At 45.5% G+C, this 47,424-nt stretch carries 49 protein-coding genes, 1 tRNA gene and 1 riboswitch; of the genes, 32 read left to right on the top strand and 18 right to left on the bottom strand.

Annotated elements, in window-relative coordinates; genetic code table 11:
* The first annotated feature begins 244 nt into the window (after positions 1-244).
* Positions 245-688, top strand: a complete 444-nt coding sequence (locus tag ACTTK6_RS13920) for a hypothetical protein (protein ID WP_233133195.1) — start codon at positions 245-247, stop codon at positions 686-688.
* Positions 689-1,203: 515 nt separating this feature from the next.
* Here the strand turns inward: ACTTK6_RS13920 and ACTTK6_RS13915 are convergent.
* Positions 1,204-2,031, bottom strand: a complete 828-nt coding sequence (locus tag ACTTK6_RS13915) for a manganese catalase (protein ID WP_079475969.1) — start codon at positions 2,029-2,031, stop codon at positions 1,204-1,206.
* Positions 2,032-2,416: 385 nt separating this feature from the next.
* On the opposite strand from ACTTK6_RS13915, the gene ACTTK6_RS13910 reads away from it, so the two are divergent.
* Positions 2,417-2,842, top strand: coding sequence for a MaoC family dehydratase (locus ACTTK6_RS13910; RefSeq protein ID WP_079475970.1), 426 nt, complete (start codon positions 2,417-2,419; stop codon positions 2,840-2,842).
* 54 nt (positions 2,843-2,896) lie between these two features.
* Here ACTTK6_RS13910 and ACTTK6_RS13905 read toward each other — a convergent pair whose 3' ends face one another.
* Both ACTTK6_RS13905 and map read right to left on the bottom strand, forming a co-directional pair.
* Positions 2,897-4,552 (bottom strand): alpha-keto acid decarboxylase family protein, encoded by a 1,656-nt coding sequence (locus ACTTK6_RS13905; RefSeq protein ID WP_462833724.1) that lies wholly within the window; start codon positions 4,550-4,552, stop codon positions 2,897-2,899.
* A 114-nt stretch (positions 4,553-4,666) separates the two neighbouring features.
* The gene (gene map / locus ACTTK6_RS13900) at positions 4,667-5,407 is read right to left on the bottom strand and encodes a type I methionyl aminopeptidase (protein ID WP_094907730.1); all 741 of its coding nucleotides are present in this window, start codon (positions 5,405-5,407) and stop codon (positions 4,667-4,669) included.
* Positions 5,408-5,633: 226 nt separating this feature from the next.
* Between map and ACTTK6_RS13895 the strand changes: the two genes are divergently transcribed.
* The 16 genes from ACTTK6_RS13895 to ACTTK6_RS13820 all read left to right on the top strand — a co-directional run bounded on the left by ACTTK6_RS13895 (position 5,634) and on the right by ACTTK6_RS13820 (position 20,903).
* Positions 5,634-6,461, top strand: a complete 828-nt coding sequence (locus ACTTK6_RS13895; RefSeq protein ID WP_462833723.1) for a hypothetical protein — start codon at positions 5,634-5,636, stop codon at positions 6,459-6,461.
* A gap of 74 nt (positions 6,462-6,535) precedes the next feature.
* Positions 6,536-8,557 carry a thioredoxin domain-containing protein gene (locus ACTTK6_RS13890; RefSeq protein WP_462833722.1) on the top strand — a complete coding sequence of 674 codons (2,022 nt, stop codon included), beginning with the start codon at positions 6,536-6,538 and terminating at the stop codon, positions 8,555-8,557.
* On the top strand, positions 8,554-9,153 hold the full coding sequence (locus ACTTK6_RS13885) for a hypothetical protein (protein ID WP_462833721.1): 600 nt from the start codon (positions 8,554-8,556) through the stop codon (positions 9,151-9,153). The genes ACTTK6_RS13890 and ACTTK6_RS13885 overlap by 4 nt, the downstream gene beginning before the upstream one ends.
* An 80-nt stretch (positions 9,154-9,233) precedes the next feature.
* A complete protein-coding gene (locus ACTTK6_RS13880; protein ID WP_179124092.1) occupies positions 9,234-9,971 on the top strand; it encodes a TSUP family transporter in 738 nt (245 codons plus the stop codon).
* Between the two features lie 27 nt (positions 9,972-9,998).
* Positions 9,999-10,568 (top strand): TetR/AcrR family transcriptional regulator, encoded by a 570-nt coding sequence (locus tag ACTTK6_RS13875; protein WP_462833720.1) that lies wholly within the window; start codon positions 9,999-10,001, stop codon positions 10,566-10,568.
* 84 nt (positions 10,569-10,652) lie between these two features.
* Complete coding sequence (locus ACTTK6_RS13870) at positions 10,653-13,739, top strand: efflux RND transporter permease subunit (RefSeq protein WP_462833719.1); 3,087 nt, start codon at positions 10,653-10,655, stop codon at positions 13,737-13,739.
* A 2-nt stretch (positions 13,740-13,741) separates the two neighbouring features.
* Positions 13,742-14,215 (top strand): DUF6884 domain-containing protein, encoded by a 474-nt coding sequence (locus ACTTK6_RS13865; RefSeq protein ID WP_462833718.1) that lies wholly within the window; start codon positions 13,742-13,744, stop codon positions 14,213-14,215.
* Positions 14,212-14,907 (top strand): M50 family metallopeptidase, encoded by a 696-nt coding sequence (locus tag ACTTK6_RS13860; RefSeq protein WP_462833717.1) that lies wholly within the window; start codon positions 14,212-14,214, stop codon positions 14,905-14,907. Before ACTTK6_RS13865 ends, ACTTK6_RS13860 begins: the two co-directional genes overlap by 4 nt.
* Before the next feature lie 162 nt (positions 14,908-15,069).
* Positions 15,070-16,377: an ArgE/DapE family deacylase gene (locus ACTTK6_RS13855; protein WP_179124093.1), complete on the top strand. Its 1,308-nt coding sequence runs from the start codon at positions 15,070-15,072 to the stop codon at positions 16,375-16,377.
* Positions 16,377-16,931, top strand: a complete 555-nt coding sequence (locus tag ACTTK6_RS13850) for a cysteine hydrolase family protein (RefSeq protein WP_462833716.1) — start codon at positions 16,377-16,379, stop codon at positions 16,929-16,931. Before ACTTK6_RS13855 ends, ACTTK6_RS13850 begins: the two co-directional genes overlap by 1 nt.
* Before the next feature lie 14 nt (positions 16,932-16,945).
* Positions 16,946-18,196: a Glu/Leu/Phe/Val family dehydrogenase gene (locus tag ACTTK6_RS13845; protein ID WP_462833715.1), complete on the top strand. Its 1,251-nt coding sequence runs from the start codon at positions 16,946-16,948 to the stop codon at positions 18,194-18,196.
* 117 nt (positions 18,197-18,313) lie between these two features.
* Entirely contained in the window at positions 18,314-18,781 is a 468-nt protein-coding gene (locus tag ACTTK6_RS13840) for a hypothetical protein (protein ID WP_079475984.1), read from the top strand.
* Positions 18,782-18,933: 152 nt separating this feature from the next.
* Positions 18,934-19,008 (top strand) — tRNA-Arg (locus ACTTK6_RS13835).
* A gap of 227 nt (positions 19,009-19,235) precedes the next feature.
* A complete protein-coding gene (locus ACTTK6_RS13830; RefSeq protein ID WP_158219043.1) occupies positions 19,236-19,403 on the top strand; it encodes a hypothetical protein in 168 nt (55 codons plus the stop codon).
* 185 nt (positions 19,404-19,588) lie between these two features.
* Entirely contained in the window at positions 19,589-19,837 is a 249-nt protein-coding gene (locus ACTTK6_RS13825) for a hypothetical protein (protein ID WP_094907811.1), read from the top strand.
* 253 nt (positions 19,838-20,090) lie between these two features.
* Positions 20,091-20,903 carry a glycerophosphodiester phosphodiesterase gene (locus ACTTK6_RS13820; RefSeq protein ID WP_079475987.1) on the top strand — a complete coding sequence of 271 codons (813 nt, stop codon included), beginning with the start codon at positions 20,091-20,093 and terminating at the stop codon, positions 20,901-20,903.
* A gap of 141 nt (positions 20,904-21,044) precedes the next feature.
* On the opposite strand, the gene ACTTK6_RS13815 is transcribed toward ACTTK6_RS13820, so the two are convergent.
* From ACTTK6_RS13815 to ACTTK6_RS13795, 5 genes are all read right to left on the bottom strand, one after another.
* On the bottom strand, positions 21,045-21,818 hold the full coding sequence (locus ACTTK6_RS13815; protein WP_094907812.1) for a Cof-type HAD-IIB family hydrolase: 774 nt from the start codon (positions 21,816-21,818) through the stop codon (positions 21,045-21,047).
* An 82-nt stretch (positions 21,819-21,900) separates the two neighbouring features.
* On the bottom strand, positions 21,901-22,731 hold the full coding sequence (locus ACTTK6_RS13810) for a YihY/virulence factor BrkB family protein (protein ID WP_462833714.1): 831 nt from the start codon (positions 22,729-22,731) through the stop codon (positions 21,901-21,903).
* Between the two features lie 136 nt (positions 22,732-22,867).
* On the bottom strand, positions 22,868-24,133 hold the full coding sequence (locus ACTTK6_RS13805) for a right-handed parallel beta-helix repeat-containing protein (protein WP_079475990.1): 1,266 nt from the start codon (positions 24,131-24,133) through the stop codon (positions 22,868-22,870).
* Between the two features lie 134 nt (positions 24,134-24,267).
* On the bottom strand, positions 24,268-25,242 hold the full coding sequence (locus ACTTK6_RS13800) for a DUF4003 family protein (RefSeq protein ID WP_462833713.1): 975 nt from the start codon (positions 25,240-25,242) through the stop codon (positions 24,268-24,270).
* A gap of 57 nt (positions 25,243-25,299) precedes the next feature.
* Positions 25,300-26,595 (bottom strand): protoglobin domain-containing protein, encoded by a 1,296-nt coding sequence (locus ACTTK6_RS13795; RefSeq protein ID WP_462833712.1) that lies wholly within the window; start codon positions 26,593-26,595, stop codon positions 25,300-25,302.
* 116 nt (positions 26,596-26,711) lie between these two features.
* On the opposite strand from ACTTK6_RS13795, the gene ACTTK6_RS13790 reads away from it, so the two are divergent.
* Positions 26,712-26,927 (top strand): DUF5683 domain-containing protein, encoded by a 216-nt coding sequence (locus ACTTK6_RS13790; RefSeq protein WP_079475993.1) that lies wholly within the window; start codon positions 26,712-26,714, stop codon positions 26,925-26,927.
* Positions 26,928-26,987: 60 nt separating this feature from the next.
* Here ACTTK6_RS13790 and ACTTK6_RS13785 read toward each other — a convergent pair whose 3' ends face one another.
* The gene (locus ACTTK6_RS13785; RefSeq protein WP_079475994.1) at positions 26,988-27,473 is read right to left on the bottom strand and encodes a macro domain-containing protein; all 486 of its coding nucleotides are present in this window, start codon (positions 27,471-27,473) and stop codon (positions 26,988-26,990) included.
* 85 nt (positions 27,474-27,558) lie between these two features.
* On the bottom strand, positions 27,559-28,911 hold the full coding sequence (locus ACTTK6_RS13780) for a 5'-deoxyadenosine deaminase (RefSeq protein ID WP_462833711.1): 1,353 nt from the start codon (positions 28,909-28,911) through the stop codon (positions 27,559-27,561).
* A gap of 38 nt (positions 28,912-28,949) precedes the next feature.
* Positions 28,950-29,047, bottom strand: a riboswitch (purine riboswitch).
* Positions 29,048-29,224: 177 nt separating this feature from the next.
* Here ACTTK6_RS13780 and ACTTK6_RS13775 point away from each other — a divergent pair.
* Together ACTTK6_RS13775 and ACTTK6_RS13770 are read left to right on the top strand one after the other, a co-directional pair.
* The gene (locus ACTTK6_RS13775) at positions 29,225-30,112 is read left to right on the top strand and encodes an SDR family oxidoreductase (protein ID WP_462833710.1); all 888 of its coding nucleotides are present in this window, start codon (positions 29,225-29,227) and stop codon (positions 30,110-30,112) included.
* 76 nt (positions 30,113-30,188) lie between these two features.
* Positions 30,189-31,019, top strand: coding sequence for an STAS domain-containing protein (locus ACTTK6_RS13770; protein ID WP_462833709.1), 831 nt, complete (start codon positions 30,189-30,191; stop codon positions 31,017-31,019).
* A 66-nt stretch (positions 31,020-31,085) separates the two neighbouring features.
* On the opposite strand, the gene ACTTK6_RS13765 is transcribed toward ACTTK6_RS13770, so the two are convergent.
* On the bottom strand, positions 31,086-31,451 hold the full coding sequence (locus tag ACTTK6_RS13765; protein ID WP_079475998.1) for an IDEAL domain-containing protein: 366 nt from the start codon (positions 31,449-31,451) through the stop codon (positions 31,086-31,088).
* A 102-nt stretch (positions 31,452-31,553) separates the two neighbouring features.
* Positions 31,554-31,964: an RrF2 family transcriptional regulator gene (locus tag ACTTK6_RS13760; protein WP_462833708.1), complete on the bottom strand. Its 411-nt coding sequence runs from the start codon at positions 31,962-31,964 to the stop codon at positions 31,554-31,556.
* Between the two features lie 133 nt (positions 31,965-32,097).
* Between ACTTK6_RS13760 and ACTTK6_RS13755 the strand changes: the two genes are divergently transcribed.
* From ACTTK6_RS13755 to trhO, 4 genes are all read left to right on the top strand, one after another.
* A complete protein-coding gene (locus ACTTK6_RS13755; protein WP_462833707.1) occupies positions 32,098-32,502 on the top strand; it encodes an N-acetylmuramoyl-L-alanine amidase family protein in 405 nt (134 codons plus the stop codon).
* Between the two features lie 108 nt (positions 32,503-32,610).
* A complete protein-coding gene (locus ACTTK6_RS13750) occupies positions 32,611-32,877 on the top strand; it encodes a hypothetical protein (protein ID WP_079476001.1) in 267 nt (88 codons plus the stop codon).
* Positions 32,878-33,045: 168 nt separating this feature from the next.
* Positions 33,046-33,327: a holin gene (locus ACTTK6_RS13745; protein ID WP_244897386.1), complete on the top strand. Its 282-nt coding sequence runs from the start codon at positions 33,046-33,048 to the stop codon at positions 33,325-33,327.
* A gap of 284 nt (positions 33,328-33,611) precedes the next feature.
* On the top strand, positions 33,612-34,586 hold the full coding sequence (trhO, locus tag ACTTK6_RS13740) for an oxygen-dependent tRNA uridine(34) hydroxylase TrhO (RefSeq protein ID WP_462833706.1): 975 nt from the start codon (positions 33,612-33,614) through the stop codon (positions 34,584-34,586).
* Between the two features lie 45 nt (positions 34,587-34,631).
* On the opposite strand, the gene ACTTK6_RS13735 is transcribed toward trhO, so the two are convergent.
* The 3 genes from ACTTK6_RS13735 to fdhF all read right to left on the bottom strand — a co-directional run bounded on the left by ACTTK6_RS13735 (position 34,632) and on the right by fdhF (position 38,919).
* Complete coding sequence (locus tag ACTTK6_RS13735) at positions 34,632-35,321, bottom strand: phosphatase PAP2 family protein (RefSeq protein ID WP_094907821.1); 690 nt, start codon at positions 35,319-35,321, stop codon at positions 34,632-34,634.
* A gap of 107 nt (positions 35,322-35,428) precedes the next feature.
* Positions 35,429-35,965, bottom strand: coding sequence for a helical membrane plugin domain-containing protein (locus ACTTK6_RS13730; RefSeq protein ID WP_079476005.1), 537 nt, complete (start codon positions 35,963-35,965; stop codon positions 35,429-35,431).
* Positions 35,965-38,919 carry a formate dehydrogenase subunit alpha gene (gene fdhF, locus ACTTK6_RS13725; protein WP_462833705.1) on the bottom strand — a complete coding sequence of 985 codons (2,955 nt, stop codon included), beginning with the start codon at positions 38,917-38,919 and terminating at the stop codon, positions 35,965-35,967. The genes ACTTK6_RS13730 and fdhF overlap by 1 nt, the downstream gene beginning before the upstream one ends.
* A 300-nt stretch (positions 38,920-39,219) precedes the next feature.
* Here fdhF and ACTTK6_RS13720 point away from each other — a divergent pair, with 300 nt between their 5' ends.
* Positions 39,220-39,909: a Na-translocating system protein MpsC family protein gene (locus ACTTK6_RS13720; protein ID WP_462833704.1), complete on the top strand. Its 690-nt coding sequence runs from the start codon at positions 39,220-39,222 to the stop codon at positions 39,907-39,909.
* Between the two features lie 68 nt (positions 39,910-39,977).
* Here the strand turns inward: ACTTK6_RS13720 and ACTTK6_RS13715 are convergent, their stop codons facing one another.
* A complete protein-coding gene (locus ACTTK6_RS13715) occupies positions 39,978-40,169 on the bottom strand; it encodes a hypothetical protein (protein WP_462833703.1) in 192 nt (63 codons plus the stop codon).
* Positions 40,170-40,887: 718 nt separating this feature from the next.
* On the opposite strand from ACTTK6_RS13715, the gene ACTTK6_RS13710 reads away from it, so the two are divergent.
* The 4 genes from ACTTK6_RS13710 to ACTTK6_RS13695 all read left to right on the top strand — a co-directional run bounded on the left by ACTTK6_RS13710 (position 40,888) and on the right by ACTTK6_RS13695 (position 43,800).
* A complete protein-coding gene (locus ACTTK6_RS13710) occupies positions 40,888-41,640 on the top strand; it encodes a Na-translocating system protein MpsC family protein (RefSeq protein ID WP_462833702.1) in 753 nt (250 codons plus the stop codon).
* Between the two features lie 338 nt (positions 41,641-41,978).
* The gene (locus ACTTK6_RS13705) at positions 41,979-42,707 is read left to right on the top strand and encodes a Na-translocating system protein MpsC family protein (RefSeq protein WP_462833701.1); all 729 of its coding nucleotides are present in this window, start codon (positions 41,979-41,981) and stop codon (positions 42,705-42,707) included.
* A 198-nt stretch (positions 42,708-42,905) separates the two neighbouring features.
* Entirely contained in the window at positions 42,906-43,598 is a 693-nt protein-coding gene (locus ACTTK6_RS13700; protein ID WP_158219044.1) for a Na-translocating system protein MpsC family protein, read from the top strand.
* Positions 43,599-43,674: 76 nt separating this feature from the next.
* Entirely contained in the window at positions 43,675-43,800 is a 126-nt protein-coding gene (locus ACTTK6_RS13695; RefSeq protein WP_462833700.1) for a hypothetical protein, read from the top strand.
* A 223-nt stretch (positions 43,801-44,023) separates the two neighbouring features.
* Here ACTTK6_RS13695 and ACTTK6_RS13690 read toward each other — a convergent pair whose 3' ends face one another.
* Together ACTTK6_RS13690 and ACTTK6_RS13685 are read right to left on the bottom strand one after the other, a co-directional pair.
* Positions 44,024-44,341, bottom strand: coding sequence for a hypothetical protein (locus ACTTK6_RS13690; protein ID WP_079476009.1), 318 nt, complete (start codon positions 44,339-44,341; stop codon positions 44,024-44,026).
* Between the two features lie 147 nt (positions 44,342-44,488).
* The gene (locus tag ACTTK6_RS13685; protein WP_079476010.1) at positions 44,489-44,935 is read right to left on the bottom strand and encodes a hypothetical protein; all 447 of its coding nucleotides are present in this window, start codon (positions 44,933-44,935) and stop codon (positions 44,489-44,491) included.
* A gap of 230 nt (positions 44,936-45,165) precedes the next feature.
* Between ACTTK6_RS13685 and ACTTK6_RS13680 the strand changes: the two genes are divergently transcribed.
* Positions 45,166-46,395: an ABC transporter substrate-binding protein gene (locus tag ACTTK6_RS13680; RefSeq protein ID WP_462833699.1), complete on the top strand. Its 1,230-nt coding sequence runs from the start codon at positions 45,166-45,168 to the stop codon at positions 46,393-46,395.
* A gap of 22 nt (positions 46,396-46,417) precedes the next feature.
* Positions 46,418-47,377 carry a TIM-barrel domain-containing protein gene (locus ACTTK6_RS13675; protein ID WP_462833698.1) on the top strand — a complete coding sequence of 320 codons (960 nt, stop codon included), beginning with the start codon at positions 46,418-46,420 and terminating at the stop codon, positions 47,375-47,377.
* The last annotated feature ends 47 nt before the right edge of the window (positions 47,378-47,424 follow it).

The following is a 47,424-nucleotide window of genomic DNA, read 5'->3' as shown; positions in this document are numbered from 1 at the left end:
GGCGACCTGCATGCGAACGGCAAGGACGGCGTGGAGTTCTACACCCGCAAGAAAATGGTGACCGCCCGCTGGTAATCCAAAATTCAAAAAGTAATATCCTTTTAATAAAGGGTATTACTTTTTTTGTACTGTAGACAATTACCTGTAATAAAAGTAAATTAACAAACTATAAAATATAGCGGTTGTAACGATGATTCTCAGGGAATAACATCTTCAGTATTAAATTAAGGGAGAGTGTAATATTATGAGTGCACGCATGGGTCAGGAAATGGATGAAATTCTCAGTCGATTGGAAGAAGATTATGTGAGGGCTGTGAAAGGTAATGAGAGCGGAAACGTAGAAGACTTCGTAGAAAAATTCTTGTATGATTCATGGGCATATAATGAAGAAAATATGGATAATATTAAAAGTGTGTTAAGCCGTTATACAAGAAAGGAAATTCATCAAAGCACCTTTAGTGGTTCTTTCAATGAAATGGTGGGACATTTGCAGAAAAAGCTAAAAGAGCTTGACCGGGATAAGAATTATCCTGCGCTGCATACAGATTACGGGGCTTCGGTAGTGGTCGCCTTTGTAGATGGTCTGATTATTCAATATTATGTAGGGGTTTACAGTATCGATCAACTGAAAAATATGACACCTGCCTTTAAGCGCCTGATTCTTGAAGCACTAACGGTAGAAACATAAGTACAAAGCGAATCTTGTTTTTGCCCAAAATCCGGCTAATATGTTGGGGGATTCTCAGGTATAAATTTGAAAAGCAAAAATTTTATCGTGGCGCAGGTTTATATGAACTGCTTTATTTGCTGGCTATTTTCGTATAATATTCTATAGCTTTTTGAATTTCGAACCCCTTGAAGCCAATCGAAATTATTTGTGGGCATCTCTGCTTTTTCTATAGGGAAGTTAGGATGAAAAGCCAAGCATTCACGAAATAGGGTCTAGCTATTTTCAAAGGCTTTAACTTAGTTCAGCAAATAGCTTTTGTGAAATCACACCTTACGCATGAAAAACGTACCAGGCTTCTTATTTAAACCATTATCCTTATTGATGTATTCTGATAAGTTTCGGGAAAATATGATATCTGTACGGATTAGTTTATGCTCGCGGGTAATGAAATTAATTCGAATAAAAAGCCTCCGAAAATGAATATCGGAGGCTTTTAACGAAAAAAAGAAGTGAATAAAACTGGTTACTAATAATTATTGTTTGTCCATATTTGGAAGAGTGTTGTGCATATAGTCAGGAGCAGGCTTCAGCTCAGGCTTGCCTCCATGAGCCTTCGGCTCCGATACATATTCAAAGGACTGGCCGTCCGGTGCTTTGTCTTTCAGCCAGTTAAGATTTGCGCTTTGCTCTCCTTCAGAAAAGTTCATCAGCTGGTGGGAAAACTCAGTTGCTTCCCACTGTGCCGGTACAGTGGACGGTGCAGTAAAGCCTTCTTTTTGTTCGAGTTCTTTAATTGCTGCAGCCCACTGATTCTGGTGCATCGTATCACGGGCGAGTAAGAAAGAAAGCATCTGACGGACACCTTTGTCTTCGGTCATTTCATACAGGCGTGCTACCTGCAGGCGTCCCTGCGATTCCGCATTAAGGTTGGCCCGGAAATCACTGAGCACATTGCCGCTCGCGATAATATAGCCTGCATTCCAAGGAACACCATTGCTGTCTTTAGGAACGGCGCCGAGTCCGGAAACAATCGCATGCTGCGGGTTCATGTCTCCCATTATGGATTCGATAACTGGGTTTTTAGCTGCTTCTTCCTGTTCTTCTACAGGAGCGTCATCGAGCAGCTGGGCGATCATGGTCGCGATCATTTCAATATGGCCAAATTCTTCTGTGCCGGTATCCATCAACATATCCTTATACTGTTCGTTGCCGCGGGTATTCCATCCTTGAAACATGTATTGCATCGCTACAGAGATTTCACCGAACTGGCCGCCGAGAATCTCCTGCAGTTTTTTGGCAAAGACGGGATCCGGACGGTCTGGTTTCGCGTGAAATTGCAGCTCTTTACGGTGAAAAAACATAAATGAATAACTCCTTTTTTGTAGTAAATAGTTAGTCTATCTAATTGGATGTTTATAGTTCATGTCGTGAAAAAGACCACATACCGCCCTGGCGCTTGGTGGACCGCCCTCCTTTCTGAAATCATAAAAAAAGAGCCAGAAAAAGAAGGTGTCTCCTTTCTCTGGCTCATAATCCAGCTTTTTATCTGGTTATTCCCGCCACGCAATATGCTGTACTGATTATGTTATAGCCGATAACGGCAAAGTCTAAACGTAGAGTTGCCATTTCTTTTAAAAACATACAGGAATTTTAAAATTTAGATGTTTTTATAAACAGAGGCAGTATACTAAGGTGGAAATGATATTTTGTGATTGGTTTAATGTAAAAGGACGAGGAGGAGAAAAAATGAGGCTGGATACTTTTACCCCCGGCCAGAAATTTGAAACACGTGCATACAGGGTGACTAAGGATGATGTTTTGCGGTTTGCCCGGGAGTTCGATCCGCAGTATATGCATGTAAACGAAGAGAAAGCCCAAGCGGGGAGATTTAATGGCATTATTGCCTCCGGTATTCATACGATAAGTATCACATTCAAATTGTGGGTAGAGACAGGGGTGTACGGCGACGATGTCGTAGCGGGTACAGAAATGAACCATATCAAATTCATCAAGCCGGTGTACCCGGGTGATGAACTGCGTGTGTATGCGGAAGTGACCAACATAGAAGCAAAAAGGAAAAACGAAGGCATCCTCACGGTGATGCTCAGAACATACAATCAAGAGAACACGAAAGTGTTTGAGAGTGAATTGTCTGTGCTGATTAAACGATAATGCCGAATAAAAAAGCTAATCTCCTTATGAAAGGGGATTAGCTTTTAACTGCTGCTATGAGCTGCTGCCTTCGGCAAATTTCCGAAGCCGCTTCAGATGAATCGGCGCATCCATCTGGTCATCGACGTTCATTTCGATAAAATGGAGCGTATCGTTTTGGCCAATGCGGGCCACGGCTTCTTCAAATTCCGTGGAAGTGGACACGCTCACCGTTTCCGCGGCAGGATAAAAACTTTTTACGAGCTGCATGTAATCCCAATGCGGAATATCATTGTAGCGGGCATGGGTATTTTCTGTGTTTAAATAACGTTCAACAGTGTAGCCCTTGTTGTTTAAAAAGAAAATAACCGGCTTAAGATTCTGCTCGGCCATCGCACTAAGCTCCTGGGCGGTCAGCTGAAACGATCCATCTCCCATAAATAACAGGACGCGCCGGCCGGGAGCTGCAAGCTCGGCCCCGAAGGCCGCCGGGAGGGCGTATCCGATACTCTGCCAGGAGCCCTGGGAAATAAAAAGCGTATTCTCAGGAAGACGTACGTGCGGCAGTCCGTAAGAAAATGTGCCAGTCTCGACGACTACAATATCCTTCGGCTGGAGCAGCTTTTGGATAATAGGATAGTACGTTTCTGCCAGCAGTCGTTCCGAATAGTTTTCGGACGGAAAATCATAGAAGGACGGAAGATAGCCAATCTGTTCAAACGTACGGCACTCCATTAAGGTAAGAGCATCAATCACTTCTTCAACCACTGTATTGTACCGTGCTTTGTTTTGAATGGAAATCTCCTGTGGCTGGATATCGATCCGTTTTTCCGCCGGGAGATCGGCAGTGAATTTTGCCATGTTAAAATCGGATTCAAGCAATCCGGCAGTAATAATTAAATCAGCGTTCTCTACATAATCGCACACCTGCTGGCTGCCGAAGGCCCCGGCGTAAATGCCGATGTATAGCGGATGCTGTTCATTGAACCCGCTTTTGCCCTGCATCATCTGGGCTGTCGGAATGTTCAAATGTTCTGCCAGCTGTAAAATAATGTTCTCCATGTGGTAGCGGGAGGTAAAAATATCTACAAGCAGCACCGCTTTTTCTGCCTGATCAATGGCTTCCTTCATCAGCTGGGCTGTTTCCTGCACGACCAGCTCATCGCTCATGTAGGAAAGCTCCTGCTGGATACCGGGAGTCTCGATGCGCGTGGTCGCTGTATCCTGCGGAATATCCAGATAAACCGGCTTTCGCTCACGGACGGCAGAAGCGATCGCTTTTGGAATTTCCTCGGCGGCGTTTTCGGGGGTGATTTTTACTGCATAACAGGTGATTTCCTGATGCATGCGCAGAAACACCGAATAGTCGCCGTTCATTAATGTATGATGGGCTTTAGTCCCGGCTTCCTGCATAGAGAAGGCGGGTGAGCCGACAATATGGATGAGGGGAATGTGTTCACTGTAGGCTCCGGCAACAGCATTCGAGGCGCTAAGCTCCCCCACGCCGAACGTGGTAATCATAGCGCTGAGGCCTGCGACGTGCGCATAGCCATCTGCCGCATAACCGGCATTCAGCTCATTTCTGTTATCGACAAAGCGAATGCCGCTGTAGCTTTCAAGCTCATCAAGCAGGGCGAAGTTATAATCGCCCGGTATGCCGAATATTTCTGTAATACCTTCTTTTGCAAGGCAGTCATATAAAAAGGAACTGATTGTTTGTTGTGCTGGCATAATGAACCTCCTGAACGGGATGATAGTAGGCTGTTCCCGTATTCGTGAAGATTTAGACATAGGTCAGGAGAAAAATCGCCTGCAGCGGTAAATAGATAAGAAAAAATTATGAGCCTACAGTGTAGTTATAATCGGGCCGTCCCTGGTGAGAATAATTGTATGCTCGTATTGAGCTACATAGCTGTCATCGGTCAACAGGGTCCAGCCATCTTCAGCCGGAAAAACCTCCTCTTCAAACGTCGAAATAAAAGGCTCAAAGGCAATGACCGCTCCATCCTTTAAAATTTCATCGTCCCAACGGGAAAAGTAGTTAAAAATATGCTCCGGCGGTTCATGAATCGAGCGTCCAATGCCGTGCCCGGTAAGATTTTTGATAACCGTCAGACCATGCTGCTTTGCCACGTTGTGTACAGCTTTTCCGAGAGCGCTCTTTTTTGCCCCGGGTTTAGCTTTCTCCAGGCCGGCATCGAATGCTTCTTTGGCAGCGTCGCATATTTTTTGTAACACTGGTTCAGCACTGCCAATCACAAAGGAAACCCCAGTATCTGCGAAATAGCCGTTTTTCGAACCCGAAACATCAATATTGATAAGGTCGCCTTCCTGAATGGCCCGATCGCCCGGGATTCCGTGCGCTACTTCTTCATTGACGCTGATACACGTCTGGCCTGGAAAGTCGTACACTCCTTTCGGGGCAGATTGAGCTTCTGATTGTTCAAACAGCTTTTCTGCAATGGTATCGAGTTCCTTTGTTGTAATCCCTGGTTTAGCAGCCTGGACTAGTTTGTTCCGAATCGTTCCACAAATTTCGCCAATTTCCCGTAAACCCTGAAAATCCTCTTCCGTTTTTGCAATCATTGTGTATCCTCACTTTTTAAACAGTTTATGATAATCATTACATTTAGATTCTATCATAAAAATTTAAAAGAGAGCTGCCCGGGGCAGGGGAAAAGCTTCTATTAAAAACAGGAGTAAAATCTAACTATATGCCAGGCAATGCATTATTTAAAATCGAAAAATTGGTATAGTAATGTTAAAAAGCAATTACCAAACATTAGAGTGATAGTATAAAGGGGCACCTGACATGAAGAAACAATTAGTTATGATTAGTCTGTCATCACTATTAGCACTATCTGCTTGTGTAACTTTGGAAGAATCAGGCAGTGATTCAAGCGAAAACAAGGAGAATAAAGACGAGGCTTCTGCAAATGATTCTTCCAGTGAAGAAGATACGAAGACAGAAACAGCCGAAATGGCGGCTGAAGAAACGTCCGAACGTTTTGAAAAGTTGCACGAAACGATGGCCACGTTCAGCCTTCCCGAAAAAGGACGTCTAAGTAGTAAGGAAGCAAAACTGCGGTTTGGGGAGATTCTTCGACCAGAAGACGAGTACAAAGATGTTATTGTCTATGATAATTCGATGATTTTTTATAAAAATACGAAAGAAACGTATACTTACTCCTGGATCAATTACGATACATTATCGCAGGAAGACAAGCCCGAACCGTATGGAACGCAAGCGTTAGGGGCGTTAAAATATAGAGTGAATCATGACATGGTATTTTATCCTTCAATATTCGAAGAAAACGCAGGTACAACTTTAAAAAATTTAGATGAATACAATGGGGACAAAAAAACTCTTATTGCCTCAGGGGAGCTTGTAGAAAAAGAAGGGAAGAATCCCACAGGCTACGAAGCTATTGAGGCAGGTTCACAACGTATGTTAAGCCAACTTCACCAGCTTGAACCTTACGTTGAACAATTCGACGCCGTACACGACTGGACGACAGAAACAATTTATTACTTTGAAGAAGCCGAATCATACGATGAAGAAGAATGGAAAGAAGCTTATAAGTATTATAAAAAAGGCGTTGATAATATTGACGAAATGGAAAAAGCAATAAACGGATAACTGGTAAACACGCTGTCCTTGTTTGGGCAGCGTCTTTTTCGTGAATAAATATTAACAAGAAAGGACGTGATTGGTTGAACCGTCTACAATACGAAAAATCACCCTATCTCCAGCAGCATAAAAACAACCCGGTGGACTGGTATCCATGGGGAACAGATGCTTTTGAAAAGGCGGAGGCAGAAAACAAACCGCTTATGGTGTCCATTGGGTATTCAACGTGCCATTGGTGTCATGTAATGGAGCAGGAAAGCTTTGAAAATGCGGAAGTGGCAGCAGTGTTAAATGAAAAATTTGTGCCTGTGAAAGTGGACCGGGAGGAGCGCCCGGATGTGGATGCAATCTATATGTCAGCATGCCAGGCTATGAACGGACACGGTGGCTGGCCGCTGAACGTGTTTATTACGCCGGACCAGAAGCCCTTCTATGCAGCCACCTATATTCCAAGGAACCAGATGGGCAGTATGCCGGGAATTATGGATGTCCTAAGCCAGCTTTCAGATATCTACCGCGACGACCCCGAGCGAGTGGCGCAGGTGGGCAATGATATTTCCAAAGCGTTGGAGCCGCGGGCTTTAGAAACGAGACAGCTGAATATCAATAACGTGCATACAGCGTTCCGCGCCTTCACTCAGCAGTTTGACTCTTCGTACGGCGGATTCGGGTCTGCCCCAAAGTTTCCAAGTCCGCATATCGTAATGTACCTGCTGCATTACTATCATCAATTTGAAAGCGAGGGTGCGCTGTACATGGCCACCTCCACGCTCGATGCAATGGCTTCAGGAGGCATCAGAGACCATATTGGCGGCGGGTTTTCCCGTTATGCGACGGATGAGGCGTGGCTTGTGCCGCATTTTGAAAAAATGCTGTACGATAACGCGCTGCTCTTAATGGCGTATACGGAGGCGTATCAACTGACGGGTGAGACAAGGTATAAAGAAGTCGTGGAGGAAATTATTGAGTACGTGCACCGGGATCTGACGCATGAAGAAGGCGCGTTCTTCTGCGGAGAGGATGCCGACAGTGAGGGGGAAGAAGGTAAATTTTACGTCTGGACCCCGGAAGAGATTGAAGATGTGCTTGGGGAAGAGCGTGGCGAACAGTTTGCGATTGAGTACGGTATCGACCCCGCCGGAAACTTTGAAGGGAAAAGCATTCCCAACCGGATCAACCGTCCGACCGCTGGCTGGAGTGATGCAGAACGCCGCGGGGCACTGCAGGCCTTATACGAACATCGGGAAAAGCGTGTGCGTCCGTTCCGGGATGAAAAAATACTTACGTCCTGGAATGGCTGGATGATTGCTTCGATGGCTAAGGCAGGACGGGTTTTCCAGAAAGAGGAATGGACGACGTTTGCGGAGGAGGCGTACCGTTTTATTGAAACCCGGCTCCAGGATCAAAACGGGCGCTTCAAAGCCCGCTGGAAGGATGGCGACGTGCAGTATGATGCATATGTGGACGATTATGCCAATATGATCTGGGCCAGCACTGAGCTTTACGCTTCGACTTGGAAGCCGGAGTATATTGAAAAGGCGTCTGCCTGGGCAGAAACGATGGTTAGCTACTACTACGATCAGGAAAACGGGGGATTCTTTCTCACAGCGTCCGATGGGGAATCACTTCTGTTTCGGCCAAAGGAAGCTTTTGACGGAGCCGCGCCTTCCGGCAACAGCGTGGCTGCGGTGCAGCTGATGAGACTTGCTCGTCTTTCCGGGAAAATGGAATTTGAACGAATAGCCGAAAAAACGTGGGAAGCTTTTTCGGCCTCCATCGAACAGGCGCCAACTGCCTTTGGTCACCTCATGCAGGGGCTGGTGCTTTTTCACGGCGACAGAAAGGAAGTAGTTATCCGGCCTGCGCAGGATGATGAAGCGTTTCGGGTGAAGACCTACATCCAGCGTGCATTTCATCCCGAAGTGACAAGCCTGGTGGCCGAATTGGAGACTGACCTCAGCCGGGCGGCTCCGTTTGCAGAGGATTATCCAGTGCAAAACGGAAAGACCACTATCTATGTCTGCCGGGACTTTTCCTGCCATGCGCCGGTGCACAGCACAGAAAGCATGAAATATTTATTCGGCACCGGGCAGGGGGAACAATGACGATTATTACGGTGGAAGCAGAAAACAACGCGTGGATTCCAGAGCTTTCCGGCCGGCTTAAGCGTTATTTTCCCGAGGCAAAGCTGATCGAACGTTTGACGCAGCTTCCTGAGGACCCATGGGAGTGGGTCGAAGCCGAACGACTGCGGAACCGGGAGGCGAAACAGTGGGAAGAGGAAGGTGTACCGGTAATCGTGGAAGGAGACGTGCTTTCCCCATTTATGAAGGCCTGGATGCACTATTTCCGTAAGCCCTGGCCTGAACTGTACGAGCTTGATGATTATTACCGTAAGCGCCTGCAGGATTTTCGACTTCATCTGTCGCAACGGTACGTTTTCATTCAGCAGGAAGAAAAGAAAAAATGGCGGTGGCCGAAGCGGAAATCTCCGCTCGAAGAAGAGAAGGAAGCCAAATACCGCTATTATAACGGCATGAAGTCGCATACACCGGAACTGATTGATCTGGTGGCTTACGATTGGCTCGGCACGTATCCCAACTATCTTGACCAGCACTGGCCGGCAGAACATCCTAAACGGGAATGGCCGATACAACTGTATGAATTTATGATTTATTTTGCTGCTAATCAACGGGCGTGACAAAAGTCGCTCCCGTTTTTTCTCTCTTTATTTAAAGCATGATACAATAATAAAAGCATGTAATGAAGGGTTCTGACAACATGAGTGCCATTGGGGAATTTATTTTAATCGCTGTTATTATTTTTACAGGAAGCTTTATCCAGGGCGTCAGCGGCTTTGGTTTCGGCTTGTTCGTGATGAGCTTTGTGCCGTTTTTCTTTACGCTGCAGTTCAGCTCGCTTCTCGTTATTTCACTGTCGGTTATCACCGCCCTGAGCATTATAGGCAAGGTCTATAAGCACATTCAGTGGGCGCAGCTCGGATATTTGCTGGCAGCCACCGCAGCAGGAAGATTTGCAGCTTTTTTTATACTACATAACTTTGGGGAAATGGATATTCTGAAAAAAGTACTCGGTCTCGTGCTTCTCGGCATGGTCGTGTATACCTTTGCCCAAAAGCCGGAAAAAAAACTGCGGCCGGTCCCGAAATGGATTCCGCTCACGCTCGGCTTTTGCGGTGGGCTGGTAGGCGGCGTATTTGGTGTTGGCGGTCCTTTTTTTGTTGTTTATTTTCTATTAACCACAGCCAACAAATACCATTATACGGCGAACCTGCAGATTACATTTTTAATTGGAAGTCTTTTAACTGTTCTTGCCCACGCAGGCGCCGGTGACTATTCAAAGGAGCTGCTGCTTTATGTTCCTATAGGAATTGTGTGTGTGCTGCTTGGAACAAGGATTGGTATCCGCTATTTTGAAAAGCTGCCGCAAAAGCATATTCGTACACTTACGGCCGTTATTATTGGAATAGCCGGCCTGAATATGCTGTTTTTTGCTTGATACTGAATGGAAAGGAGGAGAACCCTGATGCCTAGGCAGCGAACAATAGACCGCCGAATGCTTTTTCAGGAAACGGAAAAGCTAATCGTGGAAGAAGGCTACCATTCGTTTCATTTTAAAGCCCTGTCGGAACGGCTCGGGGTGGCGAGAAGCACCATTTATAATTACTATGCTAAAAAAGAAGAATTAGTAACGGCATACATGCTCGATAAACTAGAGCAGGTATTCGCCCAGCTTGATGAAGCCGATCGGCAGGCGAATTTTTCCGTACGTATGAAGGCCTATATCCGGGTATGGGTGCAGCAGGCATCGGTCCATCAGGCCTTTGATATTTTCCCGGTCATGGACCACCATGCTTCCACACAGGTGGAAATAAACGTAGAACAGCTTCAGCAGTACTTGGGGCAACTGGGGAGCCGGGCGTCTACTCTAATCGAAGCCGGTAAAAAAGAAGGGGCTATTCGAGGGGACCTCCCGACGCAGGGCATCACGCGGCTGCTGATGGTGGCCGTACAGGCACCGGACCCGTCTCTGAGCGAGGAGGAATGGGTAGAGACCATTTATAATATTTTTTTAAACGGTATCAGACATCCGTAAATAATTTTTAAATTTAAATGACACTAGTGTCATTTTCGTTCCAAACAAAGTATACTGGGGTAATAATACTGTGGGGGGAGAAACGTGAAAAAAATAATTGCAAAACCGAAGCTGATTTTATTATTTATGGCGATGCTTGTCATCGTCGGTACGCTGTCTTTTTTCCAGCTGCCGCAAAAAGAAATTCCATCAACCAATCCACCGGTGGGGCAGGTGACCACGGTGTACCCTGGAGCCTCGGCCGAGGAAGTGGAAACGACAGTCACGAACCAGCTTGAAGAAGAGATTGATAACGAATCGGCCACAGCGTCGATTTCTTCGGTCTCCTCGCCCGGTCTGTCGTCCATTACTGTAGAGCTTGATGAAAGCACTGAAAATCCAGAGCAGGTGTGGAATAGTCTCGAGCAGAGGCTATCACAGGTGAGCACCACGTTTCCGGATGATGCAGAAGAGCCTTCCATCAATAGCGAACTGAGTCAGCAGGGGCTGGCTATTTATCAGCTGACAGTGGAGGAAGAATCGGTTCCGGAAGCGGTACAGCTGATTGAAAACTGGGAGCAGCGGTTCACTGGTATAGCAGATATCGACAGCCTGGAAATTACTGGCGACGTGGAGCGCGAGCTGCAGGTTCGCCTCGATAGTGAAGCACTCGAGGAGGAAGGATTGCAGTCCGGCCAGATTATTGGGGCGCTCTCCTCAGCCTCGGAGATCGTTCCGCCCGGAGAGTGGCAGCGCGGAGGAGAGCTGTATCAAGTAGAGCTTGAAGCACTTGAAAACGTAGAAGACTGGGAGAGCATTGAGGTGAGCCAGGGACAGCAGAGCGGCGGAGAAAGTGTTCTACTCGGGGACGTTGCCACAGTGGAAAACACTTATGAGCCGATAGATGAACAGGTGGAATACAATCAGCAGTCGGCCCTGTCGGTAACATTCTTTCTCGCGGATAATGCGAGCGTGCCGCAGGCACAAAGTAGTTTAGATGACGTGATAGGGGATTTTGAACAGCAGCTGCCTGCAGGCATGGAGCTGACCCAGCTCTATACGCAGGGCGACGTCGTAGAGGATTTATTTTCAAGTCTGGCTATCTCATTTGTGGTGGCATTTGTGTCGGTATTAATTGTGTGTTCTATCGGCCTGCGGCTGCGGACAGCCCTTTCGGTAGCTATATCGATTCCGGCAGCACTTGCGATCGGGATGATTCCTCTTCCGTTTACCGATGTCGGTCTGAATCAAATTTCGTTGATTGCTTTTATCATTTCGCTTGGGATTCTCGTTGACGATGCCATTGTCGTAAACGACAACATTGACCGCCGGCTCCGGAGGGGCGACAGCCCGATTGAAGCAGCAAGCAACGGGGTGAGGGAAGTGCTTGTATCCGTTATTGTGTCAACGCTTGCTGTTGTATTTACCTTTTTTCCGCTTTTATTTCTTCCGGGAGCGGCTGGTTCGTTTATCCGCCCCCTGCCTGTCGTGCTGATTACGGTATTGATTTCGTCTACGCTTCTTGCGATCTTTTTTATCCCAATTTACCGGGGCATTGTAGAAAAAAGAAGAACAAAGACACTCAAGCGCCCCTCGCCGGGATTTCTGGGCTCCTTTCTTGACCGTTCAGCCAGATGGTACAGTAAACGAGTGTTGACGCGTGTCGTAAAGCGGCCGATTATCGTGTCGCTTGCCGGCCTGATACTCGGAACATCGGCATTTGCGCTCGTGCCGTACACGCCGCTCGAGTTTTTCCCGGACACGGAGCGGGAGGAAGTATTTATCGAAGCATCGGTGCCCGAAAATACCCCGCTTGAGGAAACGGAAACCCAGGCGGAAGAAGTCAGCGCCTGGCTGCAGACACGAAAAGGAGTAACGTCGGTGTCTTCTTATGCCGGGACGGAAATTCCTACCGTATTTTCGGGTGGGGCAGGCGGCGGTGCTGCCGGCCCGAACGATATGAATTTTCTCGTTTACGTAAACCCTGAAGAGATTCCGGCAAGAGAAGGAAGTGAAACGTGGCCGCAAGAGATCCGGAATACCTTCGACAACGTCGAAGCCCAGGGGTCAATTGTTGAATCCGGGCCGCCGGTGGGTGCTCCGATTGCGATTGAGCTTTCCGGGGAGGAAACAGAGGAGCTCTTCTCTGCAGCAGCGGAAGTCGAAGCATTGTTTGACGCAACGGACGGAGTGGATTTGGCTGTGTCTAACGCCAATCAGAACGTGAATCAATGGCGGTTTGAACAGGACAGGGAGGCCATGGAAGGGACAGGCGTCACCAATGAAGCTGTAAGCACCGAGCTCCGGCTGCTTGGGGAAGGCGTGCCGTTTGGCCAGTGGAATACGGATAATGAAGTAGTACCGGTCCAGGTGATGTATGATAACGGAGAGCAGGTTACAAACAGCGACCTGAACCAAATTATTATGGCCAGAGACGACAATGGAGAAGACGTTACGTTAAATGATCTGGGGGAGGGCACAGAGGAAACAACGATTTCCGCTGTCCCGCATGAAAATACAGAGCGGACCATTACAGTCCGAGCGTACCCGGGAGATGTCTCCGAAGACGAAATTTTAGCCGTAGCTGAAGATTCTCTTGATTCGATTGAAAATGAATACGGAGGAGTCAGTGTCCAGATAGGCGGCGAAACCTCTGAACGAAACGATGTATTTATTGATATTGGGCAAATATTCATCGTAGTAGTCTTTTTGCTGTTGATTTTGTTTGCCCTGCAGTTTTATTCGCTCCGGATCCCGTTTATCGTATTGAGCGCAGTATATGTTGCTATCGCTGGAGTTATTCTCGGTCTGTTCCTAACTCAGACAGGACTTGGTTTTATGTCAATGATGGGGGCTGTCAGTCTCGCCGGTATCGTCGTACGGAACGCAGTCGTTATGATAGAATTTATGGAGCAGCGCATCCGCGCGGGGGCAGATGTGCGAACGGCTGTTACGGCAGCCGGAGAAGAACGGTTCCGGCCAATTCTTTTAACAAGCTTAACGTCCATCGCCGGCCTGCTTCCAATTGCCCTTGGGGACAATCCATTGTTTCAGCCGCTCGGCACAGCCATCGTAACTGGCCTTGTCTTTTCCACAATAATGACGCTTCTTTTAGTGCCGGCTCTGTATACGTGGAAAACGGAAAGCGACCAAAAAAGACATACGCGAAAATTAAAGAAAAAAGGTGAATGAAATTGAAACAGCTCGCAATTATTCCCTGCGGGGCGAAAAAGGCCTGGGATGCAGATCCGGGCCTTGGCCCCCTTCCTGTAAAACATGTGTACCAGAGTACCTTTCATCAGCTGTGCCGGGCTTACGCCGAAGCGTTCACTGACCAATGGACTGTGCTCTCTGGAAAACATGGCTTTATGTATCCGCAGGAGCGTATTGATGCAAATTACGACGTCACGTTTGGGAAAAAACAGCGGGAAGAAGTTTCCACGGAGTTTTGTCTGCAACAGTGGCAGGCAAAGCAGATGGGTGAGTATGACCAGTATGTAGTGCTTCTGGGACGGAAATTCAATCCGCTCATCGCCAGGATACTGCCAATGGAACGGACTGTTTTTCCGCTGCGGGACTACCGGGGGATGGGATACATGCAACAGGCGTTAAAGCAGGCGGTGGGAAATAATCGTCCGCTGCCCGGCCACGCGCAGGAACAATTATGATTGAGACGGCCGTGTTTTTCCTGACAACAGCAGTCGTGCTAACAGCCCTTACCTATACACCGGTCGTGGGTACCTATCTTTCCCTGTTTCAGACACTGGTACATGAAAATGGCCATGCTTTTATGGCGCTTGCCACCGGCGGAAAAGTGCGCTCCATTTCTTTATTTTATACGCGGGAGGGTCTCGCTGAAACCGGGCATAAAGGCAAACTGGGCCAGGCGCTTACAACATTCGCGGGCTATCCGTTCGCAAGCGGCATGGCTCTTCTATACAGCTGGATATTTACGTCCGGGTGGTACAGTGGGCTCATGCTTGGTCTCGTAGGTCTGTTCATTTGGAATACACTTTTCTGGGTCCGCAATCCTGCCGGGATTATCTGGGGGCTGGCAGCTTCTGCAGGAGGACTGTATGTGCTGATTGAAAATATGGAAATGCTTAAGATATGGATAATGTTTATTCTCGGGGTGCTTCTGCTCACCCAGTCGGTGCGTTCAGCCTGGATTATCCTGCAACGTAGTCTGCGGATGCCTGGCGACGCCGGAGACGCTACCGGTATGCATCGTGTGAGCCGTGTTCCCTCCCAGGTGTGGGGAATGCTATTTTTCGCTATGGCACTTGCAGCCGCATGGTTTTCAGCCGGATTTTGGCTGCAGTGGGACAGCTCTGTATTAATTCAAAGAGGAAACGCCTAGGCGCTTCCTCTTTTTTATATAGAGAAAAGGCCTGCTTCGGCAGCCTGGGAGGGAGGCTTCTGAAAAAACGCCTACATTAAAACTAGAAGCATACTTTCATGTAAAAATGGGAAGAGTTGAAAAGAGAAATAAAGTGATTTGTTAAGAAATGAGGGAGAGCGTGTGACTGAAACAGTCGATTCGAGTCAAAAAATACTCTCGACAGTGGATAAACTGTGGGGAGAGGAAGTGGAGTTTTTACAGACGATCGCCCGGTTCCCAAGTACGATCGAACATGAGGGCTCGCTTCAACTATACTTAAAGGATTTTTTTCAAAACGAGCTGCAGATGGATGTGGAAACAGTGGAGGTCGATGAAAAAGAGATTAGCTCTCTCCCCGGCTATGCCCCGAGTGAGTGGTCCTACGCGGGCAGGCCGGTTGTCGTGGCGAAAGCACCGCGCAGCATTCAGGAGTCTAAAGGAAACAGTCTGCTGTTTCAGGGACACGTGGATGTAGTGAGTCCCGAGCCCAAACATAAATGGAGCGTGGATCCGTGGAGTGCTCTGCAGATCGGGAACCGTCTGTATGGGCGCGGGGTCCTTGATATGAAAAGCGGCGTAGCGGCGATGATTTACGCCTACAAAGCCATTCAGGAGGCAGGCTACGAACCGGCTGCTGATTTTTCCATCAAAACCGTTATCGAAGAAGAAGCTACGGGCAACGGGACGCTCGCAGCAGCGAATGCGGGGTATCTGGCAGATGCGGTGCTTATTCCGGAACCGTTCGGCCAGTGCCCCTCCACTGCGCAGCTCGGAAGCATCTGGCTTCGTATTCATATTGATACGAGCAGCAACCTTCAATCGGATCGAACCGGCGTCGGGGCAAACGCCATTGAAAAAGCCCAGACTATCATTGAGGCTTTGCAGAGCTACCGGGAATACGTCAATCGGGATGAACAGAAGCCACCGGAGTTTGCCCATATGAAAGAACCGATTGACGTAGAGGCAGGCACGATGCACAGTGGAGATTTTGCCTCAAATATTCCGGTAGAAGCCACCCTTGAAGTACGATCGGCCGTTTACCCGGGGAAAGATCCGGCCGAAGGTAAACAGGATTTAATCGATTGGATTCTCGATAAAACGAAAGATGATGAGTGGCTCCGCGAGCACCCTCCGTCCTTTGAATCCTTCGGCTTTCATGCAGAGGGAATGATAATGCCCGAGGAAGACCCGCTGTTTGCCAGGCTCGATGAAGCCCATGAATTTGTAACTGGCACACATTGCGGCCGGCAGGCAATACCAGTTACGACAGATGCCCGGTATTACGGTCTTTATTACGATACTCCTGTTACGTGCTACGGGCCGTCGGGTGCAAAAATGCATGAACCCGATGAATGGGTGGATCTTGAAAGTGTGAAAAACGTAACAAAAGTGTACGCCGACTTTTTAATCCGGTGGTGCGGCATTCATAAAAAGAAAGGAGACACTTGATGAGCTATTCGCGTGCCTTGATTGTGATTGACTATACAATGGACTTCGTAGCGGAAGAAGGAGCCCTGACCTGCGGAGAGCCGGGACAAAAAATCGAAAACGCCATTCATCAATTAATCGAAACCTCTCAGGCAGCCGGTGATTTTATCGTATTCGCTCTCGATCGTCATGAAGAGGGGGATGCCTATCATCCGGAAACGGAATTATTTCCTTCCCATAATATAGCAGGCACAAAAGGAAGAGACCTGTATCGAAGCATTCAAAGCCTGTACGAAACTATACAACACCAGCCGAATGTTTGGCAGATGGATAAAACAAGGTATAGTGCCTTTGCAGGAACGAGCCTGGAAATGAAATTAAGAGAACGGGGCATCACCGAGCTCCATCTTGTCGGAGTCTGTACCGATATATGCATCCTCCATACTGCGGTGGATGCTTATAATAAAGGGTTTAATATCATTATTCACCAGGACGCCGTAGCCAGTTTTGATGAAGCAGGGCACGCATTTGCATTAAAGCATGCAGAAAATATTTTAGGGGCAGCAGTCCTATAGAAAGGAAGAGCATCATGGCTGAACAAAACCAGGGACCGCTTGGCGTTGTACATCAACAGATCGCTGAAGCATCCCAGCTTATTCAACTGCCAAACACTATAGAAACGATACTGAAGCATCCGAAAAGAAAGGTAGAAGTTCAGTTTCCAGTGGAAATGGATGACGGCCATACCCAGATGTTTACAGGCTACCGCACACAGCACAATGACGTTCTCGGGCCGGTGAAAGGCGGCCTCCGTTTTTATCCCCAAACAGATGAAGAGGAAACAGAAGCGCTTGCTGCCTGGATGACATTTAAGTGTGCACTGGTGCAGATTCCGCATGGGGGAGCGAAGGGCGGAGTCGTATGTGACCCGTCTCTTCTGAGTGACCGGGAAATTCGCCAGGTAAGCCGGGGGTACACCGAGGCGCTGTTTGACCTGCTTGGCCCGAATAAAGATGTGCCGGCTCCGGATGTGTATACAGATCCTAAGATCATGAGCGTAATGATGGACACGTATTCCCGTATGGCCGGAGGACATGAGCCCGGCGTTATCACTGGGAAGCCGCCTCTCGTCGGTGGTTCAAAAGCAAGAGAATCAGCGACTGCCCGCGGCGCTGTGTATATTATTGAAAAAATGCTTGAAAAAGAAAACAAGCGTGCTGAAGATGTACGCGTAGCCGTGCAGGGATTTGGCAACGCCGGTCAGATTGCTGCGAGACTTTTGTATGATATGGGCTGTAAAATTGTTAGCGTCAGCGATTCCAAAGCAGCTCTTTACGAGGAAAATGGGCTTGATATTCCAAGAGCCCAACAGGCAAAAGCAGGGAATGGGCTGCAGGAATACGGAGAAAACTATATGCTTGAAAACAATATGGACATTCTTTACACAGAGGCTGACATTCTGATCCCAGCTGCCATGGAAGGCGTTATTACAGAAAAGAACGCAGAGCGGGTAAAAGCGCCGAAAATTATGGAACTTGCAAACGGACCGACAACGCCGGAAGCAGATCATATTTTAAAGGACCAGGGGCAGCAGGTGTATCCGGATATTTTAGTGAACGCCGGAGGAGTCATCGTATCGTATCTGGAGTCGGTCCAGAACCACATGAACTACTATTGGTCTGAAGATGTAATTAATGAACGAATGAAAGCCTTTATTCTTGAGGCGTATGAACAGACGGAAAAATCCGCCTACGAGCACAAGACAACGAATAGAAACGGCGCCATGACCTTTGCTATAGGCCGCCTGCAGGAAGCAATGGGTTATCGTGGCTGGATTTAAAAAATTAACGAATTATACGTGAAGCTATAGCCATAGTGCATAGAACGAGATAAAATGCTAAGTGTGAGTTTTTCCGGAAACGGGAAGGAAAATGCTAAGAGTTCTAGGAGGGATTAGATGGATTGGTCAAAAGAATTTGATTTTCATAAAAATGACACAGAAGACACTACGGCAGAAAAAATGAAACGTATCAGCAAGTGTATTGATAAGCTCTGGGGCGATTTCGACGAGGTTTTAATGGAAATTGTGGACCAGGGTGAATTGGAAAAAGAAGACTACAGAAAACGGTTCAGAGATGAAACTTTCACCATTGAACTTCTGGAATCAGAATTAAAAGGTTCCGTCAGCGGTCACTTCGACCGTAATATTGACGTTATGGTTGATTTAACACTGGATGAGCCGAAAAAGAAAGCACTCAGTCAGGTATTTCTACCAAACGATAAGCTGTACCTGATTGATACACGCAGCAACCAGTGGGTAATTGCCGAAGCCGGCAAAAAGCCAAAAGACTGCACGAAGCTGGAGAAAAAGCATATAGAGCAGGTATTTGCTCATATGCTCCGCGAATACAAAGTAACGAATTAATAGCAAAACAGGCACCCAGCTTCATAGTTGGGTGTCTGTTTTATCATATAACTTAAAAAGGAAACCTTGACAATAAGCGCTTTTACACGTATTCTTACATTTGTCTTTGCTCTTTGCGACAGAGGTTTCTGTATCCTTATGAATGTATATTTGCCCTAGTAGCTCAGGGGAAGAGCAACAGCCTCCTAAGCTGTAGGTCGCAGGTTCGAATCCTGCCTAGGGCGCCACTTGTAAAAATGTACCCCCGTGCCGGCGCACGGGGGATTTTAATATTTACTCTTCGACTGGCTGAGTGAGGGCCGGGGGATGCATATTTTATTGTGCCTTGAAATTTCCAATATAAAAGTTGCCTTTGGGAAAATGTATGTCCAAAAGTGAAAAAGGTTTGAAAAGACCGGACAGATGCACTAAAATTAAATTAAAGATTCTGACAAAAAGCGGGAAGGGAGTTAAAATGATTATTATTATTTTATCCCTGATGTTGTTTGCTGTGCTCACTTATTTATTTTACGAACTGTGGAACACAAATGCAGAGATGAAAGAAAATAGGCAGCATTGTTCACTACTGTACGGAAGCTCGCTGCTTGCGCTTGTGTTGTTAAATACATCTATGCTTTTATGAAACTTCGCCGAGGCGGAGTTTTTTTGTGAGATTTGGTAGTGCTAAACTAATAAATGAAAGAAAGTGATGGAAGTATGTATCATCCTGGAATTGTATAATATAAGGTAGTAACCAGGATAATAATCTGCAATAGGGGTTGCAGCTATAATATTATTCACTGAAGAAGCACAATTGGAGTGGGGAATATGGGGAAGTTTTATGCGATTGTTACAGTGCTTGGCCTGGGCATTGCCGGACTGTTCGGATATCATTGGTACGATACAGAGTCGAGCATACAGACGATTCACATGCACAAAGAAGGCAACAATTTATCGAGAGAAGCAAATGTGCCTGCTGCATCGCCTTTTTTTCTATTCAACGACAGGGGAGAATTACATTTTTTGAGCGTTACTGAAAGAAATATTATGTCCCAAAAGCAACAGAAAAAATATTAAAAAGCAGGCAGAAAACTTTAATAGAGCAAGGCTTGTTTTTATGGAAGAAATTGAATGTGCCTTAACGGTTGCTTTTCAAACCCTGGAATGTGAATATATAATAAAGAAAAGATTTGCCCAGGCAGTGGGAGCCAGGGCAATTGTGGAAAGCAAACTTTATGGAATAACGATTATAGCCGATAGTGGGACATCTGCCGGAACCTGCTCTTATAGAGCGGGTTTTGTACGGTTATTTGCAGGGAGGGAAGATATTTTGACTTCAATTATAGCTCATCGGGGGGCTTCAGACCGCCGCCCGGAAAATACAATGTCGGCTTTCCGCCAGGCCGTTACAGACGGGGCAGACGCAATTGAAACAGACGTGCAGCTTTCAAAAGACGGGGTTCCAGTATTAATTCATGATACGCTTTTGAAACGAACGACTGGAGCTTCCGGGAGTGTTCATGAATATACATACAAAGAACTGCAGGACTTAAGCGCTGGGGCGTGGATGAACAAACGATACCGCAAAGAAAAAATCGTCAGCCTGGAACGTCTGCTGCAGGAAACAAGCACGGAAGAGATGAAGTTTGTGCTTGAGCTGAAAAATTCCAATGTTGCACATAAAGGGCTTGAAGAAGCTGTAATTAACCTGCTGAATGACTACAAAAAGATTGAGTCAGCTACCGTGTCAAGCTTTAACCACCGCTCGATGGCCTACGCCCGGGAGTTATCGGAAGAGGTAAACATCGCAATTCTTTATGCGGTGCATCTATACCGACCGTGTGAATACGCGAAAATTGTCGGGGCTACTGAGCTTCATCCTCATTACCGTACAATTGACAAAGCTTGGATTGACGACGCTATCAACGCGGAACTGGAAGTAGTTCCGTACACTATTGATAAAAAGAGTGGATGGAAAAAAGCCATAGAGGCTGGCGTTACTGGGATCATTACGAATAAGCCTAAGGCACTGCAGCAGTATTTATATCCCGCAGAACCAGAACAGCTAGAGGGCGGCCCATTGAAATCAAACTCATCGGAACAACCCAAACAGCTGGAAGAAAAGGGAGCCTCGAAAGAGTGAAACTTCCTTTCGCAGCGCGTGTCTATAATTTCATTGACCGAATAACAATCATATTAAAAGAAGCCTGCCTTTACAAAAAAGGGGGCTTCTTTAAGTGCTCTTTTTTGATAATCCGAGCATCCGGTACTGCTAAAACGGTCACTACAGCAGCCCTACTTTTTCAAGTCCACGCGCAATCCCGTCATCACCTACATCAGCTGTAATATGGCGGGCACAACTTTTGACCTCGTCCGGGGCGTTCCCCATAGCAACACTGTTGGGTACGTACTGAAGCATTTCTACATCGTTATAATTATCCCCAAAAGCATAGCAGTTCTCAAGCTCGATGCCGGCTTCAGCGATGAGGTTTTTAATACCGTTTGCTTTGGATCCTCCTGGAGGAATAACATCGAGAGAGTAAGGATGCCAACGTACAAATCGCAGATCCTGCATCTGATCTACATAACGGTTTTCCTCATCTTCGCGGGCAAATAGAAGGGCCTGGTAAATATTATTCTGCTCTGCAAACGAAGCATCAAATTCGGGATGTTCTACGCCGAGTGTCGTTATGCTGTCATGAATGTCATGGTGGAATTCAATATTTGCTTTCATGGCAGTGCTGCCCATAAACACAATCGGGTGTTCTTTCTCAGCAGCGAAGGCCTGCAGAGACTGAAGTGTTGTAGTAGGGATCGTATTTTGATAAATAGCATTTCCCTTGTATTTTACAAACTGGCCGTTGAATGAAATAAACGTATGAATATCGAGTTCTTCCCGGAGGTCATCGAACAAATAGGGAGCTCTTCCAGTGGAAATCGCGATGTCATGGCCCTTGCTGCGAAGCTTATGAATAGCATTCCTGGTAGAACCGGGAATCTGTTTGTTTTCATCATACAGCGTTCCGTCAATGTCGAAAAAAATCATTTTTTTACTCATGTATAGGGTCTCCTTTTCTGCGCTTCTGCCCGTCCAGTATACTACAATCACTTGTATTCTACCAACGCAGCCTCAAAAGAAGCTAATAGTAATCATGAAGCAGAGGGGCAGGATGCTTTTTTTGCCGCCTCCGATAGACGAGTGCGTTAATTTCTCCGCCAATAACAAGAAGCATACCGACCAAAAACAGCCATATCATTAATACGATAACACCGCCAAGGCTGCCGTATGTGGAAGCGTAGTTGGCAAAATTGTTAACATAAAAGGAAAACCCAAGTGAAATTATCTGCCAGAGTAGCGTAGCTGTCATTGCCCCCGGCAAAACAGTCCAAAATGGCATGTTGTTATTCGGTGCAAGATGATAGAGCGTGGCAAGAATAACAGAGGTGACTGAAATAGTGACAATCCAACGGAGAAGCTGGACGAGAAAGACGGTGTCCTCTGGCACATAAATGAATGATTGTATAGCTGATAAAATCAGGCTGCCGAAAACGGGGAGGAAAAGAGCGATAATTACTGAAAGCATTAATCCAAAGGTTAAACCTACCGATATCAGCCGTACTATAAAAAAGGGTCTTGTCTCCAGCACATCATACGCCCCGTTCATTGCCCGTATAAAAGCATTCAGTCCAAGAGAAGCTGTCCATATTGTTCCAATGATTCCGATGGTAAGCAGCCCATTGCTTGAGGTGTTGATCGTATCTTCAATCGTCTCCTGGAACAATGAAGCAGTCTCTGCAGGAACGAATTGGTACAAAAGTGAAACAGCCCGGTCGGCGTCGATGTTGAAATAAGGAAGAAGCGATAGAAACAAAATAAGCAGTGGAAAAATGGATAATAGATAATAAAATGCCTGTTGAGCAGCAAGGCCGGCTGCGTTATCCTTCGTTAATTCTGAGAAAAGATTTTTCATAAAAGCAGTTATATTTTTGATGCTACCCCTCCTTTAGTTTGGCCTTATTCTTATTATACAAAACGGGAGGAAAAGAAAAACCTGTGCACAGCTGCTGCACAGGTCACAGGGATCAGTACCATCCCCGGCAGCTCTTCTAATCTGTGTCTTCAGAAGAAGGTACGGGGGCCTCCTGTTCAATATATTGCTGGAATGTAAAAAGGTCCCGGAATTTATGTCCTTCCCACTTCCATTCGGCGCTTGAAGAAGAAGGAAAGGAATTATCTTTCAGAGTAACATAGTTACTAATATCTTCAGTAGCATCAATGTAAAATCCTTTGAACGTGTTTCCTTTAAATTCATTGTTCATGACGTTTAAATGACGGATGGAGGACTGTATGCGCAGCTGCGCGGATCCCCGGCTGCCGTGCGCGTTTTTCCAGACGTTTTCCGAAAAAGAAACGCGGCTGATCGGGCGTTCGGCAGGCCCCTGAATAAGGGCGGTGCCAGCCGACGTCTGATCCCGCCATACATTGTTTTTAAAGGACAGGTCCTCTGTATCAGCAAAGGAAGTATTGCGGACAAGCGTCCCTACAGAACCACCGTGTATAGTGTTATGGGAAAAAACGATATTATGGGCGCCTTGGACGGCAATGCCCGGCTCGGAGCTCCTGCCCGAAGAATTAATAGTATTATTTTTCACATTGCCTCTGGATGGTACGCGCCCGTTTACTTCTCCCGGAACTGCCTGTAAATCGAGAGAAGTCCCGGAAGCCTTTTCAAAGTGGTTGTGGGAGATAGTAAATGAACTTACGTTGCCGACCAGTGAAAAGGCGGGGGAATACTTCCATCTTTCAACGGTGTTGCCGCTTATGACTATGTCCTCGTGAATGCTATCTGCATTCGGGCTGGAGATACGCACCGCCGAGCCTGATTTTTCTTTTGCTCCCTGAGACGAGCGAAAGCGGTTATCGAGTATTTGAAGGGAGCGTGTTTCCCCGGAGGAGACGATAACGGAAGCCTCGTTCTCCTGATAAAAGGTAAACTTTTTGATTGTTATGTATTCAGTGTCCTTTAAAGAGAAAAACGGTTCTTTGCTCTCCGTTTTCAATTGAACGTCTTCATCTTTAAACGGGCGGATAATGATGGGAAGGTGTTCTTCGCCCTGGTGATTCATTTTTACATTTTCCCGGTAGGTCCCTTTCCGTAAATAAATCGTATCTCCGGCGCTTGCCGTGTCAACTGCTTTTTGAACGGATTTATACGGAGCATCGATGGTGCCACTTTGATTATCACTGCCTGAAGGGGCGACAAATATTCCCTCAGCTGTCTTCCCGGACTCAGAAGAAAAAGGGAGCATGCCGCAGCCGCTTATAAATAGCAAGAAAAAAAGCATGATAGCAACAGAATAAAAATGTGGCAACCGGGTTCCCTCCCTGTTTTCTAATAAGACGTTAAACGCAAGTGTATAAGCAAAAACTAGCGTAGCATAATTGTAATAATTGTAACAGTTATAAAATGGAAGAAGGCGCACGGCATTGTGCGCCTTCAGTTTGATTACAGCGTTATTGCAGCCGAAGCAGAAGTTGAAGAATTCAATGCCTGCAGTGCCACCGCCCGCTGTGCTTCGAGCACTGCCACGAGCAGACTGCCACCGTTCGTATAAGCATGGTGGGCAACGGCAAGCTGCAGGGAAATATGAACTGTGAAATGATGAAACCTCCGAAATTCTCCCTGTCCAGCCAAACGGGCGTGTATGCTCCGGGCGTCGTCTATAATAGCCGGAAAAGAAGTTGTAAACCCAAGCACGCCCAGCAGTGAATAATAAAACGGACGTACGTGCCATTGATCAGACTTCCAATATTCAAGCAGTTCATCGAAACGTTCAAAGTAAGCAGTCCCGCCCAAGCTCTCAAGATTCAAAGCAGCTAAGAAAGAAAGATACTGAAGCTGAGGCCCCTTTTTAAAATCTCGCTCCAAAAGCTGGTGATGGACGTTATTCATATGCTCGATCATCTGTTCTTTATTCCCGGGAAACTGATGAATGCAAAGTGCGTGCAGAGGGTAATAATCCGCACTTGTCAACTCCGGAAAGGATTCCTGCAGAAACTGGTACCAGGCAGTGAATGCCGGTACAGCTGCAAAGTCGTCTTTGTAGAATGCATAGTAGGATAAAGCTGCTGCATACGTAGATGTGCCGCGTCCCCACGGCCCCTGCACCAGCTGGCTGTATAATTGTTTAAAGCCGGGCCAGCTGTTTTCAGGATCTTCGGACAAACAGTCAAGCATGCCGGCGATTGGAAAGCGCTGATGGGACCGAAGCGGTGAAAACCAGCTGTTTTTCTTTTTAATCGTCTGCTGAAGCCGGTCGAACCTGTGACTGTCAAATGGCTTTTGATACAGGGAGTACATTGAGGCCATCAGCATGAACATCCGGGCATCAGAATGATACCAGGGGTACTTTTTCTTTAATGCTTCGTAGGTGTGTAAATAATCATTTGTCATAGCTGTAAGCTGTTCCTTAGTTTCCATCTGCGGACCTCCTTTTCTCTGGCTGTATTACAATTATAGCATGAGAAAAGCGGAGTATTACTGCTGTGTTAAACCGTGCAGGGAAGAGACAGAGCTGCCAACCTGGGAGATGGCCTGTTCCACCTCGTGCAGCTCCCGGATGAGCGAATGAACCTCTGTTTCTGCCTCGTTGCTCTGCTGGCGGCTTTTTGCCATTTCCTGCACGATGCCGTCAAACATGCTGTTAATCTCGTGAACCCGCTTTGTGCCGTCGCCGATCTGATTGTCCGCATTTTCAATATGGTTACTTACAAGCTGAATCTGGTCGTTGGTCTTCCGGACAAGATCGGACACTGTATCTACTGATTTTTTTGTTTCACCAGCAAGCTTACGGACCTCAGTGGCAACAACCGCGAAACCACGCCCATGTTCTCCAGCCCTGGCAGATTCAATGGAGGCATTCAGGGCCAACAAATTTGTTTGCTCGGCGATTCCTGTAACGATGTTTGTGATATCATCAATTTTAGCTGCTATTGCTTTAAGTTCATTCGTTTCGGTACGCATAAAATCCATGAGCTCCTGCAGGCTTTTCATATGTTTTCCATGCTTTTCAAGCTCTTGCTTGCCTTCTTCAGAATGGGCGGCAGCGTCTGAACTGCTCTGAAAACTTTCTTTTGAAATCGTTACTACCCGGTTGGAGGTAGAGGTAAGCGTGGCTACAGAAGTACTCGTCTGGTCGAACACTTCCCGGAGCGAGCGGGTAGTGGCAGAGATCTGGCTGTACAGATGATCCTTTACCGCCTGCTGCTCTTTGTGAAGCGTAAGGTGGGCTTCCTCATAGGCTTCAAGCACAAGCTGCTGCTCTAAGTTAATGATTTTTGTAACTGCGAGAACCGCCGGAAGAACATCAGCGCGATTAGCGAGGTGCTGATCGACGAAATATAAAATGGATTGTTCCATGTCTTGAAAGGAGGACATGTACCATTTAGGAAGCAGGCCGATATGAAGATGAACCTGGGCAATCTTCAGCCGTTTTTGAATGAAACTATCATTCATGGTGCCTTGAAACATTTCCTGCACGTGGACAGCAAGGGTCCGGCTCAGCCGCGCGACCGAACTGTGCTCTTCAATGATAGCACGGAGTTGAGGCTCATCCTTAAGGTTACGATAAAAGGCCTCAACAATAGCATCAATGTTTTCAGCAATTACCGGCTGAAGCTCGGACAGTATATAGAGATCGTGGTTGGTTAAATGTATCAGTTGGAGCTGCCGGTGCAGGTCGCTGCCGGAGGCGATCCTGATCCGGCTGCCGGAATGGGTGTCTCCCGGAAATTGTGAAACTGGTGCAGATGATGATTTAGCTGAAAACAGCATAATAAACAGCCTCCCGATGCAATGTGAGTATATGTAATACAATATTTCTTATATCGGCTGCGGCTAGGTGGATGTTCATGGAGAACTAAAATTTTTTTAGGGAGGAGGAATAAAACATGAAAAACAAAAAAATGTGGATAGCAGGGCTGTTGTCACTTCTTATACCGGGAGCAGGACAGGTGTATGTAAAAAAATATCTTTGGGCTATAATATTTTTCGTGCTATATGTGGGCCTGCTCATTACGGTGTATGTGCCGTCCATTTTTGTTGCCGCTATCGCTGTGGTGCATGCGGTGCAGATAGCAGGGAAGCAGGAGGCCCCCGGAAAGTAAAGGGAAGGGATGCACAATGTAAAGAAGTCCCGGGTTTTTATCCCGGGGCTTCTTTTTATCCTATTCAGCTTCAAGTGCCTGAATGAATGTCTCATCAATATCAACAGCAATAAATTGGACTTCTCTTACATTATGAAGCAGCTCCCGGTAATAAATCGCTACAGTGTCGGGGTCAAGGCCGCCGGTCGCAGTACCGAGTGCCGGCAGGGCAACCCGGTAGATGTGATTCTCCTGGCAGTAACGTATCAACGCCTGCAGACAGGAATATACTACGTCATAATTCGACTTTTCCTCAGGTGCTTCCATGGTTACTAAGTGGATAATCTCTTCGTATGGAAGGCTGGCAGCTGTGGTAGTGTACAATTCACCACGCTTCGGCTTGTTTTTTTCGCAGTAGGCTACTGCTTCCTGTTCAATAGATTCTCCACCGGCCCCTTTGATGGCAGCTGCAACTCCGCCGCCCATTGTTCCTTTGCCATTAGCAGCGTTGCAGATATAATCGACATTGGTAACGGTAGTAATATCTCCTCGTTTTGCACTAAGCATACATCCTCTTCCTCTCCTTCTGCGCTATTTCTTCGTCATCAGCATATCAAATTTTCCTTCTGGCAGGGAGGAGATTGCTCATAATTTATGCAAAAGAACTGGACATATACCGGGAAGCGCGCTGAAACAAATGCTTTGCTTCTTTATTTGCATCAGTTAACACACGGTGTTTATCCATAGTCTGCATCGCACGCTCTTCCATTACCACTCGTCCATTTACGATGGTTGTGTCAACCTGGTCTTTAGAAGCAGCATAAACGATGCGGGAATAAGGGTCCGCACCTTCACTCGGGTACGTGTGAAAATCATAAAGATCGATAATGGACAAATCTGCTTTTTTGCCAATTTCTATACTGCCAATCTCTTCTTCAAGGCCGACCGCCCTGGCGCCTTCGATGGTGGCCATGCGAAGGACCTGCCGGGCATTCATGGCTGTTGGACCGTAGGAAGGCTTGTGAATGAGCGCAGCCATCCGCATTTCCTGAAACATATCAAGTGTATTGTTGCACGGAGAGCCATCGGCCCCGAGGCTGACATTATGATGGTGGTCGAGGAGGTCAGGAATTTCCGCAAACCCCGAAGCAAGCTTCATATTGGAGCTCGGACAATGGCTTATATGAGCGCCCTTCTGTTTGATTATCTGTTTTTCATGATCATTAAGCCAAACGCAGTGGGCAAGAATAAGGCGGGGATGAACAAGGCCGAGATGATCTAAATACGCCACGTTGCGCATCCCGGTGTCAGCTTCGACAATGTCTATTTCCCCCTGACTTTCCGAAGCGTGGGTGTGGACGTATGCATCGTAATGGTTGGAAAGACGAGAAACTTCCCGCAGTAATGGTTCAGAGCAGGAAACAACGAACCGAGGGGAAAACGCATAACGTATTCTATTATTATCCCGGCCATGCCATTTTTCATACAAATCGGCGCTTTCCTGCACGGACCGGCTTGTAGTTTCAAGCAGGGGGGCAGGCAGTTCATCGCCTTTGTCCATCATTACTTTTCCCGACAACGCCCGGATGCCGGAGGCTTCTATAGCTTCAAAAGCTGCGTTAGTATGATGAACGGTTTCCATATCGACGATCGTCGTGGTACCGCTTCGAAGCAGTTCTCCGATGCCGAGCATTGCTGAAGCGTAAATAGAGTCGGGAGTATGGGCAGCCTCCATCGGCCAAATGCGTTCTTTCAGCCAATCCATTAACTCAAGGTCATCCGCCTGACTGCGAAACAGGGCCTGGCACAAATGGATATGAGTATGAATGAAGCCGGGAAGGATGGTACGCCCGTGGGCTTCGATAATTTTTTCTCCGGGATAGGGAGTTAACGAGGAACTGATTTCTTTAATATATTCATTTTCAATCCGTATGTCGCCATGTACAATATCGTTGTTTTCGTTCATCGTCATGATTTCAGCCTGCCGTATTAAAATCGTTGTCATTGTAAACACTCCTTTATATGCATAAAAAACGAAGAACGCCCGCAAAAGGCGTTCTTCGTAGTTGGAAATTACGGTTCCCAGTAGAAACGTTCAACCCAATTGTTGAATATATACGAAGGGTAATTGATAATACCTGCATCGTACCGGGGAATCTAATAAACTTCAATACATTTGGAAGAAAATATGACCAATGATTTACTCGGCTGTACTCATATGGGGGAAGAAATTTCAGAAAATATTTGCCGCCGAGAGTGAACTAAGGCAGCAATGGGTATAGGAAAAGCAACAAAACTATTCCAGAGGAGAATAAATTATGGAGAAAACAGCCATTATTACTGGAGCAAACACAGGAATGGGCTTTGAGACGGCGAAACAGCTTGCCGTAAAAGGGTTTAATATTATTATGGCCGTCCGGGATGAAAAGCGCGGAGGAGAGGCCATGAGACAGATAAAAGCCAGTACCGGTGCTTCACGGGTACGTGTGATGCGCTGTGACCTGTCTTCGCTAACGGACATACATACCTTTGTGCGCCAGCTCGAGCAGATTATTCCCTGCGTGGATGTATTAGTGAATAATGCCGGTGTAGTAGCGCTGAAAAGAGAAGTTACCGAAGACGGATTTGAGAGTATGATTGGGGTAAATCATCTAGGGCATTTTGCCTTGACACTTCAGCTTCTTCCGCTTCTGGAATGCTCTACAGACGAGGCGAGAATTGTTAATGTTTCATCAGGAGCACACAAATACGGACGCATTCATTTCCCGGATCCTCATTTGACGAGAAGGTATGGTACATGGAGAGGGTACGCCCAGTCAAAACTGGCGAATATTTTATTTACATATGCCCTTGCTGCACGTCTGGAACAGACAGACATTCGAGTTAACGCCCTGCACCCCGGTGGAGTAAGTACTATGCTTGGTGTGGATCGGTCAACAGGGTTTGGAAGCCGCATTCACCAGGTCATTCAGCCGATGCTGCGCACGGCTGCAGAAGGAGCAGAAACAGCAGTTTATCTGTCTGCTTCCCGGGAAGTGCACGGTGTACATGGAAAGTATTTCATCGATTCGTTTGAAGAAGAGACCGCTTTGCGCGCACGCGATAAAGAACTCCAGGAAAAGATGTGGGAATGGAGCATGGAACAGACAAATATTGAACGGCTGCTTGAAAAGGAATGGGTGGAAAAGCTTGAACGCGAAAAATAATAAGACTGCTTTATTTTTTTGATTATGTATTTTAAAATATATTAAATACAAGCATTAACAGAAAGGGTTATTGGCGTTGAGCAAACAATTGTACGATTTCATGTTAAGCCATGCGGAAGAGATCGTGAATACATGGATGGAAGATATTGAAGCGCAGTCGGAAGCTATTTACCCGAACGATGCTGAGCGGAGAGAAGCCTTTCGGGAACGATTAAATGGGTTCATTCAGGAAACAGCTAAAGCTGTAATAGGGGAGGAGCCATCGCTTACTGACTGGGCACAGCTTACGGCGATGGACGGGCTTGAAAACCAGGGGCCGAGATTCTACTCTGTAGAGTTTTTCAGAGTTGGCCGTGTTGACCTATGGAATCGTTTATCCCAGTACATCAAAGAGAGGGAAGATGAGCTTTCCCCACTGAAGGTGGCAGAATGGGCGGAGCAGATCCATTCGGTATTTGAAAAGGGACTGGAGCTTGTAAACCAGTACTACTATCAGATGAACGAAGCGCAGCTGGAGGCCCAGCAGCAGATGATGGTGGAGCTGAGTGTACCAATTATTAAATTGATCGGAGATATTGGCGTGCTCCCGCTAGTCGGGGAGATTGACACGCACCGGGCAAAGATGATCGAAGACGTGACTCTTTCCGAGGTAGCAAAGCTTGAGCTTGATGTACTGATTATTGATATGTCCGGCGTGCCGATTATCGATACAATGGTAGCCCAGCAGTTGTTCAATCTTCACCATGGACTGAGCTTAATCGGAACAGAAATCATTATTACCGGCATTCGGCCGGAAATCGCAGAAACGGCCGTGCGGCTGGGGATCGATTTCAGCAAAGTAAAAACTTTTGCCCATCTGCAGCAGGCACTGGAACAGAAAGTGAATATTCAAATGAAAAACTCCTAGACATAGAGCCGCAAAAAAAGCCCTTTGCAGTATTTTGCAAAGGGCTTTCGTAATGTCAATGCCTGCCTAGTATTCGCTGTAATTTGACAGCGCATAGGAAGAATCGTTGGAAGACCGGACATTGGTTTTATTATTCAATTCGGAAGTGAGCTCCAGGAACCATTGTTTGTCATTGGTAACCAGGGCAAGGTCAATCAGGTCGTACAGCTCGTCTTCAGAAACGGGCTGGACAGTATTCAGCTTGCTTACTTTGTGAAGCAGCAGTTCAGCGGATTTTTCCATAATATCTTCGTTATCAGAAGAAATAACTTTTACTTTGATTGTTTGATAAGATTCTTCAATTGCTTCGACATAACCTACTACCAATTCACCATAAATAGTGGTTCCTCGAACCCAATCTCCTACCGAAATAATATCGTTTGTTGGTAACATTCGCGTAACCTCCTAAGGATTACATATTAATTAATAGTGCTGTAATCTGAATTATCTATAACTATACATTTCCCTGTTTTTTATTGCAAAAACATTGCTCAGTTAATTTGTTATACATTTCTTGAGCATATCAGCAATCGTGTATTGATCGAGGTGCTCTCCAAATAAGCTTTCTCCGTCCGAAAAAACACCGCCAAGCACATGCTTCATGTTAGCCCCTACGTCGCATGAAGGGTTTTCCTCAGGGCAACGGGGCTGCAGAGTGCCCTTTGACGTAATCTGGTACACATCCCATAAGGTGACAGCTTCTGGTGGCCTGGAAAGGACAAAGCCGCCGCCAGCGCCTTCCTTGGACCGAATCAACCCATGCTGCTTCAACAAGCTTAACACTTTCCGTATCCGCACCGGATGCACGGAGGCGCTCTCAGCAATGAAAGAACTGGATGCAGCCCTTTCAGACTGATGAGCAAGCAGGGTTAAGCTGTGTACGGCTAAAGAAAAGTGGCTGTTCATACATATCTCTCCGGTTAAAAAGATTTATTAATGTTTATACTGTAATTATAAATATTACAGTTTTATTTGTCAAATGCAATTAATTCTATTGATACATCGAAGCGAGCGGCAGCGAGTTATTTCCTAATTTTGCATGCCTGAATTTCGCCTTGCCGAAGCTGGAGTAGCCGGAAAGACAATAGCCATTAAGGCAGGACATAGCGGGCATGATCCCGGAGCTGTTAGGGACGGTGTATATGAAAAAGAACTGGTACACGATGTTGCAGTTCGTACGAAAGAAAGGCGGGAGCAGGGAGGGACAGAAGTGATTCTGACGCGCTCTGGCGACAGCTATGCAGAACTAAAGGAACGAGCGCGGCTTGCCAATGAAGCAGGAGCGGATTCATTTGTCAGCATTCATGCAAACGCAGCTTCTGCTGATGGTTCAGAAACCTATTGTTTTGTAACAAATGCAGAGGAAGCCGTGGATATGAAGAAAAGCTCTTTCCGAAATGAAGCAGCCAACGCGATCTATCTGGGCTTGAATGAATACCATTAATTCTCTGAACATGAGATTAGAATTCGTGTATCTGTTCATGGTATAATATAAATCTATCCATGCATTGCATTATTCCGTGTCATTGATCCTAGGAGAAGGAGTGAAGACATGAAAACATTTGAAGAGGTGGTCCGTACTTTAGCGGATATAGAAATGCAGTCTGTTGCTCAAACGAGATCAAGACACGAATTCCAGAGTGAGCGCGAATATTACTCTCATTTTCTCCGCAATAAAGATCTCTCCTTTTATTTGGACACAGTAGAGGAAATGTATCCACTAGAGGCGAAAACCTACGGGGCAGAAGAGATTGTCCGGGGAATGGCTGCATATATCGAAGCAGGGGCTATGCCTGACCGGGAGCCGTTGACCGAATAAAGCCGCAGCGGAGAAAACAAAAACTGAATTGAAAATTATAAATGATGAACCCGGGGACTCCGGGTTCTTTTTATTGTACAGAATTTTTTGGGAAAGATGGTTTACTAATCACCTTCCTGATGCCTTTTAAAGAAAGCATAATAAACAAAAGGAGGCATTAACTTGGAAGTGAGTCCGGAATTTCTTCTGTACATGTCGTTTATTGGAACAGCCAGTACCGCTTTGATGGAGCTATTAAAGCGGGTGGCGCCGGTGCCTATCAAGTATATACCTCTTTTCACGCTTGGAATTGGGGTGGTGCTGGCATTAATGCCTTTTCCATTCGTAAATGCAGTTTTGGCGGAGCGTGTATGGGCAGGGGTACTCGCCGGCCTGGGAGGCACTGGCATGTTTGAGAACCTAAAGCAAAGCAGCCGGACAAAGGGAGCGCAACGTAAAAATCATTTATAGGGACCGGTAAATATTGTGTTGTCTCAATCTTTTTTCCTTGTTCAGAAAACTTTTTCATTTGCCGGAACAGGGAAATTTTTATATAATATGTCTGCACACCAAGAAACCCCGCTGATGAAGCAGGGACTTTTTTATGTGGACGAAAGGGCCGAGTTCCTGTTATGAAAGACATGCCTTATTATCAGAAGGATAGAAAAGTGACTTTTGTGTGCCAACGTGTTCCGATTGCAAGACGGAAGACGAGGAATGTATCTTGCAAATATATTCCGGATAGGTGAGAACAAATGACAGAAGAAAATCAGGCATACCGGGTGTTATTGTATTACAATTACACGAATGTAGAAGACCCTGAAAACTTTGCTGCAGAGCATCTGGCTTTCTGCAAAGAACTTGGGCTGAAGGGCCGGATCATTGTTGCAGAGGAAGGCATCAACGGTACTGTTTCCGGCACCGTAGACCAGACGGAAGCATATATGCAGGAACTGACGGGGGATGAGAGGTTCAAAGATACCGAATTCAAGGTGGATTATGCCGAAGGCCACGCGTTCAAGAAAATGCACGTGCGTCCGCGTTCAGAGCTGGTGTCGCTGTATCTCGAAGATGACATTAACCCTAATGAACAGACCGGCGAGCACTTAAGTCCGAAAGAGTTCTACGAAGCCTTGCAGAGCGATGAAACGATCGTGCTTGATGCACGAAATGATTATGAATATGACCTCGGGCATTTTCGGGGAGCTATACGCCCAGACATTAACGCATTCCGGGAGCTGCCAGATTGGGTAAGAGAAAACCGGGAAAAGCTTGAAGGTAAAAAAATATTAACCTATTGTACTGGCGGCATCCGCTGTGAGAAGTTTTCCGGGTTTTTGAAAGAAGAAGGATTTGACGATGTGGCGCAGCTACACGGCGGCATTGTGTCCTATGGTAAGGACCCGGAAGTGAAAGGGGAACTGTGGGACGGAAAATGCTACGTGTTTGACCAGCGCATCAGCGTTCCCATCAACCAGGTCGAACACCGCGTAATTGGAAGGGACCATTTTAACGGAGAGCCGTGCGAGCGCTACGTTAACTGTGCAGATCCTGATTGCAATAATCAGATCATCTGCTCTGAAGAAAACGAGCATAAATATATGAGAAGCTGCACGACGCAATGCATGACCCATCCACGTAACCGTTATATGGAAGAGCATGGATTATCTAAAGAAGACGTGGAGAGAAAAATAGAAGCAAGAAAAGCAGAACAAATGCAAAATGCATAAATGTAATTTAGTGAAGCCCCCGGCGTCTTGTGCCGGGGGCTTCACTTAGGTTTGTCTGCGATATTTATTCCATATCGTAAGCTCAAGAGCGATGATGCAGATGAGCAGCCAAAACAAGCCAACTGAAATGCCTGCGAGTACATCCGTAAAATAATGCACGCCCAAAAACATTCGGCTGATGGCTACAAGCAAGGCTAGCACTATCAACAAAATGCCTAGTATCCACTTCCATACAGTCGCTAATCCGCTGCGTATAACTAAATAGGCGAGAAAGCCGTAAAAAGTGACCGCTCCTGTAGCGTGGCCGCTCGGGAAACTGAAGCCGGTACCGTCATAGGCCGCGAGCACTTCCGGACGCTGCCGGGAGAAAAAATTCTTAAAGACAGTCGTAATGATGCTGATGCCGATCATATTTAACGCAAAATAAACGGCGTTCCATCTGCTGAAGGAAGAAAAAAACAGCAAATACACGACGATGACAGCAGCGCCGGCTGTCAGCCAAATCACCGAACCGGCTTCTGTAATCAAGCCCATGACAGCCCGGAGCGTTTCGGAATTAAACATCGATACAATATTTTGAGCTGTCCGGTCAGCCGTAAATGTTTCCTGTTCAAGCACTTCTTCTCCCATTTCCAGGAAAAGAAAAGCTGTCGTAAACAGCGTAAGCAGACCGGCAATGATAAGTATCCAGGAACTTTTTGGTACGTCAGACAGATGTAGGCCTCTAAAAGACAATAATATTTGCTCCCTTAATTTATTTTTCATTCTATTCCCGCGCATAGGCTGCTTTCAAACAAAAAAGCCAGGCTGCAAAATGCAGCCTGGAGGAAGGGAACAGCAGGTTAAACTTTTGTATCTGGCTTGCGTTCGTTTTGTTCTCTTTCCATTTCCGGCTTGCCTGTTTCGCCCATGCCACGCATAAAGGCGATACCAAGTGAAAGCGTGTGATTGACTTCGGGATCCCGGAGCAGCTTTAATAATTGGAAGATATTAACCGTTTGCTTGGTATCTTCTTTTTCTTCTTCCATTTTTGCCACACGCTCGAGTCCTTTGTTTAATTTCAATAGAATCGGCTGCATGCTTTCGACATCAAGTTTCCCGGCTTCCCCAGCGAGAAGAAGCAGGTTTTTCAGCATGTTGGTGCTGCCTTCAGTGTTCATCGCATTTACTGCGACGTTTAATACTTTATCCCCTTCGCTGAGAAGTCCGTTTGCCATGTCCAGCAGGCCGGATTCATCAAGCAGGTTCGCGGTGCGCACCATCTTTTCCAGGCTTTCTTTATTATCAAGCAGCTGGGACTGGAGTTCTTCCATGTCCCGCTGTTTGAGTTCCTCTTCGGAGAATTTCAGCTTTTCGATATGAGTTATACGCTCAGCCATTAGCGATTCTCCTTTCTCACCATGTCGCCAGGGAAGATGTAGTCATTACGCTTCCATTTCCGTTCTACTTCCACGCCGTTCTGCGGCTGGGGATTTCCGTAACGGAAGTTGTTTTTCGGCATCGGTGCTTCGCCGTCTGTGCTGAGTACTTCCATAAACACCTGGGCTTCTTTATAGGCCGGAGTATCTGTATCCTTATCTGCTTCACTGCTTGTCAAACGGTTGATCGCAGATTCACCGGAATTGTTCATCGGAATGTACAGCTGCTTTTCTTTCACACGGTCAGTAACAAGCGCCTGGATACGCACTGCCCCGTATGGGGATTTAAGCCTTACAAGCGCTCCGCTTTCAAGTCCGCGCTCTTCAGCAAGCTCTGGAGAAATCTCGACAAAGTTGTCCGGTGTTTTCAGCGTGATGCCTTCTGTTTTATACGTCATATTGCCTTCGTGGAAGTGTTCAAGCATCCGGCCGTTGTTTACGTGCAGGTCGTATTGTTCTCCAAAGGTTTGAGGCTCTGTCCAATGGACCGGATAGAATCTCGCTTTTCCATTCGGGAACTGGAAACGAGAGGTGTAAAGAAGCGGCTCATCCTGGCCTTCTTTTGTTACTGGCCATACGAGAGAGTCATATCCTTCAAGCCGCTCGTAGGAAACCCCTTCGAAGAACGGAGAGAGTGAAGCTGCTTCTGCCATAATTTCAGACGGATGGCTGTAGTTCCAGTCAGCACCCATCCGGTTGGCGACAAGCTGCAGAATTTCCCAGTCCGGCTTAGAGTTACCGAGTGGGTCGAGTGCTTTATACAAACGCTGAATCCGGCGTTCGGTATTTACGAACGTGCCGTCTTTTTCCAGGCTTGGGCTTGCTGGGAGCACCACATCAGCAAACTTGGCTGTTTCGGAGAGGAAAATATCCTGCACCACGAAAAAATCAAGCTTTTCAAAGCCCTGCTGCACGTAGTTAATGTTGGAGTCGACAAGCGCCATTTCTTCGCCTTTCAGATAAAGGCTGCGCAGGCGGCCTTCGTGCATTGCATCCACCATTTCGTGGTTCGTCATACCGACTTCACTGGAAAGCTTAGTGTTCCAGCCCTGTTCAAACTTATGGCGGACTTCTTCGTCTTCAACGGATTGATAGCCGGGAAGAAGGTTCGGTGCGCTTCCGAAGTCTGTAGCACCCTGGACGTTATTATGTCCGCGGAGAGGGTAAGCACCGGTACCGTTACGACCGTAGTTGCCGGAGACAAGCAGCAGGTTCGATATTGCGGTGCTCGTATCCGCACCTCCAGAGTGCTGGGTAACTCCCATTGCCCACAGCGCACAGGTAGTATCTGCTTCATGGATGCTCTCAGCGATGCCAATTAATTCCTCGCGGGAGAGACCGGTCTGCTCCACAGCGTAATCGATGGTGTACATTTCGAGTTCTTTAACAAAGTCGTCGTAGTAATCCACGCGCTCATTAATAAATTCTTCGTCCTGCCAGCCCTGGTCGATAATATATTTAGCGACGGCGTTCAGCCATACAAGGTCAGAGCCGGGCTTTGGCTGAATAAACATGTCTGAGCGCTCCGCCATTTCGTGCTTTCTGATATCGGATACGATCAGCTTCTGGTTGCGCAGCTTATGCGAGCTTTTAATCCGAGTGGCAAGGACCGGGTGGGATTCGGAGGTATTAGTCCCTACAGTAATAACAAGCTCCGCATTTTTAATATCCTCGATTGTTCCAGTGTCGCCGCCATAGCCAAGGGTGCGGAACAGCCCCTGGGTGGCCGGTGTCTGGCAATACCGGGAGCAGTTATCAATGTTGTTTGTCCCCATGACGGAACGGGAGAGCTTCTGCATAAGATAGGACTCTTCGTTCGTCGTTTTGGAAGAACTGATAAACGCAAGAGCATCGTTGCCGCTTTCTTCCTTAATGGAAGTAAAGTTTTTCTGGATCACGTTTAAAGCATGCTCCCAGCTTGTCTCGACAAACTGGCCGTTTTCACGGACGAGCGGATTCTGAAGGCGTTCTTCGCTGTTTACAAAATCCCAGCCGAATTTGCCTTTTACACAGGTGGAAATACCGTTTGCAGGGGCTTCTGCCTGCGGCTCAATTTTTAGAATTTCACGGTCTTTTGTCCAGACATCAAAGCTGCAGCCAACGCCGCAGTAAGTACATACTGTTTTTGTTTTTTCGATGCGGTCATCGCGCATTTTGGATTCCATATTGGATAGGGCCAGAATTGAGCTGTAGCCGGTTTCCACATCCTTGGTGATGTCAATCATCGGACGGAGGGTATCTTCTTTAAGTCCGGTCATATAGCCGGCTTCGCCTTCCATATTTGTTTCAATTAAAGCGTTGCATGGGCACACGGTCGAACAGTGGCCACAGGAAACACAGGAGGATTCGCCGATCGGAACATCATTGTCCCAAATGACGCGGGGACGTTCGCGTTCCCAGTCAATGGATAGAGTTTCCGTCACCTGGACGTCCTGACAGGCTTCCACGCAGCGTCCGCAAAGAATGCACTGATCCGGATCATAACGGTAGTGCGGGTTCGTATAGTCTTTTTCATACGGTTTGGTTTCGAAAGGTACACTCTGATGTTCAACCCGCATTGCTTCAACCGTGTTGTGGATTTCACAGCCGCCATTGTTGTAGTCGCAGACGGTACAGTAAAGCTCATGATTATGCAAAATGCGGTCCATCGCAATTTTTTGCGCCTGGTCAACGTCAGGCGTAAGTGTTTCGATGACGTCATCTTCTTTAAATTCGGTGGAACAGGCACGGACAATTTCTCCGTTCACCTTTACCATACAGGTATCACAGGTTTCAATCGCACCCAGGCTCGGGTGATAGCAGACATTCGGCACTTCTTCGTTGGTGCCTCGTGTGTAATCTAGGATAGTGGAATCGTCCGAAACTTTGCGTTCGGTGCCATTCATCGTTACTCGAATAATCGACAAAATAATCATCCTTCCATTTTGGAAATAAAATTGGACTAGAGGAATTAAAAGAAATAGAGGACAGTAGATGATTGCCGCACTCGCTTATGTAAGAGCCAAGGGAGTGCCCCTCCTATTTCAGCTTTACAAGTCTGTATTAAGAAAGCTTTATAAAATAGAAGTCAATTACATGTTTCCCACTGTGCCAGAGGATAAAACAATATTTTAAATTAAAAATTAATAAATAAATAATCATTAGTTTAATAGCTGTTACTAAGGGTATTAAAATATATTGCAAATAATTACTCTGAAATCATTGGAGGCAACGTCATGGAAAGCCCGGGTATAGAAAGAGAAATTGCCAGTTATACAGGTAAGCTGTTGAGAGAGCAGTTCGGCAAAGGACCTGAAACGGTCTCAGCCGTCCTAAAGGGGCCGTTTATTACAATACACCTCCAAAACTTTCTGACACCTATGGAAAACATTATTATGGAAGAGGAAGATGAAGAAGAAGTCCAGGACTTAAGAGAAAGTATTATGAGCCGGACGCTGCCGCGTATTATGGAACATCTGCAGGAAAAAACGAAGCAGAGGTACGGCAGTCTTTATTATGATTTCAACATAGATAATCGCACGGGTGTTTTTATAGGAATCAATAAAGAAACTGATGACAATGAAAAAAATTCTTCCTCTTTTGTCGGACAAAAAAAATTAGAAGAAAAAATAAGCGAACTTAGCACAGGATCGAAGGAAACGCCAAAAGCCGTGTTCTCTCAAATGCTTACGAAAAAAATGATTTTAGTAGAAAGGAAAGGAATACTTACTGATGTAGATAAAGAGCTTATACGGCTTGGCTACGATAAAGAACTAAAGCAGGCAAAGCGCCTTGTTGATAAAAGAACGCTTGGGGAACATCGGTCTTTTAAATCTATTGCCGGAAGAAAGGTGAACGATTTTTTTGTGGACTGGGACTTTGAAAATGACAGAAGCATTATCGTTTTCATCTTAGAAAAAGGATAGTGAAGACGATTAAAATTTAAGAAAGGAACCTTCTGCAGAACAATGCTGCCGTTCTGCAGAAGCCTCATCTATTCACGGTCTTTTTCTGAAAAGTCATCAGGGTTTTTCTCACTGGGTTGATTATCCCCCCATCTTTTATCATCGTCTTTTTGGGTTTTTCCTTCTTCCTGGGGTTCGATGTCTGTTCCACGTTTTTCGCGTTTTTGTTTCTCTTCGAGAGATTCCTGGCCATTTTTTTGCGATTTTTTATGATCAGTCATGATTTTACCCTCCTCTTTTTAAAAAGTATGAATACTAACGTTTCCACAGGCGTTAACTAAAAGCAGTGAGAATAGGGGGTGCAGTCGTTAATTAAAAAACTCACAAATTCTTCTAAATTATTGATGCCCAGTATTTAAATTAAAAAAAGCCAAAAAACCCGCAGGACGGATTTTTTGGCTTTCGGACAGCTGAGCGTCTGTCCAACTAAACCAATACTATTAGTTCGACTTTAATACGTGGTTTAATTACATACATGCACCATAATCTTATTTATGAATTTATGCAAGATGATACAGGGAAAATAAGACAAAAGTAGCACCGCCTAAGCTGAGGCGGATGTTAATGTTTACCCCGCCGATACCGCATTCGATTTCGTGAAGCGGGTTAAATCGACCCGGAACTCTTCAGTAATAACCCGGTGTCCGGGAAAGAATAGAAATAGCGGTTTAAATATGTACCACTGAGAGAATAATATACACAAGAAGTATACAAACATATACTTTAGCTTTCAAACACTCAGGGCTCAATAGAAAGAACTGTAAGAATTAAAATAATATGATAGCAAGTGCGGCAATAGCTGCTGGAATAAAGTCGGCGGCAAGCCAGAAGGAGTCCCGGGGGCCTTTCTGGCTTTTTTATTGTTTTAGCTAAATATGTCCCCACTGGCTGCAAAGCTGTTATAAGCAGATCATATAAATAATGAAAGGAGCAGTTAGAGTGCCTATAGATAAGGAAAGCAGAACATCCATAAGCAGCAAAATTGGAAAGCAATTGCAGGAAAACTTTGGCATAAGGCCCTCTGCCCTTCAAGTAACCGCCAGCAGTTGCTATATCTTTATTGATGTACAAAATTTTTTAAGCCCGGTGGAGAAAGAATTAATCAGCGGGGACAAAATGGAAAAAGTAATAAAATGCCGAAACAACGTAATGGAACAACTGCTACCTAAAATAAAAAAGACAATAGAAGCGCATGCGGGTGTTTACTTGAAGGAAATTTATTATGACTGGGACCTAGTGAATGAATCAGGCATGCTGCTTGGCATCGCGGAACAGGAGGAGCAAGGGGAGGAAAGCCTGGAAATCATAAAAGATAAAGAAGTATACAATAATTTAAGTCAGGTGAATTACTGGGTGGGAGGGGAAAACAAGCACGTACAAATATATTGGTTAACCTCTCAAATCATTTTAGTAAAAAGAGAAGAGCTTTTATCTGCTCTGGAGAAAGAATTGATTCAGGCTGGGAAGGACGAGGGCCTTTCTGTGGTGAAGCGGCATTGTGAAATGAAATTAATCAATCAGGAATACGTGGCGGCTACATTGAATAAACAAATAAAAGAAATTTACTTTGCCGGGAATATTACAAACAACTATGGTTTTATGATTGTTGTGCTTGGGGATGAAAAAACAAAAAACCACTTTCCCCGTGAGGGCATAATAAAAGTTCTTCCTGAAGCGGCAGGAGACCAATAGATACTCAATATTTTAATTTCGGCAGCAATGTTTATGATTGCAAAATTAGGTATACTGAATTAGTATTAAATATGCATCTTTAATAGCTGCACCAGTGATAGCTGCACCAGTGCTCCGTCAAAATCTGGGCCAAAGTTTTCAGATATACGCTGAAAATAAGCTTAGTGTAAGGAATTATTCTGTGATTAGTTTGGTTTTATAAATAAAATAAATACGATTTAGCAAAGTCAGGGGACAGAAAGCGCCGCCTGAAAAAGCTGCAAAAGGGATCTTTCCTTTTGCAGCTTTTTTTGTGAAAAAACGAACGGATGAGACAAAAAAGATAAAGGGGTATATCGATGGAGGTAAACAAAATACAATATTCTATTGCCGGATATGTAGGCAGAGTGCTGAGGACCTATTTGGGAAAGGGGCCCAGGTCGACCTACGTAACAATAGCGCCTCCTTACGTAATGATTCAGCTCGAAGGTATGCTGGCGCCGATAGAAGAAATGCTCACCACAGACAAAAAAGAATTAAAAGTAGAGAGACTGCGTTACCTCGTAATGAAAAAAATCGAATTGGAGTTTTGCGGCCAAGTAAGCGACCTGGTCGACTGTAAGGTCGAAAGCGTGTACTTTGACTGGAATCTGGAAAATCAAACCGGTTTGATCATGGCTATTATTAAGACTGATTACAAAGAAGCGTTGGCATGGCCGAAGCCGATGAATGACACAAATCTTAAACAACACCTCTTTTATATGGGAAGAGAAAGCGAAAATATAAATACAGTTTCTGAAACGGCTCATTGGCTGAATGAGCGGCTGTTAGTGGTGGAAAGAACTTTTCAGCTTTCCGCTCTAGAACACGAATTGTTTGAGCGAGGATATGAAGAAGAGCTAAAAAAAGTAAGAAAAGCACTGGGGGAGCAGGCAGTTTGGGAATACGATATAGAAAGGAGTGCTGGCAGGGGGCTGGAGGAAGTTTTTATGATCACCACATATAAAAAGATGAAAAATTACCTTATCCTTTTATTTTGGCCTGATGAAAAGAAAAGCAGCTGCATAAATACGGGTACTGAACAATAAAAAGACTTTAATAACACTTTAATAACACCAGCCAGACAATGTCTGGCTGGTGTTATTAACGAAAAAACTTCCTGTAAAGAAAGAAAGTAAGTTAATATCAGTGGGTAGTTTAGAAAGAATATGTTATGTTTGTTAGCAGAATAAATGAAATAACACATAAAACTCCCTGTTAATACTTCGTTAAAGGACACTGATAAAATGAGACCAACAGAAAACGAAAAAGATATTGCGAGCTTCGCCGGCAGACTGCTGCGGGAGCGATTCGGCAAAGGCCCGGAAGCAGCCCATGTGGTTATGCAGGGTCCTTTTATTACAATCTATCTGCGGCATTTTCTCAGCCCGATGGAGCGGGTTATTCTCGAGCAGGAAGGCGAGCAGGCGGTTTTTCGTCTGCGTGAAAGCATGATGCACAAAATTGTTCCGGAAATTAACGGCTACGTGCAGTCGGTGACCGGACAAGTGTATAAAAACTTTTATCATGACAGCGACTTTGATAAGGAATCCAGTATTTTTGTCGGTATTGATGAAAATGCATATGACGGCGAAAATCCTTTTAAGGAATATGCCGGTAAAAAGAAACTCGAAGAGCGGGTGAGGCAGGTTACTGCGGAGGCAGAAAAAGAGCCCGACAAAGTTTTTTCAGGAATGTTAAATAATAAAACTCTGCTTGTCATCCGGGAAGGGCTGCTGATTAACATTGAAAAGGAGTTAGTGCAGCAGGGATATGAAGAACAGTTAAAGGTCACTAAACGCAAGCTGGAAAAACGGCTGCTAATAGAAGGAAAGTCATTTACGTCCATAGCTGGCATGAATATTGCTGATGTATTTGTTGACTGGGACTTTGAACGGGACCGAAGCGTTATCGTCTTTATCATGAGTGGCTCCGGCTAAACGGCACTGATTGCCTGCGCCGGATGTATCAGCCGGCATAAGCTTGAAAGCAGTGGACACAATAGGAGTAATTCTGTTGCGTGAACGACTGCAGGGCCGCTTCTTCGATGAAGCTTTCCCAATCGGACGGTTTGCTGCTGTTCATGCAGCGGTCGTTAACAAATACAGATTTGTGAATCTTTTGGCCGTCGTGATCAATTAAAAATTTCATAAGTTAAAATATTTCTCCTTTCCTGAATAAATAAAAAAGCCAAAAAGATAAACAGGAGGCAGGTACCCCGTGTCTCTTTTTGGCTTATGGGAAATAGCGCGATTGTCTATCCATTTCCACCGTTTGTTTAATTGTTCTATAAGTAATTGCTTTGTATGTACACCTTAAATGATATGGCTCTTAATTGCAACCATAACAAAGACAGGTAGTACTGCTATTCGGTAGCAGGGGCATCGACTAGGCCGGTGAATCGCAGGCGAAAGTACGTTTCGTCTTCATCAATATACCCCCAGGCGATACGGTCCTTTTTCCAAAAAATCTTAAACTGGTTGCGATCGACAATTTCAAAGCTGTCGCACTCTGAAATGATGCCAAGCGTCTCCAGCTCACGGCAGATCCGCTTTGTTTCTGATAGATACCACATATTCTCCCAACGCGGGTGCTCAAAACGGCTGGTGATGTCTGCAATAACTTCAATAGAACCATTTTGAAGAACACGGTACCGCCCGAAAGAAGCTGCCTGATATTCCATGATTTTCGCCCCATTCGTTTTTCTTTCATTATGCACGAAAAAATAGGTAATTTCTACCTAAAAAAATACTTCCGGCAGAAACCGGAAGTAAAAAGTCCTGTAGAGAAGTAATTACCTGTTTAAAGTTCCTGAACTATGAAAGTCTGTTTATTTCCATTTCATGACGACTTTTAATTTGTTCTGCTCAAAGTAATAGGAATCTATTTTTCCGTAAGGAACTTTTTTCATAGGTTCGAACACTTCCAAGTGAAATCCTGCCTGCTGGTCCTGTACTGAGAAGTAGGGCGGGCGGTCAAAAATTTCTTTAAATACGTCTTCTGCTTCTAAAGGAGAGATGGATTTTAACGTGAAGTAAAGGGCCCGCTCGGAAGCGTGGGAAGGCTCCAGCAGCATGCTGAAACGGCTCTGGCTGCTGTCATTTTTAACTCCTTCAATGCGCAGGACCTGATCCTGGATATGAACTGCGGAAATATCGACATTATCCATTTTTTTAACCTGAAGAACCTTCAGAAACATTTTTTCCGTGACCGGTATGGTTACCCCGTTTTCTTTCGCATCGGTCACTCGTTTTTTAATAGATGAAAAAAGACTCACTATTGATTTCCTCCTCATAATACTGGCTGTTTATTCTTATTCCCGAAATACAAGGCTATGGAACTTCTTTTTTTAACGCGCAATAGATTTTTATATACTTGACTAAAAAATAATTTAAAATAACAACTGTTTTTTAAAGCTCATCACAATTAAATATTGACAGCGCTTTCAAATAAATATAAACTTTGTTTAAGCAATATACTAAATATTATATCAATTGGGGGTTTATTATGAAAAAATCGTATTTAGCGCCGATTCTTAGTTTGCCTATTATCTTAACTGCTTGCGGTGGAGGCGGAGGAAGCGATGAGGGAAGTGGATCTGATGGAAATAATGAAATATTAATGTGGCATTATTACACAGGTTCGGAGGAAGTTTTCAAACAAATGGCTAAGGATTTTAACGAAAGCCAGGATGAATATACGTTAAAAACTGAATATGTGCCCTTTGATGAAATGAAAAAACAATTATCAGTAGGCTCAGCAGGGGAAACACTTCCTGATTTAATTATTTCAGATACAGTAGATAACGCTTCTTTAGCTTCAATGGGGGTACTTAATGATATTTCAAGCGAAGTGGAAGAGTGGGGGGAAATAGACGATTATTTGGAAGCTCCAGTAGCTTCTACTAAGTACGAAGACGGAACATATGGTGTGCCTTTAACTACGAACAGCATTGGGTTATTTTATAATGAAAAAATTCTTGAAGAAAATGGAATCGAAGAAGCGCCGGAAACCTGGGAAGAGTTAAACGAGGCAGCAGAGGCTACTACAAACTCCGATCATGACGGATTTGCTATGTCGGCCGTTAGGTCAGAAGAATCAACGTTCCAATTCTATCCATTTTTATTATCAGCTGGTGCAGATGAAAACTCGCTCGGTTCTCCAGAAGCAGCTGAAGCATTAAACTTCGTGGATAATATGCTTGCAGAAGGTTATATGAGTGAAGAGGTATTGAATTCAACGCAAGACGATTTAGCAAGAAAATTTGCCAATGAAAGCGTAGCAATGATGATTAACGGCCCGTGGGTAGTAGATCGTCTGAAAGAAGAAAATGAAGATTTGGATTTTCAAATAACTTCTATTCCTAAAAAAGAAGAGCATAAATCAGTTATCGGCGGAGACAATTTAGCTGTCGTAGAAAGTGGTAACCAGGAAGGCGCCTGGGAAGCCTTAAGCTACTTCTCTGAACCAGAAAATGTGGAAGAGTTTACGAAAGAAACCGGATATTTTCCACCGAGACAATCTGTATTAAATGATTCTGATTATTGGCAGGAAGACGAACATTTGAGTGCTTTCATACAAACTACTGAAGAAGCAGAAGCACGTGGACCATCTCCGAATTGGCCGGATATTTCAGAAAGTATTCAATTAGCTATTCAGGAATCCCTAACTGATGAAAAAGAGCCTGAGGAAGCTTTAGAGGATGCCCAAAAAAAGGTAGAAAGCGCTAACGAATAAATCCGTCAAGGGAGAGATGAAATTGAGATTAAGAGTAGCGGGAATATTTACAGAAGCCCCGAACAAATTAGAGTGGAGTTATAATAGTGAGCACCTCATTATTGAAGCATGGGGGAAAGACAGCGTTAGAGTGAAAGCTTACAAGAATAATGATTTAACTGAAAATAATTGGGCTCTCATCCCTTCTTCAGAGAATAATGCAGCAATCAGTATTTATGACAACGAAGCATGGCTTCAGCATGGGAAAATTAACGTTCAAATTAAACGCAACGGGAAATTAACTATATTCAATCACCAAAATGAAATTATTGTAGAAGAATATGTAAGAAATCGAAATGATATTAATGAATTTTGCAGCGCTTTGGACATAGATGCCAGAGAATTCCGACCGCTCCTGGGCGGGGATTTCGCTATTACTGCAAGATTTGAGTCAAATAGTAATGAAAAGATATATGGCATGGGACAATATCAGCAGCCGCACCTGGATTTGAAATATTGTTCCTTGGAACTGGCTCAACGAAACTCCCAGGCCACTATTCCTTTTTCTATTTCGAGTAAGGGTTACGGGTTTTTATGGAACAATCCAGCTGTAGGAAATGTTACTTTCGGAAAAAATATTACTGAATGGAAAGCAGAATCTTCAAAGCAATTAGATTACTGGGTTACTGTAGGCGAAACACCGCATAAAATCGTGGAAAATTATACTGCGGTAACAGGAAGAGTACCTATGATGCCTGAATACGGTCTCGGGTTTTGGCAGTGTAAGCTAAGGTACCAGACCCAGGAAGAATTATTGAACGTTGCACGTGAATATTACCGGAGGGGCCTCCCTCTTTCAGTAATAGTGGTTGATTATTTCCATTGGCCTCATCAGGGAGATTGGCGCTTTGATGAAGAATATTGGCCAGATCCACAGGCAATGGTAAAAGAATTGAAAGAGATGGGAATTGAATTAAGGCTCAACACCAAAATATGTTCTTGACCCTTCAATACTGCACCCGCTTGTCGTTACACTCTAAAAGCAGGCGT

The sequence above is a fragment of the Marinococcus salis genome, assembly GCF_054971365.1.
This window is presented reverse-complemented; position numbering and strand designations above follow the sequence as displayed.

Bases quoted from the DNA above. Each gene is read 5' to 3' on its own strand.
- ACTTK6_RS13720 (WP_462833704.1), top strand. From the start codon at position 39,220: ATGGAAAGCCCGGGTATAGAAAGAGAAATTGCCAGTTATACAGGTAAG.
- ACTTK6_RS13680 (WP_462833699.1), top strand. From the start codon at position 45,166: ATGAAAAAATCGTATTTAGCGCCGATTCTTAGTTTGCCTATTATCTTA.
- ACTTK6_RS13880 (WP_179124092.1), top strand. From the start codon at position 9,234: ATGAGTGCCATTGGGGAATTTATTTTAATCGCTGTTATTATTTTTACA.
- ACTTK6_RS13915 (WP_079475969.1), bottom strand. From the start codon at position 2,031: ATGTTTTTTCACCGTAAAGAGCTGCAATTTCACGCGAAACCAGACCGT.
- ACTTK6_RS13690 (WP_079476009.1), bottom strand. From the start codon at position 44,341: ATGGAATATCAGGCAGCTTCTTTCGGGCGGTACCGTGTTCTTCAAAAT.
- ACTTK6_RS13705 (WP_462833701.1), top strand. From the start codon at position 41,979: ATGGAGGTAAACAAAATACAATATTCTATTGCCGGATATGTAGGCAGA.
- fdhF (WP_462833705.1), bottom strand. From the start codon at position 38,919: ATGATTATTTTGTCGATTATTCGAGTAACGATGAATGGCACCGAACGC.
- ACTTK6_RS13895 (WP_462833723.1), top strand. From the start codon at position 5,634: ATGAAGAAACAATTAGTTATGATTAGTCTGTCATCACTATTAGCACTA.
- ACTTK6_RS13910 (WP_079475970.1), top strand. From the start codon at position 2,417: ATGAGGCTGGATACTTTTACCCCCGGCCAGAAATTTGAAACACGTGCA.
- ACTTK6_RS13790 (WP_079475993.1), top strand. From the start codon at position 26,712: ATGAAAAACAAAAAAATGTGGATAGCAGGGCTGTTGTCACTTCTTATA.
- ACTTK6_RS13815 (WP_094907812.1), bottom strand. From the start codon at position 21,818: ATGAGTAAAAAAATGATTTTTTTCGACATTGACGGAACGCTGTATGAT.
- map (WP_094907730.1), bottom strand. From the start codon at position 5,407: ATGATTGCAAAAACGGAAGAGGATTTTCAGGGTTTACGGGAAATTGGC.
- ACTTK6_RS13795 (WP_462833712.1), bottom strand. From the start codon at position 26,595: ATGCTGTTTTCAGCTAAATCATCATCTGCACCAGTTTCACAATTTCCG.
- ACTTK6_RS13730 (WP_079476005.1), bottom strand. From the start codon at position 35,965: ATGGCTGAGCGTATAACTCATATCGAAAAGCTGAAATTCTCCGAAGAG.
- ACTTK6_RS13800 (WP_462833713.1), bottom strand. From the start codon at position 25,242: ATGGAAACTAAGGAACAGCTTACAGCTATGACAAATGATTATTTACAC.
- trhO (WP_462833706.1), top strand. From the start codon at position 33,612: ATGACAGAAGAAAATCAGGCATACCGGGTGTTATTGTATTACAATTAC.
- ACTTK6_RS13905 (WP_462833724.1), bottom strand. From the start codon at position 4,552: ATGCCAGCACAACAAACAATCAGTTCCTTTTTATATGACTGCCTTGCA.
- ACTTK6_RS13750 (WP_079476001.1), top strand. From the start codon at position 32,611: ATGAAAACATTTGAAGAGGTGGTCCGTACTTTAGCGGATATAGAAATG.
- ACTTK6_RS13850 (WP_462833716.1), top strand. From the start codon at position 16,377: ATGAGCTATTCGCGTGCCTTGATTGTGATTGACTATACAATGGACTTC.
- ACTTK6_RS13700 (WP_158219044.1), top strand. From the start codon at position 42,906: ATGAGACCAACAGAAAACGAAAAAGATATTGCGAGCTTCGCCGGCAGA.
- ACTTK6_RS13785 (WP_079475994.1), bottom strand. From the start codon at position 27,473: ATGCTTAGTGCAAAACGAGGAGATATTACTACCGTTACCAATGTCGAT.
- ACTTK6_RS13825 (WP_094907811.1), top strand. From the start codon at position 19,589: ATGGGGAAGTTTTATGCGATTGTTACAGTGCTTGGCCTGGGCATTGCC.
- ACTTK6_RS13875 (WP_462833720.1), top strand. From the start codon at position 9,999: ATGCCTAGGCAGCGAACAATAGACCGCCGAATGCTTTTTCAGGAAACG.
- ACTTK6_RS13810 (WP_462833714.1), bottom strand. From the start codon at position 22,731: ATGAAAAATCTTTTCTCAGAATTAACGAAGGATAACGCAGCCGGCCTT.
- ACTTK6_RS13860 (WP_462833717.1), top strand. From the start codon at position 14,212: ATGATTGAGACGGCCGTGTTTTTCCTGACAACAGCAGTCGTGCTAACA.
- ACTTK6_RS13755 (WP_462833707.1), top strand. From the start codon at position 32,098: ATGCCTGAATTTCGCCTTGCCGAAGCTGGAGTAGCCGGAAAGACAATA.
- ACTTK6_RS13885 (WP_462833721.1), top strand. From the start codon at position 8,554: ATGACGATTATTACGGTGGAAGCAGAAAACAACGCGTGGATTCCAGAG.
- ACTTK6_RS13840 (WP_079475984.1), top strand. From the start codon at position 18,314: ATGGATTGGTCAAAAGAATTTGATTTTCATAAAAATGACACAGAAGAC.
- ACTTK6_RS13920 (WP_233133195.1), top strand. From the start codon at position 245: ATGAGTGCACGCATGGGTCAGGAAATGGATGAAATTCTCAGTCGATTG.
- ACTTK6_RS13780 (WP_462833711.1), bottom strand. From the start codon at position 28,911: ATGACAACGATTTTAATACGGCAGGCTGAAATCATGACGATGAACGAA.
- ACTTK6_RS13845 (WP_462833715.1), top strand. From the start codon at position 16,946: ATGGCTGAACAAAACCAGGGACCGCTTGGCGTTGTACATCAACAGATC.
- ACTTK6_RS13765 (WP_079475998.1), bottom strand. From the start codon at position 31,451: ATGTTACCAACAAACGATATTATTTCGGTAGGAGATTGGGTTCGAGGA.
- ACTTK6_RS13760 (WP_462833708.1), bottom strand. From the start codon at position 31,964: ATGAACAGCCACTTTTCTTTAGCCGTACACAGCTTAACCCTGCTTGCT.
- ACTTK6_RS13715 (WP_462833703.1), bottom strand. From the start codon at position 40,169: ATGACTGATCATAAAAAATCGCAAAAAAATGGCCAGGAATCTCTCGAA.
- ACTTK6_RS13830 (WP_158219043.1), top strand. From the start codon at position 19,236: ATGATTATTATTATTTTATCCCTGATGTTGTTTGCTGTGCTCACTTAT.
- ACTTK6_RS13775 (WP_462833710.1), top strand. From the start codon at position 29,225: ATGGAGAAAACAGCCATTATTACTGGAGCAAACACAGGAATGGGCTTT.